The following is a 57,671-nucleotide window of genomic DNA, read 5'->3' as shown; positions in this document are numbered from 1 at the left end:
TGCAGATTGTTGAACTCTACGTTGCATTTCAGCGGTACGTTGTTGCCAATCTCTATCAATGTTGTTGAGTTTGGTGGTTAATTCTTGAACTTGTTGTTGTAATAACGGTGTTAATTCTTTTGAGCTTGGCGTAGATGTTAATTCGGAATTTAAAATCCACGCTTCACGGTTTTTGCCATCACGAATTAGAGAATAGCGATCCCTGGTTTCAATTAAGGTAACTTTTTCACCTGCTTGAATAGAACCGGAAATTTTGAATTGATCGCCTGGACCTTTACGCAAATAGGTATTTAAATTTTCAGTAACGTACTGTGTTTGAGCAAAAGAGGGAATTGATATTGCTAAAAGCAGAGTTGAGCAGAAAAGAGAAATATGTTTTTGCATAAACAATCCTTAAAAAATCATAAAAGAAAAGTGCGAATAGCCGCACTTTTCTGAATAAAGTCATTATTCTAAATTAATAGAAAATTGCATTCAAAATATAGAAAATTAAAATCGAGAAGAATGCACCAGCAGGTAAGGTTACAACCCAAGATGCAACGATATTACGAATAACTGTTAAGTTTAACGCTGCAATACCACGAGCAAAACCTACGCCTAATACCGCACCTACTAAGGTTTGTGTTGTTGAAATAGGTAAACCTGTACCAGAGGCAACAACAACGGTCATTGCTGTTGCAAATTCTGCTGAGAAACCACGGCTTGGGGTTAGGTCAGTAATACCAGTTCCGATCGTTCCCATTACTTTGTAACCCATTACCGCTAAACCAGCAACGATACCCGTTGCACCTAATGGTAAAATCCAAGGGGCGAGAATTGATTTCGCTTCAATCACACCGCCGTTCTCAACGATAGATACTACGGCAGATAAAGGCCCAATCGCATTAGCTACGTCGTTTGAACCGTGGGCAAATGCCATTGAACAAGCGGTGAGTAACATTAGAATACTGAACACTTTCTCTACGCCACCAAATGCTCCGCCTTGTACACGGTTAGCAAAAGATTGGCTACGGAAGTAGAAGAAACAAGTGATGATAGACGTAATTGAGATTGCACTTGAAATCACTAAGGTTTCAGTCATTGTAAGCTGTAAACCAACGTGTTTTAAGCCTTTTGTCATTGTAACAATACTCAAAATGAATGTGGTTAAACCCATATAGAATGGACCATATTTTTGAGCATTTTTCATCGGATTATCAGTATCAAAAATCAGTTTTTGTGTGCTAGTAAAAATAGCATAAGCAATGATCCCCGATACAACAGGTGTAACAAACCAGCTACCTACGATACCAGACAAATCACCCCAATGAACCGCTTCCGCACCAACGGTGACTAACGCAAAACCGATAATTGCACCGATAATAGAGTGAGTAGTGGATACTGGCCAGCCCATTTTAGAGGCAAGTAATAACCAAGTACCTGCAGCAAAAAGTGCCGACATCATACCTAGTACAAGGGTGTCTGGTCTGCCAGAGAATTGGTGAATATCAATGATGCCACTTTTGATAGTTTCAGTTACTTCACCGCCTGCTAAATAAGCACCAGCAAATTCAAAAACCATTGCAACTAAAATTGCCTGTTTTGCAGTGATAGTGCCTGAACCTACAGAGGTTCCCATTGCATTTGAAACATCGTTTGCACCGATACCAAATGCCATAAAGAAGCCAAACACTGCGGTGATGAGGACAATCATCGAGCCATATTCTTGAATCAGTTCCATTATTTAAGTCCTCTTTCGATTATGAACGAGCTAACATTAACTCAATGCGTGAACCGATACGTTGTGCTTGATCTGCAAGAACTCCGACCCATTCGATAATTTTGTATAAGAACATAATGTCAATTGGATTGTATTGTTGTTCAATCGCTAACATTGCTCGGCGTAGTACGATTTGAAGTTGATCCGTATCGTCTTCGATAACATCTAACTCTAAAATCATATTGTTCACAAAATTTAATTCGCGACCGCGGAAGCCTGTTTCAAGTAGGTGATCCATTTCATTAATTACTTTATCAACGTGAACTGCTGCATCAAGGCTACGGGTTAAGAATTGTTGGAAAACAGGTTGGATTTCTTCAGGAATGTTTAATTGACGACCGATTGCACGACCAGAAATATCTTTAGCATAGTTTGCTAATTTATCTAACTGTGTAACGAGTTCAAGTAAGTCAGTACGTTCAACAGGCATAAATAAACCACGCGGTGATTTTAAACGAATTTCACGTTTAAGGGTATCTGCGCGGTTTTCTAAATCAATGATTTGACGACGGATATCTTCCGCTACTTCCCAATTGTTTTGAAAACTCGCTTCAAAAAATGGGATTAGTAATCCACAACATTCAGTCACTTTTTTTGAGTGCTTTTGTAATGGCTTGAGTGGCGACTGTGCGAATAATCCTAAAATATTATTCTTTGCCATAGGTATATCTCCAATAAAATTTAACAGCGTTGATTTGCACTTTTGCAAATCGGTGTAAATTTTACCGTATGTTTTCAAGAAGATCACGGATTAATGTTTAACAAGCGGTGATATTTGGTGTTTTTTTAGCAAAAATGGTAAAATAATCACAGTGTTTATCTTTGATAGCTGTTACAAATCAAAATGTTACCCCCACAAAATCCTCACTTTTAAATTTACAATATCGCTTAGAAGTATTATTATTCAAGGCGTTTTGCCTATGAATGAGGCATTCAGTTTATTTATGTTGAAATTGATTAGAGGGTAGGTATGCAAAACCTAGAAAATATCGTTGCTGAAGCGTTGCAAGCGGTTGAAAAAGCCAGTGATGTTGCAAGTCTTGAAGCATTGCGTGTTGAATATTTTGGTAAGAAAGGTCATTTTACCTTGTTAATGCAAGGCTTGCGTGATGTGCCAGCAGATGAACGTCCTGCGGTGGGTGCAAAAATTAATGAAGCAAAACAGAAAGCACAAGATGCGTTAAATGGGAAAAAAGAGCAGTTAGAAACAGAAGAGCTCAATGCTAAATTATCCAGTGAGAGTATTGATGTGAGCTTACCTGGTCGTAAAACAGAGTTAGGTGGTTTGCACCCTGTGTCGATTACAATTGAACGTGTGGTGAAATTCTTCTCAGAACTTGGCTTTAGTGTAGAGAAAGGTCCTGAAATTGAAACGGATTATTATAACTTTGATGCGTTAAATATCCCTGCACATCACCCTGCTCGTGCAGATCACGATACTTTCTGGTTTGATGCAGAGCGTTTGTTGCGTACACAAACATCAGGCGTTCAAATTCGTACGATGGAAAAAATGCAACCGCCTATTCGCATTATGGCGCCAGGGCGCGTTTATCGTAACGACTACGATCAAACTCATACGCCGATGTTCCATCAAATTGAATTGCTTTATGTAGATAAAAAAGCGAACTTTACTGAGTTAAAAGGCTTATTGCACGATTTCTTAAGAGCTTTCTTTGAAGAAGATCTGCAAGTGCGTTTCCGTCCGTCTTATTTCCCATTTACAGAGCCGTCGGCAGAGGTGGACGTAATGGGTAAAAACGGTAAATGGCTTGAAGTGTTAGGTTGCGGAATGGTTCACCCGAATGTACTTCGCAATGTGGGCATTGATCCTGATGAATACACTGGTTTTGCGGTTGGAATGGGCGTTGAGCGTTTGACGATGTTGCGTTATAACGTGACCGATTTACGTTCATTCTTTGAAAATGATCTGCGTTTCTTAAAGCAGTTTAAGTAATCTAATCATTTTGCGGATATATGCAGTTTGCGGACACACGCAGTGTGTCCCTACTATATTAATGGCTTATTTTCTCTTGTAGGGACACACTGCGTGTGTCTATCATAACAAGTGGTAAAATTTGTAGAAAACGTTACAAATATAGGATAGAAATAATGAAATTCAGCGAAAGTTGGTTGCGTGAGTGGGTTAATCCAGCGATTACCACCGAACAGCTATGTGACCAAATTACTATGTTAGGTTTAGAAGTTGATGCCGTTGAAGCGGTTGCAGGTGAATTTAACGGTGTTGTGATCGGCGAAGTGGTTGAGTGCGCTCAGCACCCTGATGCCGATAAATTGCGTGTCACCAAAGTGAATGTGGGTGGCGAACGTTTATTAGATATCGTTTGTGGCGCACCAAACTGCCGTCAAGGTTTGAAAGTGGCTTGTGCAACAGATGGGGCGGTGTTACCAGGTGATTTTAAAATTAAGAAAACTAAATTGCGTGGTCAGCCGTCAGAGGGAATGCTTTGCTCATTCTCAGAATTAGGGATTAAAGAAGATCATAGCGGTATTATTGAGTTGCCAGCAGATGCTCCAGTCGGTATTGATTTCCGTGACTATCTCAAATTAAATGACAGAGCCATTGAAATTAGTTTAACGCCTAACCGTGCGGACTGTTTAAGCATTGCAGGAATTGCGCGTGAAGTTGGGGTTGTTAATCAATTAGCGGTGAATGCACCTGAAATTCAAGCTGTGCCTGCAACTATTGCAGATAAAGTGACGATTGAACTTCAAGCCCCTGAAGCTTGCCCACGCTATTTAGGTCGTGTGGTGAAAAATGTGAATGTCAAAGCACAGTCACCATTATGGTTGCAAGAAAAATTACGCCGTTGTGGTATCCGTTCTATCGATCCGATTGTGGATATTACCAATCTGAGCTTACTGGAACTTGGTCAGCCAATGCACGCTTTTGATGCAGCAAAAATCAACGGTACAATCCAAGTGCGTATGGCAAAAGAGGGTGAAGAACTCATATTGCTTGATGGCACGACAGCAAAACTTCAGCCAAATACTTTGCTAATTGCAGACCAAAACGGACCGCTTGCAATGGCTGGTATTTTTGGTGGTGAAGCGAGTGGCGTAAGTGCCGAAACCAAAGATGTGGTGTTAGAAGCTGCATTCTTCGCACCGCTTGCAATTACAGGTCGTGCAAGACAATATGGCTTACACACAGACGCATCTCATCGTTTTGAACGTGGCGTTGATCCAGAATTAACGCGTAAAGCAATGGAAAGAGCGACAGCGTTACTGCTTGAAATTTGTGGCGGTGAAGCTGGTGAAATCGTAGAAGCGGTAAGTTCAGCTCATTTACCAACGTCAAAACAAGTGGTTTTACGTCGTAGTAAATTAGATAGCTTACTCGGTCATCATATTGAAACAGAAGCCGTAACTGATATTTTAGCTCGCTTAGGCTTAAACCCAAGCTATGCAGACGAGAGCTGGACAGTTCAATCACCAAGCTGGCGTTTTGATATTGAGATCGAAGAAGATCTTGTGGAAGAAGTGGCTCGTATTTACGGCTATAACAGCATTCCAAATCACGCACCGCTTGCTCATTTACAGATGAAAGGTTTCCCAGAGAAGCTTTTAGAAGCTATTCGTGTGAGAACGGCTTTGGTGGATAGCGATTATCAAGAAGTGATTACTTATAGCTTCGTTGATCCAAAAGTACAAGAACTGCTACACCCAAGCCAAGAAGCGTTAATTCTGCCAAATCCAATTTCAAGTGAAATGTCGGCAATGCGTGTGTCGCTTTTAACAGGCTTACTTGAAACCGTTGCTTATAACCAAAATCGCCAGCAAAATCGAGTGCGTATTTTTGAAAGTGGTTTACGCTTTATTCCTGATACCAATGCAGAAAATGGCATACGCCAAGAATTTGTATTAGGTGCAGTGATTGTAGGGGATAAACGTCCAGCACATTGGGAACATAAAGCAGAAAACGTCGATTTCTTTGATCTAAAAGGGGATTTAGAACGTGTTTTATCACTAACAAATGCTAGCAATCGTTTGTGTTTTGTTGCAAAATCATATCCTGCGTTCCACCCTGGACAATCTGCTGCTATTTTACTCGACGATCAAGAGATCGGCTATATCGGCACAATTCACCCTAAAGTTGTTCAAAAACTCGGATTGTCAGGTAAACCTGTTGCCTTTGAATTATTATGGTCTGCAATTGCAGAGCGTTCAGTACCAAATGCAAAAGAAATTTCACATTTCCCTGCAAATAAACGTGATATTGCCGTGGTTGTGGATAGCAATTTACCTGCAGGTGATCTACTTGATGTGGCTCGACAAGCAGGTGGCGCTAAACTTGTGGCAGTGAATTTATTTGATGTTTACCAAGGTACAAATTTACCTGAAGGTAAGAAAAGTTTGGCGATCAGCTTAACAATTCAAGACACTGAAAAAACCCTTGAAGAGGAAGAAATTAATGCGGTGTTTCAAGCTGTTCTCGAAACACTTGCACAACGTTTTAATGCTTATCTAAGAGATTAGATTTTAAGGATAAATTATGGCACTTACCAAAATTGAAATCGCAGAAAACCTTGTCGAAAGATGTGGTTTAGATAAACGTATCGCAAAACAATTTGTTGAGGACTTTTTTGAAGAAATTCGTCGCTCGTTAGAAAACGGTGAAGAGGTAAAACTGTCAGGCTTTGGCAATTTTACGGTTCGTGATAAAAAAGCTCGTCCAGGTCGTAATCCTAAAACTGGCGAAGATGTTGCAGTTTCTGCTCGCCGAGTTGTGGTTTTTAAAGCGGGACAAAAATTGCGTGAACGTGTCGAAAATGCGAAGGTAAAAGCCTAAATGATTATTCTGCGAAATCCTGTATTTCGCAGAATATTTTTAAGGATCGCAATGTTTTCTCAGTTAATAAAAAAGCATTTTTCTTTATGCACAATGCTGTTTTGTGCATTTTTATTGTCCGCTTGTGTATCAAAAATCACTACGGTTCAAGATAAAAGCGGAAATAAACATAAAGGGCAGCTTTCAGACTCCATTTTTGTGATTAGCAGTTTAAGCGAACATCAAAGAGAGTGGGAAGGTACACGCTACCGTCTAGGCGGTATAACAAAAAGCGGTATTGATTGCTCTGGTTTTGTGCAACTTACTTTCCGAGAGTTATTTGGTATTGATTTACCTCGAATAACAGTAGATCAAGCAAAAGCAGGCATACAAATCTCAAAGAGTGAATTACGTACGGGTGATCTTGTCTTTTTTAAAACTGGTCGTGGGCCAAATGGCAGACATGTTGGCATTTACGTCAAAAATGGGCAGTTTCTTCACGCATCTACAAAAGGCGGCGTAATTTATTCAGATCTTAATTCACCTTATTGGTCTAGAAGTTTTTGGCAAGCAAGAAGATTGTAAACCTACATTTAATTAGATGTAATTCATGTTTACTATACAAATTTGTTTAAATGAATACTGAACTGAGATGAAGCATGAATACTACTAAAATTAGTACAGGCTCCAAAATTCGGTAATTATCTTCAAAAGATTACGGATTTTGCGATATAATTCCCTAAATTCTCCAGTTGTGTGCTCAAGGATTTAATTATGTCAAACACCACTCAAAACGAATCTTGTATTGTTATTGCAATTGCAGGGGCTTCAGCTTCTGGTAAAAGTCTTATTGCTTCGACTATTTACAAAGAATTGCAAGCGGAATTGGGGCAAGATGATATTGGTATTATTTCTGAAGACGCTTATTACCGAGATCAAAGCCATCTTGCAATGGAAGAACGGGTAAAAACCAATTACGACCACCCAAACTCAATGGGTCACGAACTGTTAGTTACCCATCTTAAAAGCCTCAAACAAGGGCAAACTGTTGATATTCCAGAATATGATTATGCAGAACATAATCGCAAAAAAACCGTAACCCACTTCACTCCTAAAAAAATCATCATTCTTGAAGGTATTTTATTACTTACTGATGAAAAAATTCGTGATGAAATTAATGTGTCTATTTTCGTTGATGCCCCTTTAGATATCTGTTTTATCCGTCGTTTACAGCGTGATATGGAGGAGCGTGGCAGAACAATGGAATCTATCGTAAATCAGTATCGTAAAACGGTTCGCCCGATGTTCTTACAATTTGTTGAACCATCTAAACAGTATGCGGATATTATTATTCCAAAAGGTGGTAAAAACCGTATTGCGATTAATATCTTGAAAGCACAAATTAAACAGCTATTAGGACATAGTTAATATATTAGGGGGAATTATGCGTTTATGTGACAAAGATATTGAACGTTATCTTGATGAAGGGATTATCAGCCTAACGCCTTGCCCATCAAATGAAAAAATCAGTGGAGCGACGATTGATGTCCGTTTAGGTAATTCTTTCCGTGTGTTTCGTGAACATTCAACGCCTTATATTGATTTAAGCGGCCCACGTGAAGAAATGACGGCACAGCTTAATCGTGTAATGAGTGATGAAATCCTGATTGCCGATGATGAAGCCTTTTTCCTACACCCTGGGGAACTGGCTTTAGCAACAACGCTTGAATCAGTGAAACTACCTGCCAACATAGTCGGCTGGCTTGATGGTCGTTCTTCTTTGGCTCGACTTGGGTTAATGGTACACGTTACTGCCCATCGTATCGATCCAGGTTGGGAAGGCAAAATCGTACTTGAGTTTTTTAATGCGGGAAAGTTACCGCTTGCATTACGTCCTAATATGGCAATTGGTGCATTGAGCTTTGAAATTTTAAGTGGTTACGCAGAACATCCATATAATGCTCGTAAAGATGCAAAATATAAAAATCAGCAAAGTGCGGTGTTTAGCCGAATCGATAAAGATGAATAATCATAATTAACTTCCCTACGAAAAATGCCTTTAGTCGTCAAATACTAAAGGCATTTTGTCTACTATGCCGCCTAATAATTAGGGGAAATAATTAAAACCAACACTTTTGTCTGCTATGCCTCATTCTTGATTATTCATTATGAATTTCCAAATTACCTGCCTGCTTCGCTTGGGCGGTTTTGGCTTTATCATTGCGCGCTTGAGCTATCGCATTTAAGTATTCGCAACTCACATCGCCTGTTATATATTCCCCAGTGAAAACAGAAGCGTCAAAGTTGTGAATATCTGGATTTTCTAACTGAACAGACTTAAAGAGCGCCGATAAGTCTTGGAAAATCAGGCGATCTACACCAATCATTTCAGCAACTTGTTCCACGCTACGATTATAAGCAACCAGTTCTTCACAGGTTGGCATATCAATACCATATACATTTGGATAACGTACTTCAGGGGCAGCTGAGGCAAAATAGACTTTATTTGCCCCCGCTTGTCGAGCCATTTCAACAATCTGCTCTGAGGTAGTGCCACGAACAATTGAATCATCAACAAGTAATACATTTTTTCCTTTAAATTCAGAGGCAATGGCATTCAACTTGCGACGGACTGAATTTTTTCGTTGTGCCTGCCCTGGCATAATAAAGGTTCGAGCAACGTAGCGATTTTTCACAAACCCTTGGCGATAAGTTTTTTTCAGTACTGTTGCAATTTGTAAGGCAATATCGGTAGAAGTTTCAGGAATCGGGATAACCACATCAATATCCGCCAGAATATCTGTCCACTCTTTCGCAATTTTTTCGCCTAAGAATTTCCCCATATGTACTCTTGCTGAGTAAACAGATACGCCATCAATAACAGAATCTGGACGTGCGAAATAGACATATTCAAAGATACAAGGGTTTAATTTCGGATTATCGGCACAAATTGCTGAGTAGAATTGTCCATCAAAGGTAATATAAATGGCTTCGCCTGCTTGTATATCTCGAACATATTCAAAGCCTACAACATCAAGTGCAACACTTTCTGATGCGAACATATATTCTGTTTTGCCGTCAATTTCTCGTTTGCCAAGTACAAGCGGTCGGATACCGAGTGGATCGCGAAATGCCACCATTCCGTGTCCGATAATCATTGATAAACAAGCATAAGCCCCACGAATCACTTGGTTAGTTTTGCGAACGCTTTCAAAAATATTTTCAGGCGTTAGGAGTTCGTGTGGATATTGATCGAGATAGTAAGCAAATATATTGAGTAAAGATTCTGAATCTGAGTTTGTATTAACGTGGCGTTTGGCTAGGTTGAACAGTAGGCGTTTTAACTCTGCATTGTTGGTGAGATTGCCGTTATGTACTAGGGTTAAACCATAAGGGGAATTTACATAAAACGGTTGTGCTTCGGATACACTTGAGCTACCTGCAGTTGGATAACGGACGTGTCCTATACCAACATTTCCCTGCAAACGTAACATATGTTCTTGACGAAACACATCACTGACTAAGCCATTTGCTTTACGCAGGCGGAAGCGGTTTTCATCGTCAATAGTGACAATCCCTGCCGCATCTTGCCCCCTATGTTGTAATAACGTAAGTCCGTCATATAACGCCTGATTTACAGGGGTTTGACCGATAATCCCAACAATGCCGCACATAATTACCTCTTAAATTAGCTAGATTTTAAAAAACTGGAATTTGCTTGTAACTGTTCAAAGAACCACTTCACAATGAAATCAAAGTGTGGAATAAGTTGTGATTCCTTCCATAATTCGCTTTGGCTAAATGCCGTAAAGGTATCAAGGAAAAAGAGTATCGCTGCGACAATAAAAATGCCTCTTAATATACCAAAACCAGCACCAAGTACACGGTCTGTACCACTTAAACCTGTTTTATCAACAAGTTGGCTGAGTAGTGCGTTAATCACCGCACTGATGATGAGTACGGCAATAAATAAAATCGCAATCGCAATACCATTACGCAAATATTCGGAATTTTGGATATAGACAGAGTTGATTTGTAATAAGTAATTACTTAAATAAGGATAAAAATGGCTAGAAACCAAAAAAGCTGCTATCCACCCCACAAGCGCAAAGACTTCACTAACAAAGCCTCGCCATACACTGACTAATAAAGAAAAAACGATAATTCCGATAATAATCGCATCAACCATAAATACCTCAATATTGCCTTTCGGCAAAACGGAAACTATTCTACAAAAAAAGAAAACGTTTGCGTAGTCCATTTTTCAACACTTATTGAAAAAATAGCATACATCAAACAATATAATGGGCCCCTAAACTCACTTTCCTACTCAGCATCGCCTTTACCACACTTTGTGCGGCTTTGAGAGCGTGGTAAATTTCAATACCTTGATAGGCTTGATATTCAAGAGGGCAATAACGTTGCTCTAACTGCGTCAAGCAGTTCAATAATTGAAGCAAATTCGCTTCTGTTCGATAAACATTAGCATATGTCGCCATCTGAGAGCGAATGGTGCTTAACACCTCACTTGCCGTCAGCATTTTATCACCCTTTGGATTTGCTAACGACTGGAAAAACTGCTCAATGTTACGTTCACACGCTATATCGTTGGAAAGCGGTCGGTTTTCCGCTAAATTTTGCAAAATCCGTTGGATTGCTCGTTTAGCAAAAACCAAACTACCTCCGACAGAATTGCCACCTAAACGGTTCGCCCCTTCAATACAAGAAGAAACTTCGCCCACCGCAAAAAGCCCTTTCACCTCACTTTCGGCAAATTCATCAATTACAATACCACCATTACAACTGTGAGCAAATGGGGTAATCGCCACTCTATCTCGTACAAGGTTAATCCCGACTTCTTTCTCTAACCAGCTTAAATACACGGTGTAAAATTCCGTTTGATCTTGATACAGCTCAGGGGAATAGTGCAGATAGATGCCTTTTTCTTCTGGGTGTTCGAGCAAGTGCTTCATCATCACCAAATCAAACTCAACGCAGGGGAAATCAATGCTAAAAGGGGCATAATCACTGCGAGCGGTCATCATCTGTTGAAACTGCTGTGGTGAAAGGTGTGGAAACAGATCTCGCCCTTGGCTGTCAGTCACTTTACTGACATATTTTAAGGTATGCTCTCCAAACAGCACTTTGTATTTAGGTTCAACAAAAGCAGGGATAAATTGAATAAATTCTAAGTTAGTCAGCCTTGCCCCTGCTCGTTCAGCAATGGCGTGGGTTGAACCAATCACATCGGCTGGATAGAGGTTATCTTTATACAACCCTGCAATTCCCCCTGTTGCCAAAATAATTTGACTGGTTTTGCAAAACACATAGCGGATCTCACCGCTTGTTTTATAGGCAAACAACGCTCCTTGAACTTGCTGATTATCGCTGACAATATGTAACAGCGTTGCATCTTCATAGACCGTCGTCCCCTGTTCTTTGATAATCTGCCTTGCTCTTTCCGTTGCTTCTCGCCACTGATTAATCAAATAAATCGGGCGTGGATATTTCGCAAAGCAAGCGGGGCGATTGTCATTCCGTTTCCAAGGTTTAAAGCCAATACGTTCTAATAGCTCAATCGCCTGTGGCGAATCTTCAATATAGGCTTGCACAATTTTCGGGTTATTCATTCCCTGTGCAACACGCTCAATATCTTCTTGAAAGCGTGCTTTATCCTGTTGCTCTCCAGTTACTTGAATACCAAGTGTTGCTTTTAACGGAAAAAAACTTGCACCACTGCCGATAGGGGCTTTGGTAATTAATGTCGCTTGAATACCCTGAGCCTTAGCTTCAGCACAGCACGCAAGCCCTGCAATACCACCACCGACAATAAGAAGATCGGTTTGTAAATAAATATAAGTTTGTTTCATTTAAATACAGTAGAATTATGTGGAAGTCCCCTACCAACTAAATCAATATATTACGATAAAATAGAGAGGTAAAATCCACCATATATTTTAAGTAATGTACCACCATTTCATCTAGGCGGAACACCTCTGAATCAATTTGTAAAAAAGAAAAGATATATACTGTTTAAGTCTTAATTATTCACTACGCCAAATCAGCGTTGCCATTCGTCCTGTGACTTTGTCTCTACGGTAAGAGAAAAATTGTTCTGCATCGCAATAGGTGCAATAATCGCCCCCTGCAATTTCCGTAATCCCCAGTTTATTTAAGCGTTGGTGAGCTATTTGGTAAAGATTGCCAAGGAACTTACCGCTTATATATTCATCTGCTACAAAGGCTTCTCTCGCTTGTGGATCAAAGGCACAGAATTGTTCTATTACATCTTCACCAACTTGAAATGCCGTTGGGCCGATTGCAGGACCAAGCCAGACACAAATATTCTCTGGCTCACATTCAAATTCTGCCACTGTGGCTTCAAGCACACCATCGCATAAGCCACGCCAACCTGCGTGAGCCGCCGCAATCTCTTTGCCATCTTTACTGCAAAAAAGCACTGGTAAACAATCCGCTGTCATCACTAAACAGACTTGGTTTGCTTGATTGGTATAAACTGCGTCTGCTTCAATGTCGTTTTGTTCATAGGGCAGACGTAGCACCCTTGTGCTATGGGTTTGCGTTAAATAGAGCGGAAAATGTGGCAAATTCCCTTGTTCTTGCAAGATCTCACGGTTAGTTTGCACTGATTGTGGATCATCAGTAACGTGATCACCCAAATTCAAGCTATCAAAGGGAGCTTGGCTTACCCCACCTTCTCGAGTGGTGGTGAATGCGTGAACGAAATCAGGAACAGACCAAGTTGGCAGAATTTTTTTCATCGCTTATTTTCTCACCGCAATCGCTTCAATCTCAATGCCAACATCTTTTGGTAAACGTGCGACTTCGACACAAGAACGAGCAGGGAAATTTGGGTGATGGTTTTCACGGAAAAAGGCTTCATATTCGGCATTTACCGTAGCAAAATCATTAAGATCTTTCACAAATACGGTGGTTTTTACAATATCTGCCACAGATAAACCCGCTTGTTCAATGATTGCTTTCACATTTTCAAGGGATTGGCGAGCTTGGGCTTTAATATCCGCAGAGACTTCGCCTGTTTTTGGATTAACCGGAATTTGCCCTGATGTTAGCACTAAATTGCCTAAATCAACCGCTTGTACATAAGGTCCGATTGCTTTTGGGGCATTTTCAGTATGAATAACAGTTGTCATAAAAATCTCCTAGTGAAATAAATTAAATTCAACATTGAGAGTTTGAAAGTTTTTTTGTGGTTTGTAAAGGTGATTTTTATTGAAGATTACCACTGTTTCACTTAAAATTCGTACTACTTTAATCTGTACAAATAGGATATTTATTATGCCACAAATTGCAAATGCCCTTAACGATAGAATGTCTATTCGCATTAGTACGGAAGACAAACAGACTTTAATTAGAGCCGTTGCACTCACCCATACGAATATTACAGAATTTGTATTACAACGCATTTTGCCTAGTGCCAGAGAAATTATTCAGCAGTATGATAATCGGCAATTTTCACCGCAAGATCTCTCGTTGATTATGGAATTGCTTGATAATCCGCCGAAAGCTAATACAAAACTACAACAAGCGGCGAAATTAGCAAAGGAAAGCTATCATGAAGAGTAAGTTTATTGAAGAGCCTTTAACGAAGCATCATCAACGAGAAGCCTTTGATTGCGGAAATCTAGAGATGAACCGATTTTTTAAACAATACGCTCGGCAATCTCACGAAAAAGGGACATCAAAAACTTACATTAGCCGACACTTAGACAGTCAACAGATTATCGGATTTTATACAATCACCTTAAGTGCATTAGACCAGCAACACTTACCCGAACTATGCAAAAAACGTTTTGGCTACCACCCTATTCCGCTCTTTACATTAGCAAGACTTGCAGTGGATATTCGCTATCAAAAACAAGACATTGGCGGAATGCTGTTGGTTAAAGCTCTCAAACGCTGTGCCATCGTTGCCGAACAAGTCGGGGGAATTGGGCTTCTCATTGAAGCAAAAGATGAAGACATTTCTCGTTGGTATCAATCTTATGGTGCTATTCCATTGGAAAATATGCCATTAACCTTAATTCTACTCTTTGATACAATCAAAGGACTTTAACTTTTTACCTATAATCGAGAATAATTTATGAGCATTAACGTTACCGAAATTGTTTTACACCAACTTCAACAAACCGCAGGGGAAACTGCTGAGCTTCATACGGTTTTACGTGAAGATCTGCTTGCGATCAGCCCTGAAGTTGAGCAGATGATGTTGCAACTACATCAAGCCTATCAAAATAAAGCGAAAGCCTATGGCATATTTCAATCGGAATCCATTTTTGCACAACAATTAAACCGCTTGTTAGAAGGCGAAAGCGAATTTCTGCCTTTTAGCCACAGTTGTGCCAAAATGTTAGCAACAGAATTAGTCAAATATCCTTTTGCTTCAGGCGGAACTTTTATCCTTTGCCGTTATACCTTTTTAGCGACGGAATATCTCTTTATTACATTAATTGATAGCCGTGCGTCTATGTTGGTTGATGATAAACTGGAAGTGAAACGCACGGAATATCTCGATATTACACAATATGATATTGCTTGCCGTATCAACCTTACTGAACTAAAACACAATGCACAATCTAACCGCTATTTGACCTTTATTAAAGGGCGTGTTGGGCGTAAAGTTGCCGACTTCTTTATGGACTTTTTAGGGGCTGAAGAAGGGTTAAATCCGCAAGTGCAAAATCAAACGTTGCTTCAAGCGGTGAGTGATTATTGTGAACAAGGCGAGTTAGATAGTAACCAAACTCAAGCGGTTAAAAAACAGGTGTTTGAGTACTGTAAAGGGCAAATCAACAGTGGGGAAGAAATTGCGATCAGCGAATTATCAGCTTCAATGCCAACCTTAAAAGAGATTGATTTTGCTGACTTTGCCGAGCAACAAGAATATGGCTTAGAAGAAACTATTCCGCCTGTGCGTAATGCGTTAAAAACGTTAACCAAATATTCAGGTTCAGGAAAAGGGGTGACGATCAGTTTTGATGCGGAATTATTATCCCAACGTATTATTTGGGATGAACTAAATGATACTTTGACAATCAAAGGATTACCTGCGAATTTACGAGATCAATTAGAACGTAATAAATAATGACATTTTATCGGCGATTTCGGTATAATCGCCAAAAATTTTAAGAGGAAGGTTATCGCTATGAAAATGAAATCGCTTGTTGCTGTATTATTACTTGCTTTAGGTGTAACAGCTTGTTCTACGGTAAAAAAAGTCGTTTATCGTATTGATGTGCCGCAAGGCAACTATTTAGAGCAAGAAAAAATCGATCAACTGCAAGTTGGTATGAATAAAGAGCAGGTTCAATATCTGCTTGGAACACCTATGCTACGAGATTCCTTTGCTCAAGATCGTTGGGATTATGTGTTCATTTTGCGTAAAGGCTATGAAGATCCTATCCAAAGAACTATCTTTGTTTACTTTGATAATAAAGGCTTAGTGAGCAATATTGCTCTAGATAACGCCACTGCACAGTGATACGAAAATTAGAGCAAAACAACATAGTATTATCTCATAGCAATTTAACAATCGTGTCTAACGTCTATTGGCTATCAGAACTCAAACATAAGTACATGAATTTTTATCCTCCATTATTGAGCTGAAAGCAGTATTTTATTTTTATAATTACCTATGGTTTCTCAAAATTGCCTCGGCGTAATGTCTGGCACGAGCCTTGATGGCGTAGATTTGGCGTTAGTCAATTTTAGCCAAACGCCCAAATTAATTGCTGCCGACTTTACCCCAATGCCCGACACACTTCGTGTTGCGCTGTCGCAGTTAGTCAAAAAAGGGGAAACAAGCCTACAAACATTAGGCGAACTCGATCACCAATTAGCCTTGCTCTATGCCGACAGTATTCAGTGGTTTTTAGCAAAACATCAACTTAATGCAGATGATATTGTGGCGGTGGGCTGTCACGGGCAAACCGTTTGGCATTCACCAAAAGGGCAATATCCTTTTACAATGCAAATTGGCGATATGAATTTATTGGCGGCTAGAACAGGTATAACTACTGTCGGTGATTTTCGCCGTCGGGATATGGCTTTTGGCGGACAAGGTGCGCCGCTGGTTCCCGCTTTTCATCAAGCGGTGTTTAGTTCCCCTGAACGTCTAACCGTTGTGCTAAATATCGGCGGGATCAGCAATATTTCCGTGCTTAACCCTAACCAGCAGACTATCGGCTATGATGTCGGGGCAGGCAACACACTGTTAGATATTTGGATCGAAAAACATCTCGGCAAGCGGTATGATGCGAACGGCGAATGGGCAAGGACAGGGAAAATTCATTCCGCTTTACTTGCATTGTTGTTAGATGAACCCTTTTTCCAACTACCACCGCCGAAAAGCACAGGGCGAGAGCTGTTTAACTTGGAATGGTTGGAACATAAATTAACCCAAATTGAACCGCTTCCCGCTGAAGATGTGCAGGCAACGCTGGTTGAATTTACCGTACAAAGCATAGTGCAAGCCTTACGGCAAATTGAAAACCCGAACGCTTACCATAGCGTATTATTGGTATGCGGCGGCGGAGCGAAAAATCCATTGATAATGGAACGGCTACAAACCCATTTAATAGATTGGCAGGTCTCCACTACAACGGAATATGGCTTAGATGTCGATTATGTGGAAGCCGCGGCGTTTGCGTGGCTTGCGTATCAACGGATACACAATCTGCCTGCGAATTTGCCTAGCGTCACAGGGGCGACACAGGAGGTCAGTTTAGGGGCAATTTTTCCCAATATATAAAAGGAACAAAAATGGCAGAACAAGATCTTCTAAAAACCTTAGGGCAATTAATTACCGAACAGCGTAATCCAAACAGTATGCAGATTGATACACTTTCTGCCTATGAAATTGTACAAATCATCAACAACGAAGATAAACAGGTGCCACTGGTAATTGAAAAAGTATTGCCTCAGATTGCTCAAGCCGTTGAGAAAATTGTCGAAGCTTTTCAGCAAGGCGGGCGGCTAGTCTATATCGGCGCTGGCACAAGCGGACGACTTGGCGTGCTAGATGCGTCCGAATGTCCGCCAACGTTCGGGGTATCGCCTGAAATGGTCAAAGGCATTATTGCTGGGGGCGAGCGTGCCTTGCGACATCCAATCGAAGGGGCGGAAGATAACAAAGAAGCGGGTAAACAGGATCTGCAAGCGGTCGAATTTAGCCAAAAAGATGTCTTAGTCGGCATTGCTGCCAGCGGCAGAACGCCTTATGTGTTAGGCGCGTTAGCATACGCTAAACAGCTTGGTGCAACGACAGTGTCGATTGCCAGCAACCCTAATTCTGCAATGAGCCAAATTGCCGACATTGTAATTGATACCGTCGTTGGGGCAGAAGTGTTGACAGGGTCGAGCCGAATGAAATCAGGAACAGCACAAAAATTAGTGTTAAATATGCTTACTACGGCAAGTATGATCTTAATCGGCAAATGCTATCAAAACTTGATGGTTGATGTGCAGGCAAGCAATCAAAAACTTGTCGCCCGTGCTATTCGGATTGTTATGCAAGCGACTGAATGCTCCCGTGAAATTGCAGAAACCACGTTAGTCTTAGCTGAGAATAATGCGAAATTGGCGATTATGATGATCTTGGCAGATCTAGATAAAGACGGGGCAGAGCAGCTGTTAAGTCAACAGCAGGGAAAAATATCTCGATACACAATAGTGTAGATAGAACATAATCAATGAATTCTTAATCATATAAAATAACAATGAAAACCCAAGTAAAACAACACCTAACCGATCTCGAAATTGCTTTGCGAGTACATAATCTCTGGGAAGCAACTCCGCCTTCCGCAGAAGCCTTAGCCAATGATGAACCTTTTTGTGTTAGCACACTCTCAGCAACCCAATGGTTACAATGGATATTCTTACCACGAATGCACGCCCTATTAGAAGCCAATGCCGAATTGCCACGCAATTTTGCTATTTCGCCTTATCTAGAAGAAGCCTTGAAAGATTTAGATTATCTCCAAGCCTTAAACGCTCCCCTCGTTAAACTTGAAACCTTGTTGAAAAGCGAATGAAATTAGAGATTATCTATCAAGATGATGAACTTATTGCGATAAACAAACCTGCAGGAATGTTGGTTCATCGAAGTTGGCTTGATAAACACGAAACAGTTTTTGCAATGCAAACCTTGCGAAATCAAATCAGGCAACACGTTTTTCCGATCCATCGTTTAGATCGACCGACTTCTGGCGTGCTTCTTTTTGCTTTAAATAGCGAAATGGCACGGACTATGAGCCAACTTTTTGAACAACATCAAATACAAAAAAGCTATTTAGCCGTTGTTCGAGGTTATCTACAAGGGGAAGGGAGGATTGATTATCCTCTTAAAGTGCAACTCGATAAAATTGCGGATAAATTCTCTCAAGAAAAAGAGGCACAAGAAGCGATCACCGATTATCGAAATATCGCCACCGCTGAAAGGCCCTACCCCGCTGGGAAATTTGCAACTGCACGTTATAGTCTGGTGCAACTCTATCCCAAAACAGGAAGGAAACATCAGCTTCGTCGCCATTTGAAACATCTGTTTCACCCAATTATGGGCGACACCAATTACGGTGACCTACATCAAAACCGAGTATTAACAACTAACACAGGTTGTGATAGACTAATACTCCATTCCAATAGTTTGCAATTTATTCACCCGAAAACCTTGCAAAAAATTGAGATAAAAGCACCGCTTGACGAACAGTGGAAAACACTTTTTACGCAATTTGGTTGGAACTTTACTGAATTTTATTAGACTTAACGAGGTTCACAATGGATAATGCTCTACTGAGTTTAACTCACGAACAGCAACAACAGGCCGTTGAACAAATTCAACAACTTATGCAACAAGGTATCAGTAGCGGTGAAGCAATTTCGATTGCCGCTCAACAACTGCGTGATACCCATCAAAAATCAGAGGAAAAATAGATGAAAAAATATCTTATTACTATAACTAGTCTGCTTCTACCATCTACAATGGGATTTGCTGCAACAGTAAAGATTGCCCCAGAGCCCCCTATGATGGTGCTCACTACAATTGACTTTAGTGGGGAAGTCCCCAAGTCACTAAATAGCACAACATACTCTATCAGTAATAAAAAAATTCAATTATGCTGGGAAGTAATCAATGTACCTTTTACTGCTCAAAATAAAACGACTGAAATATTTAATAGCCCAGCAAAATCTACAATGATGGGGGGCAAGGCGATAATGTAGTATCAACAAAAGATGGAAAAATGCATACTATTACAAGCCAAATGAAAAGTGTAAATAACGAATTCATTCGTCGTTGTTGGAAATTTGATAACACGGATCCAATTGGCGACTATACATTAGATCTACAAATTAATGATACAATATTCCCAACACAAAAATTCAAAATTGTGAAATAACCCTTATAGGTTACTTCTTCTGCTCTTCCGCTCGTTTACGTCTAATCTCTTTAGGATCGGCGATTAACGGGCGGTAGATCTCAATGCGATCGCCATTTTCCACCATATCTGTTAATTTCGCAGGACGACTAAAAACACCCACTTTATTTTCTCGTAAGTCAATTTCCGTATGTTTTTGCAATACGCCCGATTGCAAAATCACATTTTGAATGGAAAGTGGATTGTCTAATTCCATTTTCTTATAAAAATATTTTTCAGGATAAGCGTAAATCACTTCCACCACAATTTTTTGCGTATCAGACACCATACACCTCTTTTGCTCGCTGTTTAAACGCATTCACCATTTTGAGCGTTAATTCATTGAAAATTTTGCCAAACACCATACCAATCATCGGGCTTGAAAATTCAAATTCTAAATTTAGGCTGATTTTGCAACTCTGTTCATCAAACGACTGAAAAGTCCAAGCTCCATGTAAATACTTGAACGGCCCATTTAATAATTCCATTGTGATTTTTTCATTTGGTATCATCGTATTATGGGTGCTAAAACGTTGGCTAATCCCCAATTTTTGAATGACTAATTCTGCATTGAGTTCATTGTCGCCTAAACTTAAGGTCGTTGCCTCAACACAGCCTGATAAAAACTGCGGATATTTTTCATAGTCATTGACTAAACGATACATCTGTTCAGCACTATAAGGCACAAGAGAGGATTGATTGACAGTTGGCATAGTATTTTTAAGTAACTAAAAAATGGCGATAGTTTACCACAATTTTGTATCAACCAATGGAAAGCAAATTAAAAGAAAAAAAATTGTTGAGCAAACTCTACCTTAATTTTTCAATGTTATTAGCAGCCTTTTGTAACAAAGGTGTTTTGAATAGCATTACTATACTCTCTTTATGAAATATGGTTTGAACACTGATGCTACGAAAGAAATTAAATATTTCTGTAACTACTGCATAATGCTGGTTTAATTAATAACGCCACCGCTTCACAAGCAATGCCTTCGCCACGTCCGGTAAAGCCTAATTTTTCTGTGGTTGTGGCTTTGACATTGACGCAAGAAATATCGCAGTTGAGATCGTCGGCGATCACTTGACGCATTTGGTCAATATAAGGTCGCATTTTCGGGGCTTGAGCGATAATTGTCACATCAACATTCCCTACCACATAACCCGTTGCTTGAACTTGGCGGTAGGCTTCAATCAATAATTTACGGCTGTCAGCATTTTTGTATTGCATATCCGTGTCAGGAAAGAGCTTACCAATATCCCCAAGAGCAGCAGCGCCAAGCAGAGCATCGGTTAAAGCGTGTAGAGCAACATCACCGTCACTGTGGGCGATAAAGCCTGTATGATAGGGAACGGCAACACCGCAAATCATTAATGGACGATCTTGTCCAAAAGCGTGAACATCAAAACCGTGTCCAATTCTAATCATCTTATTATCCTCTTGTTAGATAAAATTCTGCGAGAGCTAAATCTTCAGGACGAGTGACTTTAAGGTTATCGCTACGCCCATTAATTAATAACGGGTGGAAGCCTGCAAATTCCATCGCAGAAGCCTCGTCAGTGATGGTTAAGCCTTGCTTAAAAGCCGATTGTAAAGCCTCTTTGAGCGATTTCGCTGGAAAGAACTGTGGCGTTAAGGCGTGCCATAGGGTTGAACGATCTTCCGTATGAGCAATCTGCGAGCCATTAGCCCGTTTCATCGTATCAATTGCAGGGGTTGCTAAAATTGCCCCTTGATTATCTTCAATCCGCAAAAGTTTGTCTAAATCTGACCGCTTAAGGCAAGGGCGAGCAGCATCGTGCACTAATGCCCAAGCGGTTTCATCTGTGATAGCATTGAGAGCATTAAAAACCGAATTTGCGCGTGTTTCTCCCCCAAGCACAATCTGGATTTTGTCGGATTTAAGCAGAGCAATATCGCCATAATAGCGATCCTCTTTAGATACCGCCACAATAATTTGGCTAATCGCAGGGTGTTCAAGAAAAGGTTGTAGCGTATGTTCCAACAGCGTTTTACCCAGCAAGGTCAAATACTGCTTAGGCACAGCCACATTCATTCGACTACCTACGCCAGAAGCAGGAATGATCGCAATGATTTTTCTCTTGCTATTCATTAACGTTGCTCTCTTGGGACGATGCGATAAAACGTTTCATCTGGTTTAACCATTTCACGATCAAGCCTTGCTCGTTCTTCAAGGGCATTGATACCCGTTTTTAAATCTTCGATTTCGGCTTGAATAAGTTGATTACGAGCGGTCAGTTTCTGATTAGTTTCTTTCAGTTGAGTGACTTCTTGTTTAGTCCGTTGGTATTCATTCCAACCGTTTTGCCCAAACCAAAAAGCATATTGGAAACCACCTAATAAAAGTGCTAAAACGACAATTAAAACTCGCATTCTTTTACCCCATTCAATAAAAAAGATGAACTATTCTACCCCGAATTACAAAAAATATAATCTAGATCAAAAAAATTTTTTATCAATTCTCAAAAATTTGAAGTATGTAACATTTTTTTTGGATAATTACTCTATAATCTCTCCAGTTTTTAAATTTTAATCTTTAATCATATATGAGGTGAATTTATGTTAAATCGTGTTGAACAAGAACTTGCACTTTTAGGCATTACAAACGTTAAAGAGATTGTTTATAACCCAAGTTATGAACAACTCTTTGAAGAAGAGATGAAACCTGAGTTAGAAGGTTTTGAAAAAGGACGTTTAACGACTTCAGGTGCGGTCGCTGTTGATACAGGGATTTTCACAGGTCGCTCACCAAAAGATAAATTCATCGTATTAGATGAAAATACCAAAGATACCGTTTGGTGGACAAGCGACGAAGTGAAAAACGATAACAAACCAATGAGCCAATCAACTTGGCAAAGTATCAAAGAACTTGTTACCAACCAATTATCAAATAAACGTCTATTTGTTATTGACGCATTCTGCGGTGCGAACAAAGACAGCCGTGTTGCAGTGCGTATTGTAACAGAAGTTGCGTGGCAAGCACACTTTGTAAAAAATATGTTTATCCGTCCATCAGAGGCGGAATTAGCGAACTTCACACCAGATTTCGTGGTAATGAATGGTTCAAAAGTAACTAACCCGAACTGGAAAGAGCAAGGCTTAAATTCTGAAAATTTCGTAGCATTCAACATTACTGAGAAAATCCAATTAATCGGCGGTACTTGGTACGGCGGTGAAATGAAAAAAGGTTTATTCTCATTGATGAACTACTGGTTACCATTAAAAGGCATTGCGTCAATGCACTGTTCTGCAAACGTGGGTGAAGATGGCGATGTAGCGGTATTCTTCGGCTTATCAGGTACAGGTAAAACCACATTATCAACCGATCCAAAACGTAAATTAATCGGTGACGATGAACACGGTTGGGACGACGATGGCGTATTCAACTACGAAGGTGGTTGCTATGCGAAAACTATTAACCTTTCAGAAGAAAACGAGCCTGACATCTATCGTGCGATTAAACGTGACGCATTATTAGAAAACGTTGTAGTTCGTGAAGATGGTTCAATCGATTTCGCAGATGGTTCAAAAACAGAAAACACTCGTGTTTCTTACCCAATTTATCACATTGATAACATTGTTGAGCCAGTATCAAAAGCAGGTCACGCAACGAAAGTAATCTTCTTAACTGCTGACGCATTCGGCGTATTAGCACCAGTATCTAAATTAACTTCAGAGCAAACCAAATACTACTTCTTATCTGGTTTCACAGCGAAATTAGCAGGTACAGAGCGTGGCGTAACTGAGCCAACCCCAACATTCTCAGCGTGTTTCGGTAAAGCGTTCTTATCATTACACCCAACACAATACGCAGAAGTGTTAGTAAAACGTATGGAAGCATCAGGTGCAGAAGCATACTTAGTGAATACAGGTTGGAACGGTACTGGTAAACGTATCTCAATTAAAGATACTCGTGGTATCATTGATGCGATTTTAGATGGTTCTATCGAAAAAGCAGAAATGGGTTCATTACCAATCTTCAATTTAGCAATTCCAAAAGCATTACCTGGTGTTGAGCCTGCGATCTTAGACCCTCGTGATACCTATGCAGATAAAGCTCAATGGCAAGCGAAAGCGGAAGATCTAGCGGCTCGTTTCGTGAAAAACTTTGAGCAATATGCAACCAACGATGAAGGTAAAGCATTAATTGCAGCAGGTCCAAAACTATAGCTGCTTTATACGTAGGAGTTAATATCCTATGTTATAAAAAATGAATGTAAAAGGGCTGGTGATGGTATTTCCTGACTCAGCCCTGGTTTATTTCGATGTAATAGATAAACCTGATACAGTAAACAATAACAAGCAGGTTACAACATAAAAATCATGACAAAAAATACTAAAATAAACTACAAAAGCGAATTTTATTTTAAGATTACATAACTGTTATTTAAAACAGAAAGAATTTTTAGATGAACAGTCTGGATATCCGCCAATGGAAAAGAGAGTTTTCCTTAAAACACCGTAATATAAGAGGCCTATGCCAGTTTAAATTATTATATGAAATATTTATGTACATCTGCCGAACATTCTCATTTAAATATAGAAACAACAAATAGCTAAAAAATTATTTAAAGAACTGAAACAGAAATTATCGTTCATAATAGATTAACTAAAATGCATAAGATTATGTTTATAATGACTTTTTTTAAATAAAAAATTAGCGGTAATTAGAAAAATAATTTTAAAACCAACACTTTTTGTCTACTATGCCAATTATTTACTCTCCTACTTACTATAAGAGGAAGATTATTAGAATTATATAGCCATTTTTAAATCCAAACATTCAACTTTTCCAAATTCCTCTTGAAGTACTCCCGCCCTGTAAAATATTCCATTGCTTGCTGAGGATATAGCGTCGCTAATTTTTCGGCTAATTTCGGAGATTGAGTTAGTCGCCAAAAGTCCACCAACTGTTGCTCTAACTGATAACGGGCTTTTTCTGATAATTGTGCTATATCACAAGCGGTAAGTTTATCGATCTCTTTTGCAATCTGCTCAGGCTGTCCGACCAAATAGCCTCGCTGGGCTTTACTCAAGCTACTAAACCACATTCCATCTTGTTTAGGCAATGTGTCTAAAAATGCAATTAAATCCGCTAGCATTCCCTGTTTTAATTCAAACTCCACTTCACAAATGGCTTCTTCCCCAAAAGGATTTTTCACTTTGCCTTGATCGAGAGCAATTTCAATTTGAGCCGTCGGCGTTGTAATCAACCATTTCTCTCGCACAAAATCGGTGCTAAAGGTTGGCTGTAATTGACTGTCTAATAAATCTGCTTGCGGAAAGGGTAAATTAAAGTGAGAAACTAACCGCTTAAAATCTGGCTTAGCATCAGGCAATGCTAGATTATATTCAGGGCGAATATGCAATCCACCTACAATTTCGCCTTTCATTTTAAGGGTTAATTCATATTGCTGATTTTGATGACGAACCCGTAATCCCATTTTGTTGTTCGCAAAAAAGAGAGCGGGGCTATCATAATAGGTATTTCCTAACAGCTCTTTTCCTTGTTCTAAGATAGGTTGAGCATTTATCCACTGCTTTAACACCGGAATATTTTCAGGCAGTAGCATTATTTTAAGTTCAATTTCGTTTTCCATAGGTATATAAAAAATGGAGGGGCGTTTAAAACGCCCCCAGAGTGATAAGAAGTTACTGATTATTTTGCGGTTGTGCTTGTGGCTGTAATGGCACTTGAATAGAAGAGTTTTGTGCTTTTTGTTTCTCATCTTCCGTTAAAGTCACATTTCCTGCACTAGTACGACGTTGTAACTCGTGATTTTGCAACAGCACATTAATACGGCGTTGCTGATACTCCAACTGTTCAGCTGTCGGCTGATCTTTGGCTGGCGCATTATAGCTTACTTGCTGTACAGAATTTGAGAAAGGCAAGGTTTGCAATACAGGTTGCTCCGCTTGAGCCACTTCCTCACTGCTGTTCATCATATTCACACCCCAAACGGCTACCAAGCAGACAGAAGCTGCAATCCCCGCCTGCATTAACGGTGTTGCCCAGCGTTTCAATTTGAGTAACATACCTCTTGGTTTCTCACTTTGTTGAGCTTCAGCCACCGCCTCAATCTCCTCATTTTCGAGCAACGCAGCCATTTTTGCGGAGAAATCACTACCCAAAATCTGCTCTTCACCTCGCATCACGCTACGAATAGTATGGTAGTTCGCCCACGTTTTTTGTAACTCAGCACTATTGCATAAAGTTTCAGCGAAATCACCGCTTTCTTTATGTCCGTCCATATAGGCGGAAAGTGTTTCTTTATGTTGCATAGATAACTCCAAAGTATTTTAATTCTGCTACAAAAGCGGATTGATTTTGGCATCAATCGCTCCCCTTGCTCTAAAAATTCGGGAACGAACCGTACCTACAGGACATTGCATTGCTTCTGCAATTTCTTCATAACTCAGCCCTTCAAGCTCACGCAACGTTATTGCCGTTTTAAGCTCATCAGGTAGGTTTTCAATTGTGTCAAACACGACACGTTTTAATTCTTCAGACAACACCAAATTTTCTGGTGTATCAGCCTCACGCAACTGCACCCCACCATCATAAACTTCTGCATCTTCAGCTAAAATATCTTCTTTCGGTGGTCGTCTACCTAAGGCGGTTAAATGGTTTTTTGCCGTATTTACAGCAATTCGATAAAGCCAAGTATAAAAAGCACTCTCCCCACGGAAAGCATTTAATGAACGATAGGCTTTAATAAAAGTTTCTTGCACAATATCTGGAATATCGTCTCTTGCGATATAGCGAGTAAGCAACCCAGCTACTCTATTTTGGTAACGCACGACGAGTAAATTAAACGCTTTCTTATCACCATTTTGTGCAAGCTCAACCAATTCTTGATCGGCTCTTTGCTCACTCATCGTTTTGCGTTCTCCTAACTTCTACGCTGTTTTTATTTTTCTTGAATGCACGCTTGTTAGTGTGCGATATTTCTTTAAAGTTCATAAAAATAGTTTGATTGATTAAAATTTAGACCAATGTTTACAAATTGAAAGTATTTACTCTCACTTTTCTCATCACTGCCCCTAATAGTAATAACAGTACACACAGTACATACAGCAAGCTATTACCATATTGAGCAAACAGCGTTTGCCCTTTCATTGCAGGCACGCTGGCAGTTAAGGCTGTGGCTTCAAATTGTGGAGCTTGGGCGGTGACTTTGCCGTAGGCATCGACAAAAGCGGTAATGCCTGTGTTTGTCGCACGAATTAGCGGTTTGCCTAGCTCTAAAGCTCGCATTCTTGCCATTTGAAAATGTTGCCAAGGACCTATACTCGTGCCAAACCACGCATCGTTGGAAATCGTGAGAAGATAATCGGCTTGGTGAGCTTTTTGATTTTGCTGAACTTGATCGGTGAAGATAATTTCGTAGCAAATCGCTAAATTAAAGGCTCTGTTAGCCGCTTGTAGTGGCGACTGGATAAATGTCCCTTGCGATAAATTTATAGGTAAAACAAAGACTTCCCTCATCCAATCTAGCAAATTGCCAAAGGGAACATATTCGCCAAAAGGGACAAGGTGATGTTTATTGTAACGAGGCGATTGTTCGAGCGAGTAGGGTTGCTGCGGATTGCCTAGTACGGTGGCACTGTTAAATATATCTTTTGGCGTTTGGTGTAGCGTACCAATAATAATTTCACTGCCTGTTTTAGCCCCAACGGTTTGTAACTGTTGTAGTAAAGGTTCAATTTGAGCTTCTACAGCAGGAATTGCCGACTCAGGCAAAACGATTACCTGATATTTACCAAGTAACGGTAATATCAGTTGCTGATAGGTTCTTACGGTGTAGTTAAAATGGGCTGGATCCCATTTCATTTTCTGCTCGATATTACCTTGTACCAGTGCCATTGTTGTTGGCGGTTGTTGTTCATCGATTTCAACAAAACGAATAAATTGTGAACCAAAGGCAAGGGCCAATAGACTAACTAAAGTTGCACAGGAAGCGGTTGGAAATGAAGCTTTTTTTGCGAGATCACGGCAGATCGCTACAAGATAACCACTGATAACGATTACAAAAAAGCTCAACCCCTCTACACCTAAAATCGGTGCAATTCCTGCAAACGGGCTGTCAATTTGACTATAACCAAATTGTAGCCACGGGAAACCTGTAAAAACAACGCCCCGTAGATATTCAGCAGCGGTGAATATGACTGCAAGCAGCCAAGGATTAGCCAGTTTAAACCGTTGTACCAGATAAGCGAATAAGCCAAAATAGAGAGCCAGATAAGCTGAGAGTAACAGGACAGCAATATAGCTGACAATTTCAGGTACACCACCAAACTGGATCATACTGACGTGAACCCAGTTTACCCCAATACAAAAATAGCTTACTGCCCAGAGGAATGTTCCCCATAGGGCGATTTTCTTATTGTTGTGTGTAGCAAGCCAAATCAGACCGCTTGCAGATAAGAAGATGATAAACCAATAGTCGAAAGGGGAATAAGCTAGGGTTCCTATTCCGCTTGAAACTAAGGCGACCGCACAAGCGGTTAAAAATGACGATTTTTTTACAGCTCTCATTCGTCTTGTTTCTCTTGTTGCATTAACGCTAATTGTTCATCACTGACAGTCACTCGCAGTTGGATTAAACGACGACTGTCGGCAGAGGTGACTTTAAACATCATTCCGCCTAATTCGATTTCTTCGCCTCGTTTTGGTAAATACCCAAAGGCTTGCATTACTAAGCCGCCGACGGTATCCACTTCTTCATCATCAAATTCAATTGCAAATTGCTGATTAAAACGTTCAATATCTGTTAAGGCTAACACAGCGTAGGTGTGTTGAGAAAGCTGACGAATAGGTTCGATTTCTTCTTCATCAAATTCATCTTCAATGTCCCCAACAATCTGCTCAAGAATATCTTCAATGGTCACCAAACCCGAAACCGCTCCAAATTCATCAACTACAATAGCCATATGAAAACGTTCGGAACGGAACTCTTTTAACATACGATCTACCCGCTTGCTTTCAGGGACAATCACGGCTGGGCGTAGAATTTCTGCCATATTGAATGGCTCCGAATCGGAACGTAGGTATTTGAGCAGATCTTTTGCCAGCAAAATACCTTCAATGGTATCTTTACCGCCACGTACCACAGGAAAGCGAGAGTGTGCCGATTCAATAATCACATCAACACAAGCCTCTAATGGCTGATCGGCATCAATAAATACAATTTGTGGACGAGGAATCATAATATCTCGCACTCGCAGAGAGGAAATTTCCATTACCCCCTCAATCATCTCTTTAGTATCCGTATCAATTAGCTCATTCTCAGCAGAATCACGGATCACTTCGACCAAATCTTCACGATTTTTTGGCTCTTGTTGAAATAAGCCACCAAATAGCGACTTTAAAAAGGACTTATTATCTTGCGTAGTTACGCTATGTTGTTCATCACTCATTTTATTTTCTCGTTATAAGTTAAGCAGGGGGAAATTATCATAATTCCAATAAAAAATCGACAATGATTGAAACTTCGCCCTTTCTATTTACACAAATTTAGCATAGGATATAGCAGTTTTTTACCCTTATACCCTTTTAGGAGATTATGTTATGAAATTAGGTAAAATTGCCCTTGCAATGACAGCTCTTATCGCTGGAACAACGGCATTTGCAGGTACAATCACGGGTTCTTCAAATGTAACTTTTCTTGCTTTTGATGGACAAAAAGTAAGAAGAAATACTAATTTACAGGTAAATGATACCAATCTACACCAAGTTGTAGTAGAAATATCCAGTATCTATCAGTCTGGTTCTGATAGTGCCTTTTTTGAGTCTCAACCTATTATTCTCACTTTTGAAGGAAGCACTGAAGATATTAAAATCCTTGCACCTAGTTTAAATAGTGAATTTGATATAGCACAATTTAAGAAATCACCCAGTTTCAAAATTGAAACTGTTTCAGGAAAAAAGCTAACATATAAGCAAGATTTCCTAAAAGGAGAAGGTTTTATGCCTAATTCAAATATTATCAATAACTTGGCAAACTACAATATTGGTGAAGGTGTTGCTGCTGTACAAAAATTTGCATTATCAACTATGCCAATAACAATGGCAAATAATACCAATAAAGTTAATAAGGGGAAAATTGTTGTGCAAGGAGAAAATGTCACAGAACAACAACTTCAATACTGGTTCCAACAAGCAGACAAAGAAACACAAAAACGTTTCTTAGATTGGGCTAAAAAACAGTAATCTACGAAGAAAACCGGCATAGTAGTCAAAATAGTTGCTGATTCGTCAAAAACTATGCCAAGTGGACAAAATTGTTGCTAATGTTTATTTTGGCATAGTAGACAAAAGTGTTGGTAAAAAGTGGCTCAAAGCCTTCTAGTACAAGGCTTTGAGCCCACTTTTTGAAATATGAACAAAAAACTGTCCTTTTTGCCTTAAGCACAATATCCAAAAGTATGGAAAGAAAAATAATATTCAGAGATACTTTTGTTCGTCCTGTCATAAAACTTTTTCTTTCACAAAGAAATTAAATCCAATAGATATTTGGACTGATTACACAATAGGAAAACAAACCTATAAACAATTAGCCGAAAAATATCACTGTTCCATTAGAACTATTCAACGTTATATTGAAAAGTCCTCTAAAGCTGAATTTATTCTATTACAACAAACTTATATAAATATTATTGCAGATGTAACCTTCTTCGGTCGTGAATTTGGTGTATTAGTTTTAATGGATACACGAGCTAAAAAAGTCGTTTATCACCGTGTCATCAAAACAGAAAAAGACTTCTATTACAAACTCGCATTGAACATACTTCGTAAAAAAGGCTAAAAGAAAGCCTCAAAAATGAATTTTATTTAAGATTACACCAATGGTATTTAAAACATAAAGAGTTTTTAAATGAACGGTCTGAATATCCCAATGAGAAAGGATATTTTCCTTATAAACACCATAATGTAAGAGGGGCTTATGCTAGTTTAAAATACTGTATGAAATATTTATTCACCTTTGAAGAATATGCTCACTTAAATATAGAAAAAAACAACAAATAGGTTGGAAGGATTATTTAAAGACCTGAGGCAGAAATTATCGGTTCATAAAGGATTAACGAGAAAATATAACATTATGTTTATAAAGGTTTTTTGAATAAAAAGAGTTGGTAATAATTAGGGGAAATAATTAAAACCAACACTTTTGCCTATAATACTCTTAAAATTGTAAAATATGCTGCTTCGCCACCTCTCTTGCCAATTTATCAATATGTAGAACATCGGCAATTTCTTTAACTTGAACAGGGGCAATATTTTCGACAACTTGACGATTAACTTCGACAATATCTGTAAAACGGATTTGATCGTTTAAAAATGCCTCTACTGCAATTTCATTTGCTGCATTCATTGCCGTTGTAGCATATTGTCCCTCGGCAAAAGCCTCTATCGCCAATTTTAAGTTAGGGTAACGAGCAAAATCAGGTTCAATAAAGGTGAGTTCTTTTAATTTAAAGAAATCTAATGGAGCAACGCCAGCGTAGATACGGTTTGGATATGCCATTGTGTGAGCAATCGGGGTTCGCATATCAGGATTGCCCATTTGTGCAATGACGCTACCGTCAATGTAACGTACCATTGAGTGAATGATAGATTGTGGGTGAATGATGATCTCCATTTCGTCGGCAGAGGCATTAAAGAGCCAACGAGCTTCAATGTATTCCAATCCTTTATTCATCATTGTAGCTGAGTCCACAGAAATCTTTTTGCCCATAGACCAATTAGGGTGTGCAACAGCTTGAGCTGGGGTGATTTGACCAAATTCATTCAATGGTTTTGTACGAAAAGGCCCGCCTGACCCCGTGAGAATAATTTTACTTACCCCTAGTTCTGCAAGCGGGCAGAAACCTACTTTTTCTTGTGCTTCTGGCGGCAATGATTGAAAAATGGCGTTATGTTCACTATCGACAGGGAGCAATTTAGCACCTGACTTGCGAGCTTCATCAATAAAAATTTGTCCGCAAGTGACCAATGATTCTTTATTTGCCAGCAAGACTTTTTTGCCTACTTGCACCGCTGAGAGCGTCGGTAATAAGCCTGCCGCGCCCACAATTGCCGCCATCACCATATCCACCTCAGGGTGTGAAGCCAGTTCGCAAATCGCTTTTTGCCCTGCGAGAACTTCGATTTTCAATCCTAAAGCGGTGAGATTTTCTTTTAATTTTGCAGCTGCCTGTTCATCATCTAATGCCACAAAACGCGGTTGATATTGTTGGCATTGTTCGGTAATTAATTCGACATTTTTTCCGCCAACTAAAGCGAAAACTTGATACTGCTCAGGGTTATTATCGACCACAGAAAGGGTGCTTTTTCCGATAGAGCCTGTTGAACCTAAAATGACTAATTTTTGCATAAATATCCTACATTATTTTATATTTTATTCAGTTTTTGATCTCTATTATATCAAAGTAGAGACGCCACGCTTGGCGTCCATAATATCGTTTTATGTAATGTAACATAAAATGGACGCCAAGCGTGGCGTCCCTACTTTTAAGTTATTATGCTAGTTTGACAACCTTTTCGCATCAATCACATCATCAATTTGTAGAATACGTTTTAGTAACTTATCCAACAATTCCACATTATTTAGCTCAATTTGAACGTCCATTGTTGCAATTAAACGTTTTGGTTCGGTGCGACTTGATACGCCTAACACATTTACTTTTTCATTTGCCATAATACCGCTAACATCACGCAATAAGCCATTGCGATCATTTGCAATCACCCGAATGGTCAAACTAAATTTGCCTGAAGCATAGCTCTCACCCCATTCTGCTTCCACCACTCGTTCAGGGCTACTACTGCGTAAATCAAAGAGCTGTTCGCAATCAGAACGGTGTATAGAAATACCTCGCCCCTGTGTGATATAACCAACGATCTCGTCACCTGGAATAGGCTGACAACAACGGGCAATATGGTGCATTAGATTTCCAACTCCCTCAACTACAACAAAACCACTACGGTTTTTCTGTTGCTGTTGAGATTTATTTGCCACCTGTTTTAAGATCGCTTCATCGGCTTGCTCGGCAGTGGTTTTGATGAGCTTACTCTGCAAATAGTGCATTAATTGATGTAAGCGTATATCACCGCCACCAATGCCTGCATAAAGATCATCAATTTGTTTTAAGTTGTAGCGAGGTAGGGCTAAATCCTCAATCTGTTTTTGGCTAAAGTTGAATTTAGCCATCTCCGCTTCTAACATCTCTTTACCAAGCGGAATATTTTTATCACGATCTAGCTTTTTAAACCAAGCAACAATTTTAGATCTAGCTCTTGCTGTATTCACAAAGCCTTGACTTGGAATTAACCAATCTCGGCTTGGGTTTGGGTTTTTCTGCGTAATAATCTCAACTTGATCACCCATTTGTAAAATATAGGTGAACGGCACAATTCGTCCTGCAATTTTAGCACCGATACAACGGTGACCAATTTCGCTGTGGATTGAATAAGCAAAATCAAGAGGGGTGGCATTTTTCGGTAAATCAACCACTTCCCCTTTCGGAGTAAAGACATAAACACGATCATCAAAGACTTGAGAACGCATTTCAGCCACCACATCGCCCGAATCGGCAATATCTTTCTGCCAATCCAGCAACTTGCGTAGCCAAACGATTTTTTCTTCATAGCCTGAACGCCCAGCCGTTGCACCTTCTTTATATTTCCAGTGTGCCGCAACGCCCAATTCTGCATCATCGTGCATTTTTTGCGTACGAATTTGCACTTCAATGGTTTTATTACCTTGGCCCAAAACAACCGTATGGATAGACTGATAGCCATTAGGTTTAGGATTAGCAATATAATCATCAAAATGTTCAGGCAAATGTTTATAATGTGTATGTACAATGCCAAGAGCGGTATAACAATCTTGCAAATTCGGCACAATCACCCGAACCGCACGCACATCAAACAACTGCTCAAAACGCAGATGTTTTTTCTGCATTTTTTTCCAGATACTATAAATATGTTTAGGGCGACCATAAATTTGCACACTCTCTAACTCATCTTGCAGACAGGCGGTCAGATCCTCGACAAAATTTGCAATATATTGTTCCCGATCTAAACGGCGTTCACCTAAATCATATTTCGCAATTTGACGATATTCCTGAGGGTGTAAGGCTCTGAAGCAGTAATCTTCCAGCTCCCATTTTAACTGCCCAATTCCTAGACGATTAGCGAGCGGTGCATAAATATGAGAACACTCTTTTGCGGCTAATACCAGATCTTCTTCGCTTAAGCGTTCGGTATCACGCAAATAGACAATTCGCTCTGCAAGTTTAATCACAACACAACGGAAATCGTCCACCATTGCTAAAAGCATACGACGAATATTATCAATTTGAAGATCGGAAGCGTGACTGGCATTAAGTTGGCGAACGTTATCCATCTCCAACACACCTTTGACGAGATTTTTCACATCATTATCAAAATGCTCTTTAATCTGCACTAAATCAATGATGTTTTGCTTCACAAGAGGGAAAAGTAAGGCAGCGACAAGGCTATCATCGTCCATATTCAAACTATGCAAAATTTCGACCAATTCAACCCCAAACCACATCAAGTGATTTTGTTCAATATCGATTTTTTCCTGTGCATATCGCCACGCAATCAGTAATTGTTCAAAGGTAATAGGAGACATCTGTAGCCCAGCACTCCAACTAGCCAACTCAAAATTGTTCGGATCGAGCCGGTGTGAATGGCGAATCGCAACCATAAGTCCTCCATAACGCTTAACTGAAAGGGTTCTTGACAGAATTTGACAATGTAAAACTGCTTTGAAGTATTATAACTGAAATCACTCCAAAATCGTGGGGATTTTTTAGATTTACAAAATTTTAAAAAAATCTTACCACTTTATACGTCATAAAATGTTATTCACTTGTTATAAATCAAACCTATTAAGACAATTATTTGCACCAACCGCATGGATTGATTAAAATGCTCCGTCTTTTCAGGTGGTTTCCACCTTTTTTATTCTGTGGGTAACAATGACAATTTTAGCATTAGGTATCAATCATAAAACGGCATCAGTGAGCTTGCGAGAAAAAGTAGCGTTTGTAGAAGACAAACGTCAGCGTGCATTTGAGCAAATTCGTGATCAAAGCCTAGCAGAAAGTGTTGTAATTTTATCTACTTGTAATCGTACTGAGCTTTATTTCCATCAGCCTGAAGTTCCCCCTCAAGAAGAACACCCTGATAATATTGCTTGGCGTGAACAGTGTTTTAATTGGTTTGCTGAAATTCATCAATTAGATAAAGAGGAATTAAGCGAGGCCTATTATTTCAAGCAAAACCTTGAAGCTGCTCGTCATTTAATGAGTGTCGCTTGTGGTTTAGACTCGTTAATTTTAGGAGAACCACAAATTCTAGGGCAAGTGAAACAGGCATACCAAGAGAGTGAAGAATTTTATCATTCTCAAGGAAGTGGCGTTTCCACCAATCTTTCTCGGCTATTTCAGAAAACCTTTGCTACAGCAAAGCGAGTCCGCTCTGAAACTGAAATCGGTAGTAGTGCGGTATCCGTTGCGTATGCTGCTTGTGGCTTAGCTCGCCAAATTTTTGATGATTTTAAAAAACTCCGTTTTTTATTAGTTGGTGCTGGTGAAACTATAGAACTAGTGGCTCGCCATTTAATTAATCACGGGGCAAAAAATATTATGATTGCTAACCGAACTCATATTCGAGCAGAAATGTTAGCGGTGAAACTAGATATTCCAATGCAAATTCTTTCGTTAAGTGCATTGCAAATCGGTTTAAATCAAGCAGATGTAGTGATTTGTTCAACAGGTAGTCCAGATATTTTGATTACTAAAGAAATGGTTGAACAAGCACAGAAACAACGCCGTTTTGACCCAATGTTATTGATTGATATTGCTGTTCCTCGTGATATTGATGAAAAAGCGGGAGAACTAGATAGTATTTATGCTTATAGTGTAGATGATTTACAAAATATCATTCAGCAGAATATAGCTCAACGTCAGCAGGCAGCAGAGCAAGCGAAAGAAATTGTTATTGAGGAGGCAAAAGATTTCTTTGTTTGGTTGAAACAGCAACAATCAACCAATTTAATTAAATATTATCGCCAAAATGCTGAAGAGATTCGTTTAGATTTACTTGAAAAAGCGTTGAGTGCCTTGCAACAAGGGCAGGATTGCGAAAAAGTACTAAATGAATTGAGTTATAAACTTACAAATCAGTTATTACACATTCCAACACAAGCCTTGCAAGCAATGGCAAAAAATAGCAATGTTAAAGGTCTGCAAAGTTTTTCTAAAGCATTGAAATTAGAAGAATAACTCTTTGTTAGGGTACTATTTTGCCCTAACTCTCTTCATCACCCACTCTTTATTATTTTCTCCGTTTTCTTTTAAAGTACGATATAATGTACGTATTTTGCGTAAGATGTTCGTAAACCGATTTTAAATGAGGTTGTAATATGACTCCTGTTGTTGCCCTTGTGGGCAGACCTAACGTAGGAAAATCTACGTTATTTAACCGCTTAACTCGCACCCGTGATGCGTTAGTGGCAGATTTCCCTGGCTTAACCCGTGACCGTAAATATGGTCACGCAAATATAGCTGGACACTATTTTATTGTGATTGACACGGGCGGTATTGATGGCACTGAAGAAGGTGTTGAAGAGAAAATGGCAGAACAGTCGCTGTTAGCGATTGAAGAAGCAGACGTAGTGTTATTTTTAGTTGATGCTCGTGCTGGGTTATTGCCTGCGGACGTAGGTATTGCACAATGTTTGCGTCAGCGTGATAAAACAACCGTGGTGGTTGCAAATAAAACGGACGGTATTGATGCAGACTCTCATATTGCGGAATTTTATCAGTTAGGTTTAGGTGAAGTAGAACCAATCGCTGCGGCACAAGGGCGTGGTGTGACACAACTTATCGAACAGGTTTTAGCTCCCCTTGCGGAAAAATTAGACGCACAAGCGGTCGATTCCGATGAAAATGTTGCAGATGATGAGCAAGATGAATGGGATAGCGATTTTGACTTTGATAACGAAGAAGATACGGCATTATTAGATGAAGCATTGGAAGAAGATCAAGAAGAAGCTGACGATAAAAACATTAAGATTGCTATTGTTGGTCGTCCAAATGTGGGTAAATCGACATTGACTAACCGTATTTTAGGTGAAGAACGTGTAGTGGTTTACGATATGCCAGGGACAACGCGTGATTCGATCTATATTCCTATGGAACGTGATGGTCAGCAATACACTATCATTGATACTGCAGGGGTGCGTAAGCGTGGTAAGGTGCATTTAGCGGTGGAGAAATTCTCAGTGATTAAAACCTTACAGGCGATCCAAGATGCGAATGTGGTTTTACTGACAATTGATGCTCGTGATGGTGTGTCTGATCAAGATTTATCGCTATTGGGCTTTATTCTCAATGCTGGGAAGTCGTTGGTGATCGTAGTCAATAAATGGGATGGTTTATCGCAGGATATTAAAGATAATGTGAAATCAGAACTTGATCGCCGTTTAGATTTTATTGATTTTGCACGAGTGCATTTTATTTCTGCACTGCACGGTAGTGGCGTGGGCAACTTATTTAGCTCAATCCAAGAAGCCTATCAATGTGCGACGAAGAAAATGACAACATCAATGCTAACTCGAATTTTGCAATTAGCAACGGATGATCATCAGCCACCGTTGGTAAATGGTCGCCGTGTGAAATTAAAATATGCTCACCCAGGTGGTTATAATCCGCCGATCATTGTAATTCACGGTAATCAAATCGAGAAATTGCCTGACTCTTATAAGCGTTATTTGTCGAACTATTTCCGTAAGAGTTTGAAAATTATTGGTTCGCCGATCCGTGTGTTGTTCCAAGAAGGAAACAACCCATTTGCAGGTAAGAAAAATAAATTAACCCCAAGCCAGTTGCGTAAACGTAAACGCTTGATGAAATTTATTAAGAAAAGTAAAAGATAAGAGATTGACGTTATGATGATGCAATATTCCCCACAATTTAACAATGCGAAAGTATTGGTTCTTGGCGATGTGATGTTAGATCGCTATTGGTTTGGTGCCACTAATCGTATCTCGCCTGAAGCACCTGTGCCTGTTGTTAAAGTACAAGAGAGAGAAGATAGGGCTGGCGGTGCAGCAAACGTGGCAATGAACATTGCAAGCCTAAATGTGCCTGTCACTTTGCACGGTTTAGTTGGTAATGATGATGCAGGACGTGCGTTGGATAAACTATTAAGCGAACATCGTATTCAAAATCAATGTGTTGCAGTAGATTCTCACCCAACGATTACTAAATTACGCATTCTTTCTCGTCATCAGCAATTATTGCGTTTAGATTTTGAAGAAGGTTTTCATAATTTAGATTGTCAAGCGTTACTTGCAAAATTAGCAGCGGAAATTACCGCTTACGGTGCGTTGATCTTGTCAGATTATGGCAAGGGTACGCTTGATACCGTTCAGCAAATGATTCAAATTGCACGTCAAGCGAATGTGCCTGTGTTAATTGATCCAAAAGGTACAGATTTTGAGCGTTATCGTGGGGCAACGTTGCTTACGCCAAATATGTCTGAATTTGAAGCGGTAGCAGGGCATTGTCGTGATGAAGATGAAATCGTGACTAAAGGCTTAAAAATGATAGCCGATTTTGATTTGTCGGCATTGCTGATTACTCGTTCAGAAAAAGGTATGACGTTACTTCGTCCAAATCAAGATCCGTTCCATTTACCGACGCAAGCGAAAGAAGTTTATGATGTAACAGGGGCTGGCGATACGGTAATTAGTGTGCTGGCAACGGCGATTGCAGATGGTCGTCCTTTGGAAGAAGCGTGCTATTTAGCGAATGCGGCGGCTGGAATTGTGGTGGGTAAATTAGGGACATCAACCGTTAGCCCAAGTGAACTAGAGCAGGCAATTCATCAACGTGCTGAAACAGGTTTTGGGATTGTGTCTGAAGATGAATTGAAGGCGATTGTTAAACAATCAAAAACTCGTGGTGAAAAAATCGTAATGACTAATGGTTGCTTTGATATTCTTCACCCAGGACACATTTCTTACCTTGAAAATGCACGTAAGTTAGGTGATCGTTTGATTGTTGCAGTAAATACGGATGAATCAGTGAAACGCTTAAAAGGGGAAAGTCGTCCGATTAATGATTTAGATGCACGAATGGCGGTGTTAGCTGGGCTTGCTTCGGTCGATTGGGTTGTGCCGTTTGGTGAAGATACGCCACAACGTTTAATTGGGGAAATTTTGCCTGATTTATTGGTAAAAGGCGGCGATTATAAGCCGGAAGAGATTGCAGGTAGCCAAGAAGTTTGGGCAAATGGTGGCGAGGTTCGTGTACTCAACTTTGAAAACGGTTGTTCGACCACAAATGTGATTAAGAAAATCCGATCTTTGTGAACCTTTTGCTAGAATAGCCTTCTAAGTAGCAGGAATTTTTTATCTACAATATTCATAGGAAATTAAAATGAAGTTTACACAAGTAAAATCATTATTTATCGCAGGTTTTGCTTTATTTGCATTTTCTTCAGCTAATGCGGAAGAGAGAGTCGTTGCAACAGTAGATGGTTATCCCATTATGCAGAGTCAAGTAAAACAGGCTTTGGGTAAAAAAGCGAATACGGAAGCTAATCGTAAAGCGGCTTTGGAGACTATTATTGATGATTTCGTTGTGCAACGTGCGATTAAAGAATCTGGTATAAAAGTAGACTATGCTTATGTTGATCAGATGATGGAAGATGTTGCTGCTCAAAATGGTATAACATATGGCCAACTACTTGATGCTTTGGATTATCAGGGCATTAGTCTTAGTCAGTATCGTCAACAACTTGCTCATCAGCTTTTAATAGAACAAGTTCGGCAACAAAGTATTGGAAATTCTATTCAAGTAGAGCCGAAAGATGTTCAATCTTTAGCGAAGGATATGCTAGATAAAGCAAAAACAAACGGTACATTTGAAACAGTTTCCGCTACAGAATATCGCATTAGTCACATATTGATTAAAACGACGCCAATCTTAAATGATATGCAAGCTAAGGCAAAATTACTATCAATTACCGCTGACATTAAATCTGGTAAAATAACATTTGAAGAAGCAGCGAAAATTAACTCTGTAGATTATATATCTGGTATTGATGGGGGAGATCTCGGTTTTAATTTTCTAGATGTCTATGATTCAACTTTTGCTAACATTGCAAGTAAAAGTAAAATTGATGTGATTTCATCTCCTTTTAAATCACAATTTGGTTGGCATATACTAAAAGTTACTGATACTCGCAGAGGAGATCGTACGGAAGATGCTTATTTACAGAAAGCTTACGAGCAGCTTGTTGATAAACAAGTGAAAGTGGCATCAAAAGATTGGATAAAAGTATTGAGAAGTAAATTAGATATAAAATATTTTTAATTTATCTAATAATTAAGGGAGCCTCGCATATGCGAGGTTCTTTACTTTATTAAATTTATAAAAATTAGTGGGAACATAACCGCTTATTAAGGTATTCAATGAGTTCAAATTCAAAAAAACATTTAGGGCATACCGCTCGTAAACGCTTTGGTCAAAACTTTTTACACGACCAAAACGTTATTCATAATATTGTTGCGGCAATTAATCCGCAGCAAAATCAATTTTTATTGGAAATTGGCCCAGGCTTGGGGGCATTAACTGAGCCAGTGGCAGATCTCGTAGATCATCTTACTGTGGTCGAATTAGACCGTGATCTTGCAGAACGTTTACGCCATCACCCGTTTTTACATCAAAAATTAACTGTGATTGAACAAGATGCGTTGCGTTTTGATTTCCGTGCCTATTTTGATAGCCTAGCCTTGAATGGCAAAGCGGTCAAAGTGTTTGGTAACTTACCTTACAACATTTCAACTCCGTTGATGTTCCATCTCTTTAAGTTCCACGACTTAATTCAAGATATGCACTTTATGTTGCAAAAAGAGGTGGTTAAGCGTTTATGTGCTGCACCAAATAGCAAAGCCTACGGGCGTTTAACCATTATGGCGCAATATTATTGTCAAGTAATGCCCGTGTTGGAAGTGCCGCCAACAGCATTCAAACCTGCTCCGAAAGTAGATTCTGCGGTAGTGCGGTTAGTGCCATATAAAACACTACCCTACCCTGTGAAAGATATTTACTGGCTAAATCGTGTGACCACACAAGCCTTTAATCAACGTCGTAAAACATTACGCAACGCACTTGCTACGCTGTTTAATGTAGAGCAGTTAGAGGCATTAGGGGTAGATTTGAATGCACGAGCGGAAAACTTATCGCTTGCGGATTATGCCCGTTTAGCAAATTGGTTATGTGATAATCCACCAGAAATAGAAAAAACAGAACTAGTCTTGTTTGATGAATAATAAAAGTTAGTCCCTTCTATTGTCGGAAGTTAAGTCAATATTCAGGTGCTAGTATATTGATCATAGACAAAAGTGTTGGTTTTAATTATTTCCCCTAATTATCACTAACTCTTTTTATTCAAAAAATCCTTTATAAACATAATCTTATGCTTTTTCGTTAATCCATTATGAACCGATAATTTGGTGTAATAGACAAAATAGTTGCTGATCTGTCAAAAACTACGCCAAGTGGACAAAACAGTTGCTAATGTTTATTTTCTTTAAATGTTAGCAACTCTTTTTATTTAAAAAGTCTTGTATAAACAATATCTTACGCTTTTTCGTTAATCCGTTGTGATTATTTAATTTTCGCTTAAGTTCACTAAATAATCCCTCTGAGCGATTTGTCGTCTTTTCTATATTTAATTCAGAATGTTTTTCATAGATAAAAATAAAATCCATATAACGCTTTAAACTGGCATAAGCACTTCTTACATTGCGATGTTTATAAGGAAAATAACCTTGATATCTTTGGAATAGTTCTGACTGAACAACGAGATTTAACAGCAAGTTGTTGATAGGTTTGTATTCCAGATGTGTAATAAGTCCAAATTTTAATTGGATCTAATTTATTTTTTAAGATAAAAATTTTATAACATTTATTACCAAATAACATTGGATATTATTTTGTATACTATGTTTCCTTAATTTTCAAACTTTGACAAAATGGGAGATTTTTTGCTCATGTTTTAAAATAGGGGCTAAAGCCTTGTAATATAAGGCTTAGGCCACTTTTTAGCAATTATGTTGTTTTATATGAAAAATTATTCTTCAAATGGTGCATTAAATCTTTCAATTCTAGCACCTAATTTTTGTAGTTTATCTTCAATGTGTTCATATCCACGGTCGATATGATAAATACGATCAACAATAGTTTGACCATTTGCAATACAACCTGCCAGAACTAAACTGATAGAAGCTCGTAGGTCTGTTGCCATTACTTCTGCGCCAGAGAGGCTTTCGACACCGTGACAGATCGCTGTGTTACCTTCAATTTCTGCTTTTGCTCCCATACGGATTAGCTCTGGAATGTGCATAAAGCGGTTTTCAAAGATCGTTTCGGTAATTTTGCTGGTGCCGTTGGCGACTACATTTAATAATGTAAATTGAGCTTGCATATCCGTTGGGAAGCCTGGGTGAGGCATTGTGCGGATATTGACTGCTTTTGGTCGCATACCTAGAGAGTCGAGGGTAATGCTGTTTTCGGTCACGTCAACTTGCATTCCTGCTTCGCGCAATTTTTCAATCACGGCATCTAATGTATCCGCTTTCGTGCCTCGACAAGTAATTCGTCCGCCAGAGATTGCGGCAGCAACAAGGAATGTACCTGTTTCGATACGATCTGGGACAATGTGGTGTTCACAGCCACCTAAACGCTCTACGCCCTCAATGGTAATGGTGTCTGTGCCTGCCCCTGTAATTTTTGCTCCCATTTTGTTGAGGAAAATGGCGGTATCAACAATTTCAGGTTCACGAGCGGTATTTTCAATAGTGGTTGTGCCTTTTGCAAGGGTTGCCGCCATCATCACAGATAATGTTGCACCTACGCTGACTTTGTCCATCAGAATACGCGTACCTGTTAATCGGCCGTTCACTTCTGCTTTAACGTAGCCTTCATCAAGGGTGATGATCGCTCCCATTTTTTCTAAGCCTGCAATATGCATATCGACAGGTCTAGCACCGATGGTACAGCCACCTGGTAATGAAACTTGACCTTGATGGAAACGAGCAACTAGGGGGGCTAACGCCCAAATTGAAGCTCGCATTGTTTTGACAAGCTCATAAGGTGCAACATAATGGTCAATTTTGCTGGCATCAATATGTACTGCGTTATTTTCCGCACGTTCAACGACAACACCTAGTTTACGTAGAATTTTGAATGTGGTTTCAACATCTTTCAAATCAGGGACGTTCGTAAGAATAACGGGTTCTTCCGCTAAAATAGCCGCAAATAAAATCGGTAATGCTGCATTTTTGGCACCTGAAATATCAACAGTTCCGCTTAAAGTGAAAGGACCGTGAACACGAAATTTTTCCATTTTAATTCCTTTAGATGATGTGATTAGCTTGGCATATTGAGCAAACGCTCTCTTTTCCATTGTTCTTTAGTGAATGTTTTGATCGTTAATGCGTGGATTGCATTGGTTGCAAAAAATTCAGTTAAAGGACCATAGATCATCTGTTGTTGTTTTAGTTTAGACATTGTGGCGAAGCTGTCGCTTACTGCGATAACACCATAATGGGAATTTTCACCTTGTACATAAACTTCATCAAGTTCTAAGGCGCTTTTTAGGATTTCTTCAATTTGTTTAGGTTCCATTGTTATTTCTTCTCACAAAATAGGAATGTTTTAAACCAGTCTGCTAAATCAAATAACTCCGCAAGGCTGTGTGCCGCTTGCGGAACATTAAATAAACAGTTTTTATTTTTTTGTTGATAGTGGTGAAGTAGTTCAGCCAGTAACGTAAAGCCTGAGGAATCAATGCTAGTGAGACCTTTTAAATCCCAATAAATGTGTTGCGAACTTTTGGGAGATAAAAAAGAAGCACGTTGCTTCCAGAGTGGAAGCAACGTGTCACGGGTAAGCTCACCTGATAGTTGAACCATCAGGCTTTCATTGTTCTGCTGAATGTGCCATTGTAATGGATTTTTTGTTTGCATACCCGAATTATTTTAATGTGATAGGTTGTTTTGCAGATTGTGCAACATGAGCTGTTAAAGCATCAATTCCTTGTTGGCGTAAAATACCGCTCCATTCGTTTTGTTTGGTTGCGACCATACTCACACCTTCGGCTGACATATCATAGGTCTGCCATTCACCTGTTTTACTATTTTTACGCCATTTGAAATCTAATTTGATTGGCTTGGCGTTGCCTGATTGTAGAACATTGACGCGAATACTGACGATAGATTTGTTGTCTAGCGGTTTTTCACTTTCAATTTGAACTTGTTGATCGCTGTATTGTGTTAATACTTGCGCGTAAGATTGCTCAATAAATTGACCAAATGCAGTGAAAAAAGCTTCACGCTGAACATCAGTCGCTGACGCTAAATTTTTACCTAAGACTAATTGACCGGCATATTTAACGTGAATATGTGGCATAAGATCATTACGAACGATAGTGCGTAAATAGTTTGGATCTTTCTTAATTTTGCTTTGATTTGCTTTGATATCACCAAAAAGTTTATCTGCCGTTTGTTGCATTAGGACATAAGGGCTAGTAGAAGCCAAAGCCGAGTTTGAAACGAATGCAGAAATTGCAACAAAGCCTGCAATAAAAAGGTTTTTAAGGGTTTTGATCATCATAAAACTCCACAATGTGATTTTAAAAGTGAGCAATTATTCCGCTTTAGGTTCAGCGGTGTCTTCTGTTTTGTCAGATTTCTTATCACCATATAAGAACTGACCGATTAAATCTTCCAGTACCATTGCTGAGTTGGTATCAGCAAAGCTATCCCCCTCTTTGAGCATTGCTGTTTCGCCTTCAAGGACAAAGCCCACATTCAGTGCAATGTACTGCTCGCCCAGTAAGCCTGCTGTTTTAATAGAAAGAGAACTTGTATCAGGAATTTGATTAAATTCTTCATTAATAGCAAGGGTGACTTTCGGGGTATAGGTTTTAGGATCGAGTTGAATATCAGATACTCGTCCAATTACTACACCGCCAACTTTAATTGGCGCACGGACTTTTAGTCCGCCAATGTTATCAAAAGTTGCATAGAGTGAGTAGCTTTTTTCCGAAGAGAAGCCTTGTACGTTAGCAACTCGTAAGCCCAAAAAGACTAAAGCTCCTAATCCAAGAAGTACAAATAAGCCTACCCAAAATTCATATTTAATTGATTGACGCATAATTTTTCCTATTCAAATACACTAACAAGCGGTGTATTTTGTCTGCTATTTTACAATAATACCTTTGCTTGTTTAACCGCCGAACATTATTGCCGTTAAAATAAAATCAAGCCCTAAAATAACCAGTGAAGCGTGAACGACGGTTCTTGTTGTTGCTTGGCTAATCCCCTCTGAGGTTGGTAGAGCATCATAGCCATTAAATAGAGCTATCCACACCACTGCAAAGGCAAAGACGATACTTTTAATGAAGCCATTAAGCAGATCGCTCATTGTTACGGTACTTTGCATTACTGACCAAAAGCTACCTGCATCGACCCCTTTCCAATCTACGCCAACAAGTGAGCCACCCCAAATACCGATAGCAGTAAAAATCACCGCTAAAATCGGCATTGCAATAATGCCCGCCCAAAAACGTGGTGCGATAACACGGCGTAGCGGATCGACTGCCATCATTTCTAAACTTGAGAGCTGTTCTGTTGCTTTCATCAAGCCAATTTCTGCAGTGAGGGCAGAGCCAGCTCGCCCAGCAAAGAGCAATGCGGTGACGACAGGGCCGAGTTCACGCAAGAGCGAGAGAGAAACGAGCTGTCCTAAGCTGGTTTCTGCCGAGAAATCGACTAAGACGACATATCCTTGTAAACCTAGCACCATTCCGATAAATAAGCCTGATAGCATAATAATCAGTAAGGATTGTACGCCCAAAACGTGTAACTGTTTGATAAATAAAGGGGTATGTTTACGAAATTCTGGCTTACCGACTAAAGCCCCCCACAACATAAAGGTGGCTCGTCCCATTGCTCTAATCGCCTGAATAACGGAAGCACCTATTGAGGATATAAACTCCATCATTGAAATAGCTCCTCCGTATAATTTTGAGCAGGATAGTGGAACTGCACTGGTCCATCGGCTGTTCCTGATAAGAATTGAACCACTTGTGGATCTTGACTTGCTAATAAGCTTTCAGGTGTTCCTTCGGCAATAATGCGTTTATTCGCAATAATATAGGCGTAATCGGCAATACTTAGCACTTCATTCACATCGTGTGAAACGACGATTGAGGTTAGATTGAGTGCTTGATTGAGCTTTTTGATTAATTCAACGATAACGCCCATACTGATCGGATCTTGCCCTGTAAAAGGTTCATCATACATAATAAGATCGGGATCTAGGGCAATCGCTCGTGCTAATGCCGCACGGCGAGCCATACCGCCAGATAATTCCGAAGGCATTAGCTGTGCCGCCCCTCGTAGCCCTACGGCTTCAAGTTTCATTAAAACTAATTTACGGATTAATTCTTCGGGCAAGTTGGTGTGTTCACGAATAGGGAAAGCAACGTTGTCAAAAGTTGAGAGATCGGTAAATAACGCACCAGATTGAAACAACATTCCCATTCTCTGACGAAGTTGATATAACGTTTTATTGTTTGCTTGGCAAACATCTTGTCCATCAAAGAGAATTTCGCCGCTTTCAGGTAAAATTTGCCCACCGATAAGGCGTAGCAAGGTGGTCTTGCCGATCCCTGATGGCCCCATAATCGCTGTGATTTTGCCTTTTTGGACTTGTAGATTTAGGTTGTCGTAAATAACTCGCTCACCTCGTTTAAAGGTGAGGTTTTTTACTTCAACCAAATTTTTTATCTCACGCATTCGCTTTCTTCTAGTTTAAAAATACAATTTCTTAAAAAATTAAAGGGAGTGTATTGACTGAAAAATGGCTTGTGATAATTAATGAATGAGCAATTAAAGTCAATGTTCTTTAAAGTAATTGACAAAATTCCGTTTACAAAAAAGCATATCGGCTCCAAGAATACCAATATGCTTAATGTTTATTATCAATGCCCTTATTGTATGTAGGTAAACACTTTAACGACTTTGACGACACCATCGACGTGACGAGCGACGTTGGCGGCGGCATCTGCTTGACTACTTGATAAGTTACCCATTAAGAATACTTCACCATTTTCAGTAATCACTTTGACATCTGTTGCTTTAACAGAGCCGTTCACAAAGAGTTTCGATTTGATTTTGGTGGTAATCCAGCTATCTTTGCTAATTTGTGCAACCCCAATTTTTGGACCGATACGAACTTCGTTATAAACCGTAGATACGCCTTCTACCCCTGTAGCGATACTACTCGCCGAGTCTTTGGAAAAATCATTAGGGACTTGACCTATCAGCAGGACTTTGCCGTTATAAGAAACGACATTGATACGAGCTTCGCTGTTAAGTTGTTGATCTTTATTCAGATTATAAGCCACTTTTTCTTCCAGTGTTTCATCATCTAACTGACGACCTGCCGTTCTTGGATCCGTTGCAACCTTCGTTACGACCGCTGCTCCACCTACAACAGCAGTGGCTAAACAACCTTGTAATGATAGAAATGTTAAGCCAAATAAGCTTGCAAGGGTAATGCGTTTAACGAGTTTTAACATAGTCCTCTCCTATTTCAATGTTAGTGTGATGTAGTTGGAAACAGCAGATTATCCACCAGCTCACAGATTAAATTCACGCAAAATTGATGCCCTTCGATTATTCGCATCTCATTAATTGATGGCATCTCAATATCTAGATCGGTATTATCAAGCAGCCCTTTAGTATGATCATTTAGACTACTGGTAAACGCAAAAATTTCCAAATTTTCGTTATTTGCACAATGTATCGCATTCAAGACCGCTTGTTCATTACCTAGTGGGGAAAATGCAATAAACAGATCTCCCTCTTTTGCAATCACTTGTAGCTGTTTACGGAAGATTTCATTGAGATCTTGATCTTGGTTTAAACAGCCCACAAGCATTCCATCAAATTGCAGTAAATGTGCCGATAAGCTAGGTCTTACAAGATCATATCGGTGCAACAAATTACTCACCAGCAATTGTGCATTGGCATAAGAGCGTCCATAGCCACAAACGATCACTTTATTGCCTCGCAACAAACAAGATACGATACGATTAGCCGCTTCGTTTAATACTTTTGGCAGTAATTCTGCTGCAGCAATCTGAATTTGAATACTTTCACTAAAGCGATCTTGAATTTTTTCTAACATACTATCCTAAAAAATTTTTGATCCAAATCGGTGAACAATCACCTTCAAATGCCACAACATCAAAACGACAATTTGCCGTATCTAAAGATTGATTTCGTTGTGCAAGCCATAAATTTGCTGCTTTTTGCCATTTCTGTTGCTTGCGAAAATCAATACTTTCTACCGCAGAGCCAAAATAGGCATTTTTGCGTTGGCGAACTTCGACAAAAATCAAGGTATCGCCTTCTTGCATAATTAAATCCAGTTCGCCACATTTGAACTGCTGATTTTGAGCAATAAACCGCAAGCCATTCTTTTCTAAGAAAATTTTGGCTTGCTGTTCAAAATATGCACCTTGAGAACGCATCTTAATTGGCATCAACAATAGAACCGCCACGATATTGTAGCCAGTTCATTTCACGCTCAAGATTACAATTCGGACCTGCTCTTAGTACCCCCGTTAATCCGTGAACTTTGTAACCTGGAATTTGACGGAACTCATTGAATTTATTCGCAATAGACCAAGTGTCAGATCCCATTGCGTATAAACGCATCATTGAAAAATCGCTCTCTGCAATTTGCTCTGCTTTTTTATATTCGCTAGATGAAGGATCGGATAAGAGTGGAATTTCACTAAATTTCACCCCTTCCATCGTTAAACGGAAATCAGGCCCATTGTTCGGCGAATTACTACGCGAAGAAGTATAAATTGGGAACTGATTAGCAAGCGGTGAGTTATCTAAACTTTGTTTCAAATCAGATAATTGCTCCGCTGTTCCTAATGCATACAAACCACTACCTTGTCCTAATACCGAACCCTGCAATAAAGAAGCGACTTCAAAGGCTTGATTGTAGTAACGAATGTCCGTATCTCTGTTAGTAAGCTGACGCCAACGCTGGGCAAAGGCTTCCGCAGAACGTGTACCAAAATCGCCATTTGGTGCAACCACAACTGCATTTTGTAAGCCATCTTTCAGGAAACGTTCAGCTGCAAAACGAGCTTCTGCTTCTGGTGATAAACCGTAGTAGCATACTTTGGCGACAGCTCTTACATTTGGGGTAGAATTTAATGCAAGTACGTTAATATTGCTAATTTCAGGACTAATTAGCATTTCATCTACTCTTGGTTTTAACAATGGACCGATAATAGTTTGAGCCCCTTGTTGTTTCGCCTGCATTAATAAATCATTAATGGGTGCGCTATCAGTATCAAATACCTGAACTGGCATCGTTGTTATTCCTTTAGCATCATCAAAACCACGTTTAATGATTTCACCTAAAATTTTTGCATCGCCACTTAAAGGTAATAATAATGCCACGCCATTTAATTGTGTTTGTTCGAAAGAAGATACGTTGCGTAATTCAATCGGGAGTAAAAGTGCCGCTGAATGATTAGGGTACTGTTGCTTCCACATTTCAATCACTTGAGGCAATTGTGCTGGATTAGACATATTTTGATTATAAGCAACCACTAAGGCTAACCAACCAGCTAATCCGATTTCACCAGGACCTGCCACCGCTTTTTCTAACATACCACGGTTAGCATTACGTAACATCTCCCAAATTTTGTCGTTATTCGCTTGGCGACTTTGAGTATCCGTCATATAGCGATCCATCAATGCTCTTGCATTAACTGCCGCAATGACATCATTTTGATTTTCAGCAATACGGGCTTGAGTTTGATACACACGCAGACGTTGAGATTGGCTTAATAGTGTTTGTGGTAAAGCTCTCAATACACCTTGAGCCTCTGAATTGTTCCCTTGTAATGCAGCTAATTGAGCAATTAAAAGACGATGTTCAAGTTTTTGCTCATCGTTTAGTTTAGCTACCAAAATCTCTGAAAAGGTATTCTGAGCTTCAACAACCTTATTTTCTTCAATTAACTTGCGAACAGCTAACAAACGATAACTTTGCTGTTCTTCAATATTGCGGCTCTGTTCGGCTTTATTGATATAAAATTCAGAGTTACCATAAGCCTCGTTTTTTAATGTTTCAGTCACTTTATTACCTGAACAGGCTGCCAACAACAAAGCAAGGGCAGTAGGAATAAAGATCGTTTTCATTTTTTGGCGAAAGCCATAACTTTGTACTAAAATAGTTGGCATCTTATTGCTCCATAAATTTGGCTATTATCTAGACTTAAGTTAGTCTGTGAATATTAGGCAGATCTTACTTATCAACTAAGAGAAAATCAAATGAAAAACGAATACTCACCTAAACAAATCGGTACATTATATATTGTTGCAACCCCAATCGGAAATTTAGAAGACATTACTCAGCGAGCCTTAAATACTTTTGCTGCCGTCGATCTTATTGCAGCAGAAGATACCCGCCATAGCGGTATTCTGTTAAGCCATTATGGTATAAAAAAACCTTTCTTCGCACTGCACGACCATAACGAACAACAACGTGCCACCGTGCTTGTCGAAAAATTACAACAAGGACAAAACATCGCCTTAATTTCTGACGCAGGCACGCCATTAATCAGCGATCCTGGTTTCCATCTCGTTCGACATTGCCGCCAAGTTGGTATTAACATTGTGCCTATTCCTGGGGCTTGTGCTGCAATTACCGCACTTTGCAGTTCGGGTATCGCATCTGACCGCTTTTGTTTTGAAGGGTTCCTACCAGCAAAAAGTAAAGCTCGTTGTGACAAATTTAACGAATTAGCCACAGAGCCTCGCACACTCATTTTCTATGAGTCCACCCATCGCATTTTAGACTGCTTAACGGATATGCAAAGCGTGTTTGGTGGAGAACGCTATGTTGTAATGGCAAGAGAGCTAACCAAAACTTGGGAAACTATTCACGGTGACCCGCTTGCACAATTAATCGACTGGCTACAACAAGATAGCAATCGTATTAAAGGCGAAATCGTCTTAATCGTTGAAGGGAAAACTGCAGATGAAAGCGAAGAATTTTCTCCGCAAGCACTTAAATTACTCTCCCTATTAAGTGAAGAATTACCACTGAAAAAAGCGGCCGCAATTGTTGCAGACACTTTTGGCTACAAAAAAAATGCACTTTATCAATATGGGTTAGAGCATTTTAAATAAAAAAGAGTGCTTTTATTTAAGAAATAAAAATAATTCCTATCTAATTGTTTTAAAAAGAAATTATTCTCATTAAACTGATTGATTTTTTCTATTATATGAATAAATTATATTCATTTATTCAATTATTTTTTTAGGTTATAATCCGCCTCGCGGATCACATTATATAGGAGAAAAAAAATGGTAAACTCTATCGGTTTAGACAAGGTTTCTGCTGAGAAATTAGCAAAAGAGTTAAATGGTTTATTAGCAAGCTACCAAGTGTTTTACACCAATGTGCGTGGTTATCACTGGAATATCAAAGGTGTAAGTTTCTTTGAATTACACGCAAAATTTGAAGAAATCTACGATGATTTAGTGGTTAAAGTAGATGAAATCGCAGAACGTATCTTAACCTTAGGTTATACGCCAGATAACGCATTTAGCCAATACTTACAAGTTTCACTTGTTAAAGAAGACATCGGTGCAAGTTCAGCACAACACTGCTTAACAGGTACTTTAGAAGGATTCCAAACTTTACTTAAACAACAACGTGAAATTTTAGCGTTAGCAAATGCTGCAGAAGATGAAGGTACAGCGTCACAAATGAGCGACTACATCAAAGAGCAAGAGAAATTAGTTTGGATGTTCTCATCAGCTGCAACTTGTGGTGTGTGCCAACAGTAATTTAAAATCTTCAAAGGACCTCTTTGGTAGTAAAACCACAGAGGTCTTTTTATTTTCTATAGAAATCGGCACAGTAGGCAAAAGTATTAGTTTTAATCATGTTCTCTAATTCTCTCCAATACTTTTGTCTCCACTTCTTTGTATAGCTGAAAAACAGGTAGAATATTACTAATAAATAACCACGGATTTCTCTTATTAAAACAAACTCTGCTGTCCACTCAAAAACTCAGGTGTCTCTTTTGCTTTAAATCCATAGCTCGCCAAATAGCCTTTCAGACTTTCGATATTGTAGAACGAATGGCTATTGGTTGTGTTTTGAAAATAGAGATAAAGCTGATCAAACTCCGCTTTTCGCTGATTTAACAATGTTGCCAGTTGTTGTAATTCGGTTTCGCTATAACAATAATCGTGGCGTTCTTGTGCCGATTGGGCTTTCGACCAGTGGGGATTGCGACCGTGTAATCGTAGGTAAGCGGTGCGTTGGTTGGCATAAAATTGAAAGGCAGGCAAACCGATATTCTGCGGATAATCCACGTTACACCAAATCAAATTTTCCTTGCCGTGAAAATAATCCCGCACCGACTGCGTATGCCAACTGGCGTGGCGAAACTCAATGGCAAGGGGATAATCACTAAACCACGACACCAGCTCCGCCAGATAGTAACGATTGGCGTGCTGACGTTCAAAACTGGTCGGGAATTGCACAAATAAATTGGCTAAACAATGGCTATCACACAGAGGTTGTAACGCAGCCAAAAATGCCTGCGCTTGCTCGGCGGTAGCGGTACGTTTATGGCTAAAATCTTGATGCAGTTTCACCGAAAATTTTAACCGCCCTTCCGCCTTTTTTAATATACCTTGCACAGCCTTATAGCCAATCGTGGCGTGAAAGGTACTATTGATCTCAACGGTGTCGTAATGCTGGCTGTAAACCGACAAAAAATCCGCTTTGTCCGTTCCAAACGGATAGAGCGTACCGACTAAATCCGTATCGCTATAACCGCCCGTGCCGATGTAGATGTGGGGTGTGTTCATTAGGATGTAAGCCACTTCTATTCAACTCATGTCTACTATAATATTAAAAACGCAGTGGAAATCCCACTGCTTTTAACTTATTGATCTAACTGAAATTAAAATTTCCAATCTAATCCTAAATTTATTTGATAACTTTGTTTATATCCATTACCAAATAATTTATCTACATCAAGATATAAATGAGTATTATTGCCTAGACGAGCTTTCATACCTAATCCTAACGTTGTCCAAGTTCCACGATGATTGATATTATGTTGAACTCTGTCTGTGGCACTACGAATGATATTAATATCTTGTGTAGCGTTAAATTCTCTATGCATTGCGACTTTAGTATAGAAATTCAAAATTTGATTGAGTTGATATTCTGCCTTAGTCCCAACGCTACCTACTAAGCTATTGATTTCGTCAGCCGTTACATTCAAGCCATTTCTAATATAGTTCGTAGAACTTAGGTGAGTATAGAATAACTGCGTATATGGTTCGATTTCCCAGCGGTTACTCAATTCAAAACCTTTACTATAAGCCAGTGATGCAGAATAGAGATTGTGATGATATGTCTGCGAAGCATTGGATTTTAGTTCACTAGATGCTTTTGCCATTCTCACTGCAACATCAAAATAATGTCGCTCTTCTGTTTCGTAAGCACCATATAATGCCATACCGTATGTTTGGGTTTTATATGTTTCAGAGAATTGGGCAAAGTTAGATACAAGGGTGGCATAACGGCTTTCTGCAATCGTTCGCTGTGTTTCTTGTTCTGCAGTGGTGATTGTGATTTTATTGTGGTTTGCCGATGCACTCGAAGTTTCCGTTTGTCCGTTTGTTGGAGCTGTAGCATCTGCTGGTTGTTCTACAGGTGTAGATGTTGCAGAGCCAGAAGCCTCCGCTTGATCGCCTTTTGGAGCTTCCGTTGTCGGAGTTGTTGGTGCTGCTGGAGATTGGGTTGTAGTTTCGGAAGTTTCAGGTGTATTTGATTTTGGCTCCGCAATATAGCTACCATTTTTAGCTACTAACACATTATTGTCAGTAAGATGCACATTATTTTCATTCGTTGTGTTAATAGTGACTTTTCCATTAATATTGCCTTGGATAGAGAGTGTGTTTTCTCCTATATTTAGCTTACTACTCTCACTCGCCTGAACATTATTTAATTCCAATGCCGTTGGTGCGCATATCAATACTCAACTATTCAGCCAACACTAAGAATGTGAGTAAGACGATTTCATTAACTAATTTTTTTGATAATTGACAATAAAAGTTGAAAAATGCTTGTTATTTTATTCTTTATTTTATGTAAATGTTGTTTTTTTTACAATGGAGTGGGGACATCTGTACACCCTGAAAATGTAAATAAAAGTTTATGATGCTTTATTAGAAAAAGCGTTAGAGAAGAAGATTATTATTATGAATAAAATATTTAGAGTTATTTGGAGTCACGCTCAACAGGCTTGGGTTGTTGTATCTGAATTAGTAAAGTCTCATACCAAAACATCCACTTACACGGATAAAAGAGCTCAACTATGCACCTCACATTATTTTTTAGATAAACAGCAAGATAAATTTAAATTAAGTCTTTTAAGTCTAGTATTACTAAGTATATTTTTTAGTCCAGTAGGTTCAGCAGCATTTATTGTAGATGGTTCTGCTCCAGCGGATGGATCGTTTCAAGGAGCTGACGAGGGTTCTATTGGTATTGGTAAAAGTAGTAAGGTTGGGTATGGTGCTATTGCTATTGGTCAGTTATCATACGCTGAAGATAGGACTACTATTGCGATAGGTTATAATTCAAATGCAAAACGAGATGCCTCTGTTGCGATTGGTAGAGATGCTGTTGTATTTGGATCTAATGCCCTTGCTATAGGTCGTCTTAGTGTTTCTCGATCAGATGAATCTATCGCCTTAGGCAGAGAAACCAAGGCGACAAGTGATCAAGCAATTGCAATAGGTGCATTTGCTAGTGCAAGTGGGTCACAATCTATTACTATCGGGGGAAATACCAAAGCGGAGGGGTATGGCTCCATATCAATCGGTGGCGATGATTTAAATACGACTGAATATCAGACTGTAGACGGATTTGAACAGTATGCTAAAACCACGGCAAGAGGAAAAGCTGCCATTGCAATTGGTGGAAAATCAAAGGCAGTTGGACATGGATCAGTTGTAGTCGGTCCAGTCTCACAAGCAACCCATATAGAAGGTGTAGCAATTGGTGCGAAAAGTGCTTCAAATGGCGAATATGGTGTGGCTGTCGGTGGCAGTTCTGTAGCGGGCAGTCATTCGGCATCTTTAGGCTATAAAGCTACTGCACATGGCATAGGTTCTGTCGCTGTGGGTGAACAGGCAACTACCAACCAAGTAAAGAGAGCAACCGCACTTGGTAACAATTCAATTGTTCTTGTTGGTGGTGGCGTGGCGTTAGGTTATGGTTCGACAGCACAAACGAATGGGGGTATAGATGGAGTGAGACAATCCCATTCTGTAATAACAGATGCAAGTACTGTTAACAATGGTTTTAAATCAACAGAACGTGTTGGTGACAGTCCTGACAGTCATCCTAAAGGTACTGATGACTTTCTTATCGGTGCAGTTTCTGTGGGTAATGAGAGAATCAAACGCCAAATCGTCAACGTTGCGGCAGGTAAAGAATTAACTGATGCAGTAAACGTGGCGCAGCTTAAATCCTTGACCATGAAGATTGATGGTAATACTAAAAAAGAAGGAGATATACCAAAAGTTGGTTTATGGGAAGGTACGCTCAAAGTAAAAGGCGAAAATGGTCTTACTTCCGAGGCGAGCGGCGATACGATTACGGTTAAATTAACCGAGGAAACTAAACAACAAATTGATAATGCCACTAAATCAGGTACGTTTCACTTTACAACTAATGGCAAATTGTTATTAGGGACGTCAGGACTTGCAACTGTTAGTGATGTAGTCACTGCTGTAAATAATGCAGGCTGGAAACTGCAGACCGTTCAGGGAAACGGTGGTCAAGCTAATTCTATTCATTTTGAACCATATCTTATCAAAATGGGTGCGACTGTAACCTTTACCGCCGGAAATAATATTAAATTAGAACAAACGAACGAAAATATTAAGATTTCTACGCTTGGTAAGTTAATTAAACAAACGGAAACCTTAGCGAATAATGGCGGTTTGAAAATTACTTATACTGATAATACATTCGATATTATTACCAACGGTAGAGATGGTGCACCAGGTGAGCGCGGTCCTGCGGGTCCTAGAGGTGAACGAGGAGAACAAGGACCAGAGGGGCCTAAAGGTGAACCAGGTCCGAAAGGGGATGCTGGTCTGCAAGGTCCTGCAGGTCCGATAGGTCCAGCAGGTCCTGCGGGTGCAGCAGGTCCAGTAGGTCCACAAGGTGCTAAGGGTGAGCAAGGTCCTGCGGGTGCAACAGGTCCGATGGGTCCAGCAGGTCCTCGGGGCCCTGCTGGTGCACCAGGTCCAGCAGGTGAAGCAGGTCCTAGAGGTGAAAAGGGTCTTAAAGGTGACAAAGGTGAACAGGGTGATCAGGGACCAAGAGGTCCTGCGGGTCCAGCAGGGGCTCCAGGAGTAGCTGGTCCTAAGGGCGATAGAGGTGAAGCTGGTCCGAAAGGTGAAGCAGGTCCAGCAGGTGCAATGGGTCCAGCAGGTCCTCGGGGTGAAGCAGGTCCTAGAGGTGAACGAGGAGAACAAGGACCAGAGGGGCCTAAAGGTGAACCAGGTCCGAAAGGGGATGCTGGTCCTGCGGGTCCAGCAGGGGCTCCAGGAGTAGCTGGTCCTAAGGGCGATAGAGGTGAAGCTGGTCCAGCAGGTCCTGCGGGTCCAACAGGTCCAGCAGGTGCTAAGGGTGATCAAGGTCCACCGGGAGAGCGAGGCGAGCAAGGTCTGAAAGGGGATGCTGGTCCTAGAGGTGAAACTGGTCCAGCAGGTCCTGCGGGTCCAGTTGGTCCTCGGGGCCCTGCTGGTGCAACAGGTCCAGCAGGTGAAGCAGGTCCTAGAGGTGAACGAGGAGAACAAGGACCAGAGGGTCGAACAGGACCACAAGGTGCACCAGGTCCGATGGGTCCTGCGGGTCCTGCTGGTGCTAAGGGTGAGCAAGGAGAAACAGGTGAGCGCGGTCCTGCGGGTCCAGTTGGTCCAGTGGGTCCACAAGGTGCTAAGGGTGAGCAAGGTATTCAAGGTCCAGCGGGAGAGCGAGGCGAGCAAGGTCCGAAAGGGGATACTGGTCCAAGAGGAGAGACAGGTCCTGCGGGTCCAACAGGTCCTCAGGGCCCTGCTGGTGCAACAGGACCTAAGGGTGATAAAGGTGATGCGGGACCACAAGGTGAAACTGGTCCAACAGGTCCGAAAGGCGATACAGGCCCAGCAGGTCCTAAAGGAGAGCAAGGTTTAACGGGTCAGACTGGTCCAGTGGGTCCACAAGGAGCGCAAGGGGTTGAAGCGGGTAAAAATGTGAAAGTGACTTCACAAACGGGTGCAAATGATCAGAATATTTACAATGTGAGCGTGTCTGGAGATTTAAGCGACATTACTTCAATTAGTAATGGCGATACGAAAGTATCTTTAGGTAAAGATGAGCAAGGAAATCCAGTTGTAAATATGA

Annotated in this window: 60 protein-coding genes (1 of these 60 running past the window's edge); 27 read left to right on the top strand and 33 right to left on the bottom strand. The window is 39.9% G+C overall.

The genetic code is table 11. The features are described from left to right. From B0183_RS03725 to B0183_RS03715, 3 genes are all read right to left on the bottom strand, one after another. Positions 1–384 carry the 5' portion of a TIGR04211 family SH3 domain-containing protein gene (locus B0183_RS03725; RefSeq protein WP_010786625.1) on the bottom strand. The gene continues 225 nt to the left of window position 1, outside the view, so the window shows 384 of its 609 coding nt (coding positions 1–384); the start codon lies at positions 382–384; its stop codon lies off the left edge, out of view. Between the two features lie 73 nt (positions 385–457). After that, positions 458–1,720 carry an inorganic phosphate transporter gene (locus B0183_RS03720; protein ID WP_075620718.1) on the bottom strand — a complete coding sequence of 421 codons (1,263 nt, stop codon included), beginning with the start codon at positions 1,718–1,720 and terminating at the stop codon, positions 458–460. Between the two features lie 19 nt (positions 1,721–1,739). After that, positions 1,740–2,420: a TIGR00153 family protein gene (locus B0183_RS03715; RefSeq protein WP_021113653.1), complete on the bottom strand. Its 681-nt coding sequence runs from the start codon at positions 2,418–2,420 to the stop codon at positions 1,740–1,742. Positions 2,421–2,729: 309 nt separating this feature from the next. On the opposite strand from B0183_RS03715, the gene pheS reads away from it, so the two are divergent. The 6 genes from pheS (at position 2,730) to dcd (ending at position 8,577) form a co-directional block, all read left to right on the top strand. Continuing rightward, complete coding sequence (gene pheS, locus B0183_RS03710; protein WP_021112442.1) at positions 2,730–3,713, top strand: phenylalanine--tRNA ligase subunit alpha; 984 nt, start codon at positions 2,730–2,732, stop codon at positions 3,711–3,713. A 155-nt stretch (positions 3,714–3,868) separates the two neighbouring features. Further along, on the top strand, positions 3,869–6,256 hold the full coding sequence (gene pheT / locus B0183_RS03705; protein ID WP_078208335.1) for a phenylalanine--tRNA ligase subunit beta: 2,388 nt from the start codon (positions 3,869–3,871) through the stop codon (positions 6,254–6,256). Positions 6,257–6,272: 16 nt separating this feature from the next. Then, positions 6,273–6,569 carry an integration host factor subunit alpha gene (locus B0183_RS03700; RefSeq protein WP_016527802.1) on the top strand — a complete coding sequence of 99 codons (297 nt, stop codon included), beginning with the start codon at positions 6,273–6,275 and terminating at the stop codon, positions 6,567–6,569. 51 nt (positions 6,570–6,620) lie between these two features. Next, a complete protein-coding gene (locus B0183_RS03695) occupies positions 6,621–7,133 on the top strand; it encodes an NlpC/P60 family protein (protein WP_021113656.1) in 513 nt (170 codons plus the stop codon). Between the two features lie 189 nt (positions 7,134–7,322). Next, entirely contained in the window at positions 7,323–7,976 is a 654-nt protein-coding gene (gene udk / locus B0183_RS03690) for a uridine kinase (RefSeq protein ID WP_078208334.1), read from the top strand. A 16-nt stretch (positions 7,977–7,992) separates the two neighbouring features. Further along, positions 7,993–8,577: a dCTP deaminase gene (dcd, locus tag B0183_RS03685; protein ID WP_016527799.1), complete on the top strand. Its 585-nt coding sequence runs from the start codon at positions 7,993–7,995 to the stop codon at positions 8,575–8,577. Positions 8,578–8,707: 130 nt separating this feature from the next. Here dcd and purF read toward each other — a convergent pair whose 3' ends face one another. From purF to B0183_RS03660, 5 genes are all read right to left on the bottom strand, one after another. Then, on the bottom strand, positions 8,708–10,222 hold the full coding sequence (gene purF / locus B0183_RS03680) for an amidophosphoribosyltransferase (protein ID WP_044009510.1): 1,515 nt from the start codon (positions 10,220–10,222) through the stop codon (positions 8,708–8,710). 14 nt (positions 10,223–10,236) lie between these two features. Then, complete coding sequence (locus tag B0183_RS03675; RefSeq protein ID WP_021115009.1) at positions 10,237–10,737, bottom strand: CvpA family protein; 501 nt, start codon at positions 10,735–10,737, stop codon at positions 10,237–10,239. A gap of 103 nt (positions 10,738–10,840) precedes the next feature. Continuing rightward, a complete protein-coding gene (locus tag B0183_RS03670; protein ID WP_035524664.1) occupies positions 10,841–12,418 on the bottom strand; it encodes an FAD-binding protein in 1,578 nt (525 codons plus the stop codon). A gap of 174 nt (positions 12,419–12,592) precedes the next feature. Continuing rightward, on the bottom strand, positions 12,593–13,330 hold the full coding sequence (pgeF, locus tag B0183_RS03665; RefSeq protein WP_021112465.1) for a peptidoglycan editing factor PgeF: 738 nt from the start codon (positions 13,328–13,330) through the stop codon (positions 12,593–12,595). Positions 13,331–13,333: 3 nt separating this feature from the next. Then, on the bottom strand, positions 13,334–13,723 hold the full coding sequence (locus B0183_RS03660) for a RidA family protein (protein ID WP_021113660.1): 390 nt from the start codon (positions 13,721–13,723) through the stop codon (positions 13,334–13,336). Between the two features lie 145 nt (positions 13,724–13,868). On the opposite strand from B0183_RS03660, the gene B0183_RS03655 reads away from it, so the two are divergent. The 10 genes from B0183_RS03655 to B0183_RS12625 all read left to right on the top strand — a co-directional run bounded on the left by B0183_RS03655 (position 13,869) and on the right by B0183_RS12625 (position 19,808). Further along, positions 13,869–14,156: a type II toxin-antitoxin system TacA family antitoxin gene (locus B0183_RS03655; RefSeq protein ID WP_005710653.1), complete on the top strand. Its 288-nt coding sequence runs from the start codon at positions 13,869–13,871 to the stop codon at positions 14,154–14,156. Continuing rightward, complete coding sequence (locus tag B0183_RS03650; protein WP_021116693.1) at positions 14,146–14,646, top strand: hypothetical protein; 501 nt, start codon at positions 14,146–14,148, stop codon at positions 14,644–14,646. Before B0183_RS03655 ends, B0183_RS03650 begins: the two co-directional genes overlap by 11 nt. 27 nt (positions 14,647–14,673) lie before the next feature. Then, the gene (gene yejK, locus B0183_RS03645; RefSeq protein ID WP_035495739.1) at positions 14,674–15,675 is read left to right on the top strand and encodes a nucleoid-associated protein YejK; all 1,002 of its coding nucleotides are present in this window, start codon (positions 14,674–14,676) and stop codon (positions 15,673–15,675) included. A gap of 60 nt (positions 15,676–15,735) precedes the next feature. After that, positions 15,736–16,071, top strand: a complete 336-nt coding sequence (gene bamE, locus B0183_RS03640) for an outer membrane protein assembly factor BamE (protein WP_016527793.1) — start codon at positions 15,736–15,738, stop codon at positions 16,069–16,071. Positions 16,072–16,224: 153 nt separating this feature from the next. Then, entirely contained in the window at positions 16,225–17,340 is a 1,116-nt protein-coding gene (locus B0183_RS03635; protein ID WP_016527792.1) for an anhydro-N-acetylmuramic acid kinase, read from the top strand. An 11-nt stretch (positions 17,341–17,351) separates the two neighbouring features. After that, the gene (gene murQ / locus B0183_RS03630; RefSeq protein WP_021113663.1) at positions 17,352–18,266 is read left to right on the top strand and encodes an N-acetylmuramic acid 6-phosphate etherase; all 915 of its coding nucleotides are present in this window, start codon (positions 17,352–17,354) and stop codon (positions 18,264–18,266) included. A 41-nt stretch (positions 18,267–18,307) separates the two neighbouring features. Then, positions 18,308–18,622 (top strand): YqcC family protein, encoded by a 315-nt coding sequence (locus B0183_RS03625; protein ID WP_005710664.1) that lies wholly within the window; start codon positions 18,308–18,310, stop codon positions 18,620–18,622. Beyond that, the gene (gene truC / locus B0183_RS03620; protein WP_021112446.1) at positions 18,619–19,347 is read left to right on the top strand and encodes a tRNA pseudouridine(65) synthase TruC; all 729 of its coding nucleotides are present in this window, start codon (positions 18,619–18,621) and stop codon (positions 19,345–19,347) included. The genes B0183_RS03625 and truC overlap by 4 nt, the downstream gene beginning before the upstream one ends. Positions 19,348–19,364: 17 nt before the next feature. After that, positions 19,365–19,520 (top strand): YoaH family protein, encoded by a 156-nt coding sequence (locus B0183_RS03615; RefSeq protein ID WP_021116533.1) that lies wholly within the window; start codon positions 19,365–19,367, stop codon positions 19,518–19,520. Then, positions 19,521–19,808 carry a hypothetical protein gene (locus B0183_RS12625; protein WP_234802022.1) on the top strand — a complete coding sequence of 96 codons (288 nt, stop codon included), beginning with the start codon at positions 19,521–19,523 and terminating at the stop codon, positions 19,806–19,808. Between the two features lie 186 nt (positions 19,809–19,994). Here B0183_RS12625 and B0183_RS03605 read toward each other — a convergent pair whose 3' ends face one another. From B0183_RS03605 to ftsB, 5 genes are all read right to left on the bottom strand, one after another. Then, the gene (locus B0183_RS03605) at positions 19,995–20,291 is read right to left on the bottom strand and encodes an RnfH family protein (RefSeq protein ID WP_005710673.1); all 297 of its coding nucleotides are present in this window, start codon (positions 20,289–20,291) and stop codon (positions 19,995–19,997) included. Next, entirely contained in the window at positions 20,281–20,715 is a 435-nt protein-coding gene (locus B0183_RS03600; protein ID WP_016527787.1) for a type II toxin-antitoxin system RatA family toxin, read from the bottom strand. The genes B0183_RS03605 and B0183_RS03600 overlap by 11 nt, the downstream gene beginning before the upstream one ends. A 209-nt stretch (positions 20,716–20,924) precedes the next feature. Then, positions 20,925–21,428, bottom strand: a complete 504-nt coding sequence (ispF, locus tag B0183_RS03595) for a 2-C-methyl-D-erythritol 2,4-cyclodiphosphate synthase (RefSeq protein WP_005710678.1) — start codon at positions 21,426–21,428, stop codon at positions 20,925–20,927. 4 nt (positions 21,429–21,432) lie between these two features. Continuing rightward, entirely contained in the window at positions 21,433–22,113 is a 681-nt protein-coding gene (ispD, locus tag B0183_RS03590) for a 2-C-methyl-D-erythritol 4-phosphate cytidylyltransferase (protein ID WP_035491863.1), read from the bottom strand. Beyond that, positions 22,113–22,394, bottom strand: a complete 282-nt coding sequence (gene ftsB / locus B0183_RS03585) for a cell division protein FtsB (RefSeq protein WP_021111600.1) — start codon at positions 22,392–22,394, stop codon at positions 22,113–22,115. Before ftsB ends, ispD begins: the two co-directional genes overlap by 1 nt. 186 nt (positions 22,395–22,580) lie before the next feature. Here ftsB and pckA point away from each other — a divergent pair, with 186 nt between their 5' ends. Then, on the top strand, positions 22,581–24,191 hold the full coding sequence (pckA, locus tag B0183_RS03580; protein WP_078208333.1) for a phosphoenolpyruvate carboxykinase (ATP): 1,611 nt from the start codon (positions 22,581–22,583) through the stop codon (positions 24,189–24,191). 599 nt (positions 24,192–24,790) lie between these two features. Here the strand turns inward: pckA and B0183_RS03570 are convergent. The 5 genes from B0183_RS03570 to corC form a co-directional block, all read right to left on the bottom strand. Next, on the bottom strand, positions 24,791–25,621 hold the full coding sequence (locus tag B0183_RS03570; protein WP_021116531.1) for a CYTH domain-containing protein: 831 nt from the start codon (positions 25,619–25,621) through the stop codon (positions 24,791–24,793). A gap of 52 nt (positions 25,622–25,673) precedes the next feature. Continuing rightward, the gene (locus tag B0183_RS03565; RefSeq protein WP_021111597.1) at positions 25,674–26,303 is read right to left on the bottom strand and encodes a sigma-E factor negative regulatory protein; all 630 of its coding nucleotides are present in this window, start codon (positions 26,301–26,303) and stop codon (positions 25,674–25,676) included. Between the two features lie 27 nt (positions 26,304–26,330). Then, on the bottom strand, positions 26,331–26,900 hold the full coding sequence (gene rpoE, locus B0183_RS03560; RefSeq protein WP_021111596.1) for an RNA polymerase sigma factor RpoE: 570 nt from the start codon (positions 26,898–26,900) through the stop codon (positions 26,331–26,333). Positions 26,901–27,021: 121 nt separating this feature from the next. Next, positions 27,022–28,560 (bottom strand): apolipoprotein N-acyltransferase, encoded by a 1,539-nt coding sequence (gene lnt / locus B0183_RS03555; protein WP_078208332.1) that lies wholly within the window; start codon positions 28,558–28,560, stop codon positions 27,022–27,024. Continuing rightward, positions 28,557–29,441 carry a CNNM family magnesium/cobalt transport protein CorC gene (gene corC / locus B0183_RS03550; protein ID WP_021119140.1) on the bottom strand — a complete coding sequence of 295 codons (885 nt, stop codon included), beginning with the start codon at positions 29,439–29,441 and terminating at the stop codon, positions 28,557–28,559. The genes lnt and corC overlap by 4 nt, the downstream gene beginning before the upstream one ends. A gap of 151 nt (positions 29,442–29,592) precedes the next feature. Between corC and B0183_RS03545 the strand changes: the two genes are divergently transcribed. Beyond that, complete coding sequence (locus B0183_RS03545) at positions 29,593–30,234, top strand: curli polymerization inhibitor CsgI-related protein (RefSeq protein ID WP_005710704.1); 642 nt, start codon at positions 29,593–29,595, stop codon at positions 30,232–30,234. Between the two features lie 205 nt (positions 30,235–30,439). Next, positions 30,440–30,829, top strand: coding sequence for a transposase-like zinc-binding domain-containing protein (locus B0183_RS13175; RefSeq protein WP_415578941.1), 390 nt, complete (start codon positions 30,440–30,442; stop codon positions 30,827–30,829). Between the two features lie 378 nt (positions 30,830–31,207). Here B0183_RS13175 and ispC read toward each other — a convergent pair whose 3' ends face one another. After that, positions 31,208–32,398, bottom strand: a complete 1,191-nt coding sequence (ispC, locus tag B0183_RS03530) for a 1-deoxy-D-xylulose-5-phosphate reductoisomerase (protein ID WP_021112493.1) — start codon at positions 32,396–32,398, stop codon at positions 31,208–31,210. A gap of 150 nt (positions 32,399–32,548) precedes the next feature. After that, positions 32,549–34,756, bottom strand: a complete 2,208-nt coding sequence (gene relA, locus B0183_RS03525; RefSeq protein WP_021112492.1) for a GTP diphosphokinase — start codon at positions 34,754–34,756, stop codon at positions 32,549–32,551. A 274-nt stretch (positions 34,757–35,030) separates the two neighbouring features. Here relA and hemA point away from each other — a divergent pair, with 274 nt between their 5' ends. From hemA to rsmA, 5 genes are all read left to right on the top strand, one after another. Further along, a complete protein-coding gene (gene hemA / locus B0183_RS03520; RefSeq protein ID WP_021119144.1) occupies positions 35,031–36,338 on the top strand; it encodes a glutamyl-tRNA reductase in 1,308 nt (435 codons plus the stop codon). 140 nt (positions 36,339–36,478) lie between these two features. Then, on the top strand, positions 36,479–37,993 hold the full coding sequence (der, locus tag B0183_RS03515) for a ribosome biogenesis GTPase Der (protein ID WP_021113641.1): 1,515 nt from the start codon (positions 36,479–36,481) through the stop codon (positions 37,991–37,993). Between the two features lie 12 nt (positions 37,994–38,005). Then, complete coding sequence (gene hldE, locus B0183_RS03510) at positions 38,006–39,433, top strand: bifunctional D-glycero-beta-D-manno-heptose-7-phosphate kinase/D-glycero-beta-D-manno-heptose 1-phosphate adenylyltransferase HldE (RefSeq protein WP_078208330.1); 1,428 nt, start codon at positions 38,006–38,008, stop codon at positions 39,431–39,433. 67 nt (positions 39,434–39,500) lie between these two features. Next, positions 39,501–40,439, top strand: a complete 939-nt coding sequence (locus tag B0183_RS03505) for a peptidylprolyl isomerase (RefSeq protein ID WP_016527772.1) — start codon at positions 39,501–39,503, stop codon at positions 40,437–40,439. Between the two features lie 98 nt (positions 40,440–40,537). Then, entirely contained in the window at positions 40,538–41,398 is an 861-nt protein-coding gene (rsmA, locus tag B0183_RS03500; RefSeq protein ID WP_005710717.1) for a 16S rRNA (adenine(1518)-N(6)/adenine(1519)-N(6))-dimethyltransferase RsmA, read from the top strand. A gap of 803 nt (positions 41,399–42,201) precedes the next feature. Here the strand turns inward: rsmA and murA are convergent. From murA to B0183_RS03440, 11 genes are all read right to left on the bottom strand, one after another. Then, on the bottom strand, positions 42,202–43,476 hold the full coding sequence (gene murA, locus B0183_RS03490) for a UDP-N-acetylglucosamine 1-carboxyvinyltransferase (RefSeq protein ID WP_021111654.1): 1,275 nt from the start codon (positions 43,474–43,476) through the stop codon (positions 42,202–42,204). A 23-nt stretch (positions 43,477–43,499) separates the two neighbouring features. Next, entirely contained in the window at positions 43,500–43,757 is a 258-nt protein-coding gene (locus B0183_RS03485; protein ID WP_021111653.1) for a BolA family protein, read from the bottom strand. A gap of 2 nt (positions 43,758–43,759) precedes the next feature. After that, entirely contained in the window at positions 43,760–44,098 is a 339-nt protein-coding gene (locus B0183_RS03480) for an STAS domain-containing protein (protein ID WP_078208329.1), read from the bottom strand. Positions 44,099–44,105: 7 nt separating this feature from the next. Further along, positions 44,106–44,741: a phospholipid-binding protein MlaC gene (gene mlaC, locus B0183_RS03475; RefSeq protein ID WP_021111651.1), complete on the bottom strand. Its 636-nt coding sequence runs from the start codon at positions 44,739–44,741 to the stop codon at positions 44,106–44,108. Between the two features lie 36 nt (positions 44,742–44,777). After that, positions 44,778–45,287 carry an outer membrane lipid asymmetry maintenance protein MlaD gene (gene mlaD / locus B0183_RS03470; protein WP_005710726.1) on the bottom strand — a complete coding sequence of 170 codons (510 nt, stop codon included), beginning with the start codon at positions 45,285–45,287 and terminating at the stop codon, positions 44,778–44,780. A 72-nt stretch (positions 45,288–45,359) separates the two neighbouring features. Next, on the bottom strand, positions 45,360–46,136 hold the full coding sequence (mlaE, locus tag B0183_RS03465) for a lipid asymmetry maintenance ABC transporter permease subunit MlaE (protein ID WP_021112484.1): 777 nt from the start codon (positions 46,134–46,136) through the stop codon (positions 45,360–45,362). Continuing rightward, positions 46,133–46,933, bottom strand: a complete 801-nt coding sequence (mlaF, locus tag B0183_RS03460) for a phospholipid ABC transporter ATP-binding protein MlaF (RefSeq protein ID WP_035524717.1) — start codon at positions 46,931–46,933, stop codon at positions 46,133–46,135. The genes mlaE and mlaF overlap by 4 nt, the downstream gene beginning before the upstream one ends. A gap of 194 nt (positions 46,934–47,127) precedes the next feature. Further along, entirely contained in the window at positions 47,128–47,718 is a 591-nt protein-coding gene (gene dolP, locus B0183_RS03455) for a division/outer membrane stress-associated lipid-binding lipoprotein (protein ID WP_021112497.1), read from the bottom strand. A 20-nt stretch (positions 47,719–47,738) separates the two neighbouring features. Continuing rightward, positions 47,739–48,329 (bottom strand): D-sedoheptulose-7-phosphate isomerase, encoded by a 591-nt coding sequence (locus B0183_RS03450; protein ID WP_021111648.1) that lies wholly within the window; start codon positions 48,327–48,329, stop codon positions 47,739–47,741. A gap of 1 nt (position 48,330) precedes the next feature. Continuing rightward, the gene (locus B0183_RS03445) at positions 48,331–48,675 is read right to left on the bottom strand and encodes a YraN family protein (protein ID WP_012621889.1); all 345 of its coding nucleotides are present in this window, start codon (positions 48,673–48,675) and stop codon (positions 48,331–48,333) included. Between the two features lies 1 nt (position 48,676). Next, positions 48,677–50,416 carry a penicillin-binding protein activator gene (locus B0183_RS03440; protein ID WP_021116519.1) on the bottom strand — a complete coding sequence of 580 codons (1,740 nt, stop codon included), beginning with the start codon at positions 50,414–50,416 and terminating at the stop codon, positions 48,677–48,679. 90 nt (positions 50,417–50,506) lie between these two features. Here B0183_RS03440 and rsmI point away from each other — a divergent pair, with 90 nt between their 5' ends. Together rsmI and B0183_RS03430 are read left to right on the top strand one after the other, a co-directional pair. Then, complete coding sequence (gene rsmI / locus B0183_RS03435) at positions 50,507–51,367, top strand: 16S rRNA (cytidine(1402)-2'-O)-methyltransferase (protein WP_005710739.1); 861 nt, start codon at positions 50,507–50,509, stop codon at positions 51,365–51,367. 177 nt (positions 51,368–51,544) lie between these two features. Continuing rightward, positions 51,545–52,030 (top strand): Dps family protein, encoded by a 486-nt coding sequence (locus B0183_RS03430; RefSeq protein ID WP_010786684.1) that lies wholly within the window; start codon positions 51,545–51,547, stop codon positions 52,028–52,030. Between the two features lie 195 nt (positions 52,031–52,225). Here B0183_RS03430 and B0183_RS03425 read toward each other — a convergent pair whose 3' ends face one another. Together B0183_RS03425 and B0183_RS03420 are read right to left on the bottom strand one after the other, a co-directional pair. Further along, positions 52,226–53,065 (bottom strand): DUF72 domain-containing protein, encoded by an 840-nt coding sequence (locus B0183_RS03425; RefSeq protein ID WP_005710743.1) that lies wholly within the window; start codon positions 53,063–53,065, stop codon positions 52,226–52,228. Positions 53,066–53,160: 95 nt separating this feature from the next. Continuing rightward, positions 53,161–54,222 (bottom strand): autotransporter outer membrane beta-barrel domain-containing protein, encoded by a 1,062-nt coding sequence (locus tag B0183_RS03420; protein ID WP_131826758.1) that lies wholly within the window; start codon positions 54,220–54,222, stop codon positions 53,161–53,163. Positions 54,223–54,469: 247 nt separating this feature from the next. Here B0183_RS03420 and B0183_RS12915 point away from each other — a divergent pair. Then, positions 54,470–57,671: ESPR-type extended signal peptide-containing protein (locus B0183_RS12915; RefSeq protein WP_207552011.1), on the top strand; the 3,202-nt coding region annotated here is incomplete at its 3' end.

Source organism: Glaesserella parasuis, assembly GCF_002015085.1.
Classification (GTDB): domain Bacteria; phylum Pseudomonadota; class Gammaproteobacteria; order Enterobacterales; family Pasteurellaceae; genus Glaesserella; species Glaesserella parasuis.
The sequence above is the reverse complement of the archived record's forward strand: the minus strand, read 5'-3'. Positions and strand labels throughout refer to the sequence as shown.

Excerpts from the sequence above, each read along its gene's own strand:
- B0183_RS03720 (WP_075620718.1), bottom strand. The coding sequence starts at position 1,720 with ATGGAACTGATTCAAGAATATGGCTCGATGATTGTCCTCATCACCGCA.
- B0183_RS03715 (WP_021113653.1), bottom strand. The coding sequence starts at position 2,420 with ATGGCAAAGAATAATATTTTAGGATTATTCGCACAGTCGCCACTCAAG.
- pheS (WP_021112442.1), top strand. The coding sequence starts at position 2,730 with ATGCAAAACCTAGAAAATATCGTTGCTGAAGCGTTGCAAGCGGTTGAA.
- pheT (WP_078208335.1), top strand. The coding sequence starts at position 3,869 with ATGAAATTCAGCGAAAGTTGGTTGCGTGAGTGGGTTAATCCAGCGATT.
- B0183_RS03700 (WP_016527802.1), top strand. The coding sequence starts at position 6,273 with ATGGCACTTACCAAAATTGAAATCGCAGAAAACCTTGTCGAAAGATGT.
- B0183_RS03695 (WP_021113656.1), top strand. The coding sequence starts at position 6,621 with ATGTTTTCTCAGTTAATAAAAAAGCATTTTTCTTTATGCACAATGCTG.
- udk (WP_078208334.1), top strand. The coding sequence starts at position 7,323 with ATGTCAAACACCACTCAAAACGAATCTTGTATTGTTATTGCAATTGCA.
- dcd (WP_016527799.1), top strand. The coding sequence starts at position 7,993 with ATGCGTTTATGTGACAAAGATATTGAACGTTATCTTGATGAAGGGATT.
- purF (WP_044009510.1), bottom strand. The coding sequence starts at position 10,222 with ATGTGCGGCATTGTTGGGATTATCGGTCAAACCCCTGTAAATCAGGCG.
- B0183_RS03675 (WP_021115009.1), bottom strand. The coding sequence starts at position 10,737 with ATGGTTGATGCGATTATTATCGGAATTATCGTTTTTTCTTTATTAGTC.
- B0183_RS03670 (WP_035524664.1), bottom strand. The coding sequence starts at position 12,418 with ATGAAACAAACTTATATTTATTTACAAACCGATCTTCTTATTGTCGGT.
- pgeF (WP_021112465.1), bottom strand. The coding sequence starts at position 13,330 with ATGAAAAAAATTCTGCCAACTTGGTCTGTTCCTGATTTCGTTCACGCA.
- B0183_RS03660 (WP_021113660.1), bottom strand. The coding sequence starts at position 13,723 with ATGACAACTGTTATTCATACTGAAAATGCCCCAAAAGCAATCGGACCT.
- B0183_RS03655 (WP_005710653.1), top strand. The coding sequence starts at position 13,869 with ATGCCACAAATTGCAAATGCCCTTAACGATAGAATGTCTATTCGCATT.
- B0183_RS03650 (WP_021116693.1), top strand. The coding sequence starts at position 14,146 with ATGAAGAGTAAGTTTATTGAAGAGCCTTTAACGAAGCATCATCAACGA.
- yejK (WP_035495739.1), top strand. The coding sequence starts at position 14,674 with ATGAGCATTAACGTTACCGAAATTGTTTTACACCAACTTCAACAAACC.
- bamE (WP_016527793.1), top strand. The coding sequence starts at position 15,736 with ATGAAAATGAAATCGCTTGTTGCTGTATTATTACTTGCTTTAGGTGTA.
- B0183_RS03635 (WP_016527792.1), top strand. The coding sequence starts at position 16,225 with ATGGTTTCTCAAAATTGCCTCGGCGTAATGTCTGGCACGAGCCTTGAT.
- murQ (WP_021113663.1), top strand. The coding sequence starts at position 17,352 with ATGGCAGAACAAGATCTTCTAAAAACCTTAGGGCAATTAATTACCGAA.
- B0183_RS03625 (WP_005710664.1), top strand. The coding sequence starts at position 18,308 with ATGAAAACCCAAGTAAAACAACACCTAACCGATCTCGAAATTGCTTTG.
- truC (WP_021112446.1), top strand. The coding sequence starts at position 18,619 with ATGAAATTAGAGATTATCTATCAAGATGATGAACTTATTGCGATAAAC.
- B0183_RS03615 (WP_021116533.1), top strand. The coding sequence starts at position 19,365 with ATGGATAATGCTCTACTGAGTTTAACTCACGAACAGCAACAACAGGCC.
- B0183_RS12625 (WP_234802022.1), top strand. The coding sequence starts at position 19,521 with ATGAAAAAATATCTTATTACTATAACTAGTCTGCTTCTACCATCTACA.
- B0183_RS03605 (WP_005710673.1), bottom strand. The coding sequence starts at position 20,291 with ATGGTGTCTGATACGCAAAAAATTGTGGTGGAAGTGATTTACGCTTAT.
- B0183_RS03600 (WP_016527787.1), bottom strand. The coding sequence starts at position 20,715 with ATGCCAACTGTCAATCAATCCTCTCTTGTGCCTTATAGTGCTGAACAG.
- ispF (WP_005710678.1), bottom strand. The coding sequence starts at position 21,428 with ATGATTAGAATTGGACACGGTTTTGATGTTCACGCTTTTGGACAAGAT.
- ispD (WP_035491863.1), bottom strand. The coding sequence starts at position 22,113 with ATGAATAGCAAGAGAAAAATCATTGCGATCATTCCTGCTTCTGGCGTA.
- ftsB (WP_021111600.1), bottom strand. The coding sequence starts at position 22,394 with ATGCGAGTTTTAATTGTCGTTTTAGCACTTTTATTAGGTGGTTTCCAA.
- pckA (WP_078208333.1), top strand. The coding sequence starts at position 22,581 with ATGTTAAATCGTGTTGAACAAGAACTTGCACTTTTAGGCATTACAAAC.
- B0183_RS03570 (WP_021116531.1), bottom strand. The coding sequence starts at position 25,621 with ATGGAAAACGAAATTGAACTTAAAATAATGCTACTGCCTGAAAATATT.
- B0183_RS03565 (WP_021111597.1), bottom strand. The coding sequence starts at position 26,303 with ATGCAACATAAAGAAACACTTTCCGCCTATATGGACGGACATAAAGAA.
- rpoE (WP_021111596.1), bottom strand. The coding sequence starts at position 26,900 with ATGAGTGAGCAAAGAGCCGATCAAGAATTGGTTGAGCTTGCACAAAAT.
- lnt (WP_078208332.1), bottom strand. The coding sequence starts at position 28,560 with ATGAGAGCTGTAAAAAAATCGTCATTTTTAACCGCTTGTGCGGTCGCC.
- corC (WP_021119140.1), bottom strand. The coding sequence starts at position 29,441 with ATGAGTGATGAACAACATAGCGTAACTACGCAAGATAATAAGTCCTTT.
- B0183_RS03545 (WP_005710704.1), top strand. The coding sequence starts at position 29,593 with ATGAAATTAGGTAAAATTGCCCTTGCAATGACAGCTCTTATCGCTGGA.
- ispC (WP_021112493.1), bottom strand. The coding sequence starts at position 32,398 with ATGCAAAAATTAGTCATTTTAGGTTCAACAGGCTCTATCGGAAAAAGC.
- relA (WP_021112492.1), bottom strand. The coding sequence starts at position 34,756 with ATGGTTGCGATTCGCCATTCACACCGGCTCGATCCGAACAATTTTGAG.
- hemA (WP_021119144.1), top strand. The coding sequence starts at position 35,031 with ATGACAATTTTAGCATTAGGTATCAATCATAAAACGGCATCAGTGAGC.
- der (WP_021113641.1), top strand. The coding sequence starts at position 36,479 with ATGACTCCTGTTGTTGCCCTTGTGGGCAGACCTAACGTAGGAAAATCT.
- hldE (WP_078208330.1), top strand. The coding sequence starts at position 38,006 with ATGATGATGCAATATTCCCCACAATTTAACAATGCGAAAGTATTGGTT.
- B0183_RS03505 (WP_016527772.1), top strand. The coding sequence starts at position 39,501 with ATGAAGTTTACACAAGTAAAATCATTATTTATCGCAGGTTTTGCTTTA.
- rsmA (WP_005710717.1), top strand. The coding sequence starts at position 40,538 with ATGAGTTCAAATTCAAAAAAACATTTAGGGCATACCGCTCGTAAACGC.
- murA (WP_021111654.1), bottom strand. The coding sequence starts at position 43,476 with ATGGAAAAATTTCGTGTTCACGGTCCTTTCACTTTAAGCGGAACTGTT.
- B0183_RS03485 (WP_021111653.1), bottom strand. The coding sequence starts at position 43,757 with ATGGAACCTAAACAAATTGAAGAAATCCTAAAAAGCGCCTTAGAACTT.
- B0183_RS03480 (WP_078208329.1), bottom strand. The coding sequence starts at position 44,098 with ATGCAAACAAAAAATCCATTACAATGGCACATTCAGCAGAACAATGAA.
- mlaC (WP_021111651.1), bottom strand. The coding sequence starts at position 44,741 with ATGATCAAAACCCTTAAAAACCTTTTTATTGCAGGCTTTGTTGCAATT.
- mlaD (WP_005710726.1), bottom strand. The coding sequence starts at position 45,287 with ATGCGTCAATCAATTAAATATGAATTTTGGGTAGGCTTATTTGTACTT.
- mlaE (WP_021112484.1), bottom strand. The coding sequence starts at position 46,136 with ATGATGGAGTTTATATCCTCAATAGGTGCTTCCGTTATTCAGGCGATT.
- mlaF (WP_035524717.1), bottom strand. The coding sequence starts at position 46,933 with ATGCGTGAGATAAAAAATTTGGTTGAAGTAAAAAACCTCACCTTTAAA.
- dolP (WP_021112497.1), bottom strand. The coding sequence starts at position 47,718 with ATGTTAAAACTCGTTAAACGCATTACCCTTGCAAGCTTATTTGGCTTA.
- B0183_RS03450 (WP_021111648.1), bottom strand. The coding sequence starts at position 48,329 with ATGTTAGAAAAAATTCAAGATCGCTTTAGTGAAAGTATTCAAATTCAG.
- B0183_RS03445 (WP_012621889.1), bottom strand. The coding sequence starts at position 48,675 with ATGCGTTCTCAAGGTGCATATTTTGAACAGCAAGCCAAAATTTTCTTA.
- B0183_RS03440 (WP_021116519.1), bottom strand. The coding sequence starts at position 50,416 with ATGCCAACTATTTTAGTACAAAGTTATGGCTTTCGCCAAAAAATGAAA.
- rsmI (WP_005710739.1), top strand. The coding sequence starts at position 50,507 with ATGAAAAACGAATACTCACCTAAACAAATCGGTACATTATATATTGTT.
- B0183_RS03430 (WP_010786684.1), top strand. The coding sequence starts at position 51,545 with ATGGTAAACTCTATCGGTTTAGACAAGGTTTCTGCTGAGAAATTAGCA.
- B0183_RS03425 (WP_005710743.1), bottom strand. The coding sequence starts at position 53,065 with ATGAACACACCCCACATCTACATCGGCACGGGCGGTTATAGCGATACG.